General features: G+C 47.6%; 46 protein-coding genes (1 of these 46 only partly in view). 28 read left to right on the top strand and 18 right to left on the bottom strand.

The genetic code is table 11. The features are described 5' to 3' along the window. Nucleotides 1-156: 156 nt before the first annotated feature. From ccmN to J0L70_RS09340, 5 genes are all read right to left on the bottom strand, one after another. A complete protein-coding gene (gene ccmN / locus J0L70_RS09360) occupies nucleotides 157-837 on the bottom strand; it encodes a beta-carboxysome scaffolding protein CcmN (RefSeq protein ID WP_287454179.1) in 681 nt (226 codons plus the stop codon). Between the two features lie 8 nt (nucleotides 838-845). Then, a complete protein-coding gene (gene ccmM / locus J0L70_RS09355) occupies nucleotides 846-2,870 on the bottom strand; it encodes a beta-carboxysome scaffolding protein CcmM (protein WP_287454177.1) in 2,025 nt (674 codons plus the stop codon). A 59-nt stretch (nucleotides 2,871-2,929) separates the two neighbouring features. Then, entirely contained in the window at nucleotides 2,930-3,229 is a 300-nt protein-coding gene (ccmL, locus tag J0L70_RS09350) for a beta-carboxysome shell vertex protein CcmL (RefSeq protein WP_017290238.1), read from the bottom strand. A gap of 6 nt (nucleotides 3,230-3,235) precedes the next feature. Continuing rightward, on the bottom strand, nucleotides 3,236-3,577 hold the full coding sequence (locus tag J0L70_RS09345; RefSeq protein ID WP_017290237.1) for a carbon dioxide-concentrating mechanism protein CcmK: 342 nt from the start codon (nucleotides 3,575-3,577) through the stop codon (nucleotides 3,236-3,238). A 63-nt stretch (nucleotides 3,578-3,640) separates the two neighbouring features. Continuing rightward, nucleotides 3,641-3,949: a carbon dioxide-concentrating mechanism protein CcmK gene (locus J0L70_RS09340; protein WP_017290236.1), complete on the bottom strand. Its 309-nt coding sequence runs from the start codon at nucleotides 3,947-3,949 to the stop codon at nucleotides 3,641-3,643. Between the two features lie 471 nt (nucleotides 3,950-4,420). Here J0L70_RS09340 and J0L70_RS09335 point away from each other — a divergent pair, with 471 nt between their 5' ends. The 7 genes from J0L70_RS09335 (at nucleotide 4,421) to J0L70_RS09305 (ending at nucleotide 14,565) form a co-directional block, all read left to right on the top strand. Beyond that, nucleotides 4,421-6,256 carry an NAD(P)H-quinone oxidoreductase subunit F gene (locus tag J0L70_RS09335; RefSeq protein WP_017290234.1) on the top strand — a complete coding sequence of 612 codons (1,836 nt, stop codon included), beginning with the start codon at nucleotides 4,421-4,423 and terminating at the stop codon, nucleotides 6,254-6,256. Nucleotides 6,257-6,279: 23 nt separating this feature from the next. After that, entirely contained in the window at nucleotides 6,280-7,794 is a 1,515-nt protein-coding gene (locus J0L70_RS09330) for an NADH-quinone oxidoreductase subunit M (RefSeq protein ID WP_017290233.1), read from the top strand. 9 nt (nucleotides 7,795-7,803) lie between these two features. After that, the gene (locus tag J0L70_RS09325; protein ID WP_287454173.1) at nucleotides 7,804-8,940 is read left to right on the top strand and encodes a CO2 hydration protein; all 1,137 of its coding nucleotides are present in this window, start codon (nucleotides 7,804-7,806) and stop codon (nucleotides 8,938-8,940) included. Further along, nucleotides 8,933-9,382 carry a hypothetical protein gene (locus J0L70_RS09320; protein WP_017290231.1) on the top strand — a complete coding sequence of 150 codons (450 nt, stop codon included), beginning with the start codon at nucleotides 8,933-8,935 and terminating at the stop codon, nucleotides 9,380-9,382. The genes J0L70_RS09325 and J0L70_RS09320 overlap by 8 nt, the downstream gene beginning before the upstream one ends. A 353-nt stretch (nucleotides 9,383-9,735) precedes the next feature. After that, entirely contained in the window at nucleotides 9,736-11,634 is a 1,899-nt protein-coding gene (locus J0L70_RS09315; RefSeq protein ID WP_017290230.1) for an NAD(P)H-quinone oxidoreductase subunit F, read from the top strand. A 47-nt stretch (nucleotides 11,635-11,681) separates the two neighbouring features. Further along, nucleotides 11,682-13,202 carry an NADH-quinone oxidoreductase subunit M gene (locus J0L70_RS09310; RefSeq protein ID WP_017290229.1) on the top strand — a complete coding sequence of 507 codons (1,521 nt, stop codon included), beginning with the start codon at nucleotides 11,682-11,684 and terminating at the stop codon, nucleotides 13,200-13,202. A gap of 61 nt (nucleotides 13,203-13,263) precedes the next feature. Continuing rightward, complete coding sequence (locus J0L70_RS09305; RefSeq protein ID WP_287454170.1) at nucleotides 13,264-14,565, top strand: CO2 hydration protein; 1,302 nt, start codon at nucleotides 13,264-13,266, stop codon at nucleotides 14,563-14,565. Between the two features lie 115 nt (nucleotides 14,566-14,680). On the opposite strand, the gene J0L70_RS09300 is transcribed toward J0L70_RS09305, so the two are convergent. Beyond that, nucleotides 14,681-15,082 carry a fasciclin domain-containing protein gene (locus tag J0L70_RS09300; protein WP_017290227.1) on the bottom strand — a complete coding sequence of 134 codons (402 nt, stop codon included), beginning with the start codon at nucleotides 15,080-15,082 and terminating at the stop codon, nucleotides 14,681-14,683. A gap of 389 nt (nucleotides 15,083-15,471) precedes the next feature. Between J0L70_RS09300 and J0L70_RS09295 the strand changes: the two genes are divergently transcribed. After that, entirely contained in the window at nucleotides 15,472-16,425 is a 954-nt protein-coding gene (locus tag J0L70_RS09295) for a LysR family transcriptional regulator (protein ID WP_017290226.1), read from the top strand. A 58-nt stretch (nucleotides 16,426-16,483) separates the two neighbouring features. Here the strand turns inward: J0L70_RS09295 and J0L70_RS09290 are convergent, their stop codons facing one another. Beyond that, on the bottom strand, nucleotides 16,484-17,674 hold the full coding sequence (locus J0L70_RS09290; RefSeq protein ID WP_287454168.1) for a Coenzyme F420 hydrogenase/dehydrogenase, beta subunit C-terminal domain: 1,191 nt from the start codon (nucleotides 17,672-17,674) through the stop codon (nucleotides 16,484-16,486). 209 nt (nucleotides 17,675-17,883) lie between these two features. Here J0L70_RS09290 and J0L70_RS09285 point away from each other — a divergent pair, with 209 nt between their 5' ends. Then, nucleotides 17,884-18,177 carry a nucleotidyltransferase family protein gene (locus tag J0L70_RS09285; protein WP_190653044.1) on the top strand — a complete coding sequence of 98 codons (294 nt, stop codon included), beginning with the start codon at nucleotides 17,884-17,886 and terminating at the stop codon, nucleotides 18,175-18,177. 79 nt (nucleotides 18,178-18,256) lie between these two features. Here the strand turns inward: J0L70_RS09285 and J0L70_RS09280 are convergent, their stop codons facing one another. After that, complete coding sequence (locus J0L70_RS09280; protein WP_287454166.1) at nucleotides 18,257-18,748, bottom strand: CPBP family glutamic-type intramembrane protease; 492 nt, start codon at nucleotides 18,746-18,748, stop codon at nucleotides 18,257-18,259. A gap of 164 nt (nucleotides 18,749-18,912) precedes the next feature. Here J0L70_RS09280 and J0L70_RS09275 point away from each other — a divergent pair, with 164 nt between their 5' ends. Further along, nucleotides 18,913-19,515 (top strand): Uma2 family endonuclease, encoded by a 603-nt coding sequence (locus J0L70_RS09275; protein ID WP_287454165.1) that lies wholly within the window; start codon nucleotides 18,913-18,915, stop codon nucleotides 19,513-19,515. A gap of 25 nt (nucleotides 19,516-19,540) precedes the next feature. On the opposite strand, the gene J0L70_RS09270 is transcribed toward J0L70_RS09275, so the two are convergent. The 3 genes from J0L70_RS09270 to J0L70_RS09260 all read right to left on the bottom strand — a co-directional run bounded on the left by J0L70_RS09270 (nucleotide 19,541) and on the right by J0L70_RS09260 (nucleotide 20,384). Next, nucleotides 19,541-19,810 carry a type II toxin-antitoxin system RelE family toxin gene (locus J0L70_RS09270; protein ID WP_287454164.1) on the bottom strand — a complete coding sequence of 90 codons (270 nt, stop codon included), beginning with the start codon at nucleotides 19,808-19,810 and terminating at the stop codon, nucleotides 19,541-19,543. After that, nucleotides 19,807-20,010, bottom strand: coding sequence for a RelB antitoxin-like protein (locus J0L70_RS09265; RefSeq protein ID WP_017290220.1), 204 nt, complete (start codon nucleotides 20,008-20,010; stop codon nucleotides 19,807-19,809). Before J0L70_RS09265 ends, J0L70_RS09270 begins: the two co-directional genes overlap by 4 nt. Nucleotides 20,011-20,234: 224 nt before the next feature. Further along, nucleotides 20,235-20,384: a hypothetical protein gene (locus tag J0L70_RS09260; RefSeq protein ID WP_287454163.1), complete on the bottom strand. Its 150-nt coding sequence runs from the start codon at nucleotides 20,382-20,384 to the stop codon at nucleotides 20,235-20,237. Nucleotides 20,385-20,501: 117 nt separating this feature from the next. On the opposite strand from J0L70_RS09260, the gene J0L70_RS09255 reads away from it, so the two are divergent. The 3 genes from J0L70_RS09255 to J0L70_RS09245 all read left to right on the top strand — a co-directional run bounded on the left by J0L70_RS09255 (nucleotide 20,502) and on the right by J0L70_RS09245 (nucleotide 23,783). Next, nucleotides 20,502-20,864, top strand: a complete 363-nt coding sequence (locus J0L70_RS09255; RefSeq protein ID WP_017290217.1) for a GIY-YIG nuclease family protein — start codon at nucleotides 20,502-20,504, stop codon at nucleotides 20,862-20,864. A gap of 2 nt (nucleotides 20,865-20,866) precedes the next feature. After that, complete coding sequence (locus J0L70_RS09250; RefSeq protein WP_017290216.1) at nucleotides 20,867-21,100, top strand: hypothetical protein; 234 nt, start codon at nucleotides 20,867-20,869, stop codon at nucleotides 21,098-21,100. A gap of 217 nt (nucleotides 21,101-21,317) precedes the next feature. Next, nucleotides 21,318-23,783, top strand: a complete 2,466-nt coding sequence (locus J0L70_RS09245; RefSeq protein ID WP_287454161.1) for a TIR domain-containing protein — start codon at nucleotides 21,318-21,320, stop codon at nucleotides 23,781-23,783. 28 nt (nucleotides 23,784-23,811) lie between these two features. On the opposite strand, the gene J0L70_RS09240 is transcribed toward J0L70_RS09245, so the two are convergent. Then, complete coding sequence (locus tag J0L70_RS09240) at nucleotides 23,812-24,219, bottom strand: type II toxin-antitoxin system VapC family toxin (RefSeq protein ID WP_287454160.1); 408 nt, start codon at nucleotides 24,217-24,219, stop codon at nucleotides 23,812-23,814. Further along, nucleotides 24,219-24,578, bottom strand: a complete 360-nt coding sequence (locus J0L70_RS09235) for a hypothetical protein (RefSeq protein ID WP_287454158.1) — start codon at nucleotides 24,576-24,578, stop codon at nucleotides 24,219-24,221. The genes J0L70_RS09240 and J0L70_RS09235 overlap by 1 nt, the downstream gene beginning before the upstream one ends. 56 nt (nucleotides 24,579-24,634) lie before the next feature. Here J0L70_RS09235 and purC point away from each other — a divergent pair, with 56 nt between their 5' ends. The 8 genes from purC to J0L70_RS09195 all read left to right on the top strand — a co-directional run bounded on the left by purC (nucleotide 24,635) and on the right by J0L70_RS09195 (nucleotide 32,627). Further along, entirely contained in the window at nucleotides 24,635-25,363 is a 729-nt protein-coding gene (gene purC, locus J0L70_RS09230) for a phosphoribosylaminoimidazolesuccinocarboxamide synthase (RefSeq protein ID WP_190653051.1), read from the top strand. 180 nt (nucleotides 25,364-25,543) lie between these two features. Beyond that, nucleotides 25,544-27,871 (top strand): BamA/TamA family outer membrane protein, encoded by a 2,328-nt coding sequence (locus J0L70_RS09225; RefSeq protein WP_287454156.1) that lies wholly within the window; start codon nucleotides 25,544-25,546, stop codon nucleotides 27,869-27,871. A 2-nt stretch (nucleotides 27,872-27,873) separates the two neighbouring features. Beyond that, complete coding sequence (gene lpxC / locus J0L70_RS09220) at nucleotides 27,874-28,746, top strand: UDP-3-O-acyl-N-acetylglucosamine deacetylase (protein WP_287454155.1); 873 nt, start codon at nucleotides 27,874-27,876, stop codon at nucleotides 28,744-28,746. A gap of 21 nt (nucleotides 28,747-28,767) precedes the next feature. Beyond that, nucleotides 28,768-29,271 (top strand): 3-hydroxyacyl-ACP dehydratase FabZ, encoded by a 504-nt coding sequence (fabZ, locus tag J0L70_RS09215; protein ID WP_017290209.1) that lies wholly within the window; start codon nucleotides 28,768-28,770, stop codon nucleotides 29,269-29,271. A gap of 69 nt (nucleotides 29,272-29,340) precedes the next feature. After that, nucleotides 29,341-30,147, top strand: coding sequence for an acyl-ACP--UDP-N-acetylglucosamine O-acyltransferase (lpxA, locus tag J0L70_RS09210; RefSeq protein ID WP_017290208.1), 807 nt, complete (start codon nucleotides 29,341-29,343; stop codon nucleotides 30,145-30,147). Nucleotides 30,148-30,189: 42 nt separating this feature from the next. Next, on the top strand, nucleotides 30,190-31,353 hold the full coding sequence (gene lpxB, locus J0L70_RS09205; RefSeq protein ID WP_287454154.1) for a lipid-A-disaccharide synthase: 1,164 nt from the start codon (nucleotides 30,190-30,192) through the stop codon (nucleotides 31,351-31,353). 60 nt (nucleotides 31,354-31,413) lie between these two features. Further along, a complete protein-coding gene (locus J0L70_RS09200) occupies nucleotides 31,414-32,391 on the top strand; it encodes a hypothetical protein (RefSeq protein WP_287454153.1) in 978 nt (325 codons plus the stop codon). Between the two features lie 38 nt (nucleotides 32,392-32,429). Next, nucleotides 32,430-32,627 (top strand): element excision factor XisI family protein, encoded by a 198-nt coding sequence (locus tag J0L70_RS09195; RefSeq protein ID WP_287454152.1) that lies wholly within the window; start codon nucleotides 32,430-32,432, stop codon nucleotides 32,625-32,627. A gap of 154 nt (nucleotides 32,628-32,781) precedes the next feature. On the opposite strand, the gene J0L70_RS09190 is transcribed toward J0L70_RS09195, so the two are convergent. Continuing rightward, nucleotides 32,782-33,753, bottom strand: coding sequence for a heme o synthase (locus J0L70_RS09190; protein ID WP_326498280.1), 972 nt, complete (start codon nucleotides 33,751-33,753; stop codon nucleotides 32,782-32,784). 38 nt (nucleotides 33,754-33,791) lie between these two features. After that, a complete protein-coding gene (locus J0L70_RS09185) occupies nucleotides 33,792-34,712 on the bottom strand; it encodes a COX15/CtaA family protein (RefSeq protein WP_287454150.1) in 921 nt (306 codons plus the stop codon). A gap of 304 nt (nucleotides 34,713-35,016) precedes the next feature. On the opposite strand from J0L70_RS09185, the gene J0L70_RS09180 reads away from it, so the two are divergent. Genes J0L70_RS09180 through J0L70_RS09170 form a run of 3 tightly spaced genes read left to right on the top strand, consistent with a single transcriptional unit; the run spans nucleotide 35,017 to nucleotide 38,532 of the window. Continuing rightward, a complete protein-coding gene (locus tag J0L70_RS09180; protein WP_287454148.1) occupies nucleotides 35,017-36,090 on the top strand; it encodes a cytochrome c oxidase subunit II in 1,074 nt (357 codons plus the stop codon). A 9-nt stretch (nucleotides 36,091-36,099) separates the two neighbouring features. Continuing rightward, nucleotides 36,100-37,860, top strand: a complete 1,761-nt coding sequence (gene ctaD, locus J0L70_RS09175) for a cytochrome c oxidase subunit I (RefSeq protein ID WP_017290203.1) — start codon at nucleotides 36,100-36,102, stop codon at nucleotides 37,858-37,860. A 57-nt stretch (nucleotides 37,861-37,917) separates the two neighbouring features. Then, nucleotides 37,918-38,532, top strand: coding sequence for a cytochrome c oxidase subunit 3 (locus tag J0L70_RS09170; protein ID WP_017290202.1), 615 nt, complete (start codon nucleotides 37,918-37,920; stop codon nucleotides 38,530-38,532). Nucleotides 38,533-38,587: 55 nt separating this feature from the next. On the opposite strand, the gene J0L70_RS09165 is transcribed toward J0L70_RS09170, so the two are convergent. After that, nucleotides 38,588-38,905 (bottom strand): hypothetical protein, encoded by a 318-nt coding sequence (locus J0L70_RS09165; protein WP_287454147.1) that lies wholly within the window; start codon nucleotides 38,903-38,905, stop codon nucleotides 38,588-38,590. Nucleotides 38,906-39,111: 206 nt separating this feature from the next. Here J0L70_RS09165 and J0L70_RS09160 point away from each other — a divergent pair, with 206 nt between their 5' ends. The 3 genes from J0L70_RS09160 (at nucleotide 39,112) to J0L70_RS09150 (ending at nucleotide 44,566) form a co-directional block, all read left to right on the top strand. After that, on the top strand, nucleotides 39,112-40,407 hold the full coding sequence (locus tag J0L70_RS09160) for an efflux RND transporter periplasmic adaptor subunit (protein ID WP_287454146.1): 1,296 nt from the start codon (nucleotides 39,112-39,114) through the stop codon (nucleotides 40,405-40,407). A 5-nt stretch (nucleotides 40,408-40,412) separates the two neighbouring features. Then, nucleotides 40,413-43,700 (top strand): efflux RND transporter permease subunit, encoded by a 3,288-nt coding sequence (locus tag J0L70_RS09155; RefSeq protein ID WP_353736628.1) that lies wholly within the window; start codon nucleotides 40,413-40,415, stop codon nucleotides 43,698-43,700. A 164-nt stretch (nucleotides 43,701-43,864) separates the two neighbouring features. Further along, a complete protein-coding gene (locus tag J0L70_RS09150; RefSeq protein ID WP_316428379.1) occupies nucleotides 43,865-44,566 on the top strand; it encodes a response regulator transcription factor in 702 nt (233 codons plus the stop codon). 70 nt (nucleotides 44,567-44,636) lie between these two features. On the opposite strand, the gene J0L70_RS09145 is transcribed toward J0L70_RS09150, so the two are convergent. Together J0L70_RS09145 and J0L70_RS09140 are read right to left on the bottom strand one after the other, a co-directional pair. Beyond that, nucleotides 44,637-45,023 carry an alr0857 family protein gene (locus J0L70_RS09145; protein ID WP_017290197.1) on the bottom strand — a complete coding sequence of 129 codons (387 nt, stop codon included), beginning with the start codon at nucleotides 45,021-45,023 and terminating at the stop codon, nucleotides 44,637-44,639. A gap of 87 nt (nucleotides 45,024-45,110) precedes the next feature. After that, complete coding sequence (locus J0L70_RS09140) at nucleotides 45,111-45,374, bottom strand: hypothetical protein (RefSeq protein ID WP_287454145.1); 264 nt, start codon at nucleotides 45,372-45,374, stop codon at nucleotides 45,111-45,113. Between the two features lie 313 nt (nucleotides 45,375-45,687). Here J0L70_RS09140 and J0L70_RS09135 point away from each other — a divergent pair, with 313 nt between their 5' ends. After that, nucleotides 45,688-46,437, top strand: the 5' portion of a protein-coding gene (locus J0L70_RS09135; protein ID WP_017290078.1) for a 30S ribosomal protein S1. It continues 252 nt past the right edge of the window; the window shows 750 of its 1,002 coding nt (coding positions 1-750); its start codon is at nucleotides 45,688-45,690; the stop codon falls past the right edge of the window.

Here is a 46,437-nt window from a genome sequence, read left to right as displayed (position 1 = left end):
TGATGTCGTGTGAACCGCAGTTCGGACAGGTTAGTAAGGGCTTGATCATCAAGAGTCAGCTCAAGTCAATCTCCTTTTCTATTATCGCTTCCTCTCTTTTCTACGTCCTTCCCTATAAAGCACTACCCGAATTACCTTCAAAGCATTCTCTCTTAATCAAGGCGAGTTGCCATTGTTATTCGGTAACTGTTGTTGATTCGGAAACATTTTCCCCAACAATCGATTTACATACGCCTGCCCATACACCTGCCCATTTTGCGGACTAGGCGACTCAATCTCATCCGACTCTTGTGGTTCTGGTGTCGGCTTTGATCCATTCATCTCAGCATCCGGTTTAGCTCCGTTCGTCTCAGCCGTTTCTACTGCTGGTGCTGAACCATTATTATCTTGTGGAGCCTCTTCCGCACTGTTCTGTTCAGGTGGCGGTGGACAAAATCCAGGCTCAAATACTTCTTTTTCTGTTGACGCTACTTCTTCGACATTCGCCTGCTGAACCATCAAAGACCCTGGAGGCACGATCGACAAACTCTCAATCGATCGATTCATCACCGTCGTCCCCGATCCGACACAAGCGCGATCGCCAACAATCAAACTGCCAACCAGCAACACGCCAGCCCCAACAATTACCCCTTCACCGACTTCGATCGCTCCATCATGAGCATGAATCACCGAGCCAAGCCCAACACAAACGCTGGCACGAATCACAATTTGACAACCCGGATCAGCTTGCAGCAAAACCCCAGGTGCGATCGCTGCCCCTGCATGGATCGTGACATCACCACTCACATAATAGTGGGTCGTACTCACGGGCAATAGTTGTAGGGGCGGCGATTGCATTGGAGTTACTACTTACCTGGCTGTTGAATCACTAACTCAGCCACACGTCGCTTTGCTTTCGGATCAATTCCGATTAAACGAACATACAGACCAGAATAGTTCGCGATCGCAGCTTCAACCTCTAAGATTGCCTCAGCATCGCGGCTCGTCTGAATCGAAGTCGCAGTCTGCCAAGAACTGGTCTTGTAGCGTCGCTGATCCGCGAACTCTACCCCAATCTTGTAGCCTTGACGCACGAACTGACGGATCTGATCCACAGTATCCGAACTTAGACGACCGTTACCATTGCTAGAGGGTGTATAAAGCGGAGGCTCAGACTTGTAGCTTGACGGTGCATTGTACATTGGAGGTTCAGAAGCAGCAGAACCGCTGTAGCCATTGCCGTTAGAAGCATGAGCTTTTCCCGGACGGTGAATCACGACTTCAGCAACACGCTTTTTCTGTCTCGGATCAACGCCAACTAAACGAACATAGTCATGGCTGTGTTCGTGTAAGAATGCGTTGAGAGAAGCCAAGGCTTGCGAAGCAGAACCCGCCTGAATCGGAGGTGCACTGTTCCAAGAGCCATATTTAAAGCGTCGCTCATCCGCAAATTCCAAACCGATCACTGCACCTTGAGCTAGCAGTTGATTGATTTGATCAGCAACGTCGCCCGAAGTCGAACCGCCGCTACCACCTGAAGGCGCAGAAGCCGGAGCCGCAACATGCGAAGTCGGTTGAGCGACAGGCTTACCATCCGGACGTTGAATGATGGTTTCCAACATCCGACGCTTATTCTGAGTATCAATCCCGATTAAGCGAACATATTCACCGCTATGCTCTGCCAAACAGCGCTGCAGTTCACTGACCACCGCAGATTCTTGCGTAGACTGAATCGGCGCGCAGCTCTTCCAAGAGCTAGTTTGGAACTGCCGCTTATCAGCATGTTCGGTTCCGATGCGTCCGCCTCTCGACAAGATTTGGCGGATTTGAGCCAAAACTGCCGAATCTAAACCGCCTGCACTATAGCCATTGCCGTTAGAAGCAGGCTGACTGCTGTAAGACGAATTGCTATAAGACGGAGCTGCCGCATAGCCTGAGCCGCCACCCAACGATACAGGCTTGTCTCCTGGACGCTGAATAATTGCCTCTAAAACTCGTCGCTTATTCTTCGTATCAATTCCGATCAAGCGAACATACTCGCCACTGTGTTCTGCAAGGCAGGCTTGTAATGCTGCCAAAACACCGGACTCGTTTGTTGCTTGAATCGGCGCACAACTTTTCCAAGAACTGGTCTGGAACTGCCGCTTATCTGCATGTTCTGACCCGATCCGATATCCTTGCGCCAGCAATTGCCGAACGTGGTTAATAACTTCGCCGCTCATAGTTGACCCATTTTCTGTAGCGCTACTGCTAGCTTTAACATCTGCTGTGGACTGATTCGCGGCATCCCGACTCGGAACAGCCGCATTTCTCGCACTGGGAACATTCAATGCCGAATTCACACCGACCATATAAGTCGCAAAGGCGCGATCGCGCTCACTCGCTTCTGGTAATCGATCGGCTTGCTGCTGGGTGGTAATCACTGCACCTGACGGTACAAGCTTCCCAGCCGGAATTTCGACATCTTGAATCAGTGCGTGCATCATCACAATGCAACCCTCTCCGATTCGGGCGTTAAACACCGTCGATCGAAATCCAATAAAACAACCGTCACCCACATAGGCAGGTCCGTGAATCAGTGCCATGTGGGTGATCGAAGTATTGTTTCCAATCCAGACCGAATAGGAATTTCCGTCGTCCCCAACGACTCTCCCCTGCTCTAATCCATGAATCACAACTCCGTCTTGCACTTTGGAATTTTGTCCAATGAAAAACGGATTCCCTTCATCTGCCCGAATTGATGTCCCCGGCGCAATCAACACATTCGCTCCGATCCGCACATCGCCGATCAGATTTGAGAATGAGTGAACTTGCGCTGACTCATCAATTTTCGGTTCAGCTAGGGTTTGCGACCACGGGGTAGGCGGAGCCGCATAGCTACGGACTGCCATATCTTTTCTCCTAACAAAACCGCACATTCAGCAAGCTAAATCTGTGCAGGGAGAAGCTTCTAGTATTGAGTTCCTTTGTTGTACAGCGGGCGATTATCCACGCTCACTGTATCAATAATGGCGATCACAGCCGCATCGACGGGACGGTTCTCGCTACCGGGAACCTGTCTCGCCGCACTGCCACGACTCACTAAAACCCATTCATCGACCCCTGCGCCAACGTTGTCCGCAGCCACTTCGTAGACTGAAAGTGGCTGCCCTTCCTCATCTAGGAATTCCACCAGAAGAAACTTTACCCCTCTCAGGCTCGGCTCCTTCTGAGTGCTAACAACGGTTCCCCGAACTTTCGCAATTTGCATCAGGGATTATGGACGGTTCAACGGACGGATGCCGCTCACGCTTTCACGGAACGGTTCAACTGCCTCGGTGTAACGGATCGGCAGCACGTATTCGAGGTTTTCGTGCGGGCGCGCGATGATGTGAGTTGACAGAACTTGTCCGCCGTTAACGCGCTTCACATTTTCAATTCCAGCCGCGACTGAAGCTTGCACTTCGGAAACGTCGCCTCGCACGATCACAGTTACGCGACCGCTACCGATCTTTTCGTATCCAACCAAGGTGACACGAGCTGCTTTGACCATTGCGTCTGCGGCTTCCACAACTGCGGGAAACCCTAACGTTTCGATCATGCCAACTGCAATAGCCATTGTAATTCTCCCTTCCAATCAAAAAACGATGTCAATTCAAACCAGACAAACTTGCGTCAAACGCTAACTTCGGAATTGTTCAACCGCTTCGGTATATCGAATCGGCAACACATATTCTAAGTTCTCATGTGGACGCGCGATGATGTGACTTGAAGCAGTTTCGCCTCCGTTGACGCGCTTGATTGATTCCAATCCCGCTGCCAAAGAAGCTTGTACTTCAGAAACATCGCCCCGAACGATAACAGTCACGCGACCGCTACCAATCTTTTCATAGCCAACCAGGGTGACACGAGCGGCTTTCACCATCGCGTCTGCGGCTTCCACCACAGCCGGGAAGCCCCGCGTCTCAATCATTCCCACAGCGATCGGCATTTTCGATTCTCCAAAAGTTAGGTGGAACTAATTCATCATCTTAAACTGAAAGAAGCGACGGGGATCGCCCATCATCCTTAGCCTTTTTGAATCTTCCACAGTGCCATACTTAAAAGAATAGAGTCGAGCCTGACCCTTGGCAATATAAAGTCCAATGATAGTTGCAAATTTCTGACATAAGTTGGGCTGATGTAGAAACGGCATCTCAGTTCGTCAACTTTTAACCATAGAACGATTTCTAGGCAATGTATAAAATATTAATAAATTATAAAATAAATCTATATAAGTCCAAGTGAATCACAATGATTGGTTCTGTCTATCGATCGCATTTTACTTTTCCACAGTCGAGACGCTAAGCTGAATCTCAAGCATTTTTAAAGCGTTCTATTTGAAGACAACCTTTTGAGGCTCCCCAGGTTTGAGCGGTCGGGGGGCATTTTTATCAAACTTAACGATTGTGAGCGGAGAAAGATGCAGCAGTTCCTAATTGAAACAAGCTGGTGGGTTCCGTGTTATGGGTTACTGGGTGCAATCCTAACCCTACCTTGGTCGGTGGGATTGATTCAGTCTTCCGGTCAGCGTCCAGCGGCGTATCTCAATATATTGACGACGGTGCTGGCGTTTGTGCATGGATTGGCACTATTTAGTGCGGTCTGGGGACAGGAACCCCAGTATTTTGATATTCATTGGTTGAAGGCGGCAGATTTGGATCTGACGTTTTCGCTGGAACTTTCTCCAATCAGCGTTGGGGCGATGGGGGTCATTACAGGGTTGAGTTTGCTGGCTCAATTCTTTGCGATCGGCTACATGGAGAAAGACTGGGCATTGGGTCGGTTTTTCGGGCTGATGGGCTTTTTTGAAGCCGCAATGAGCGGGCTAGTGATCAGTAATTCACTATTTCTGACCTACGCGCTGTTGGAAATGCTGACGCTCTCAACTTATTTATTAGTTGGGTTCTGGTATGCACAGCCTTTGGTCGTGACGGCGGCACGAGATGCGTTTCTAACAAAACGAGTTGGGGATGTATTGCTTCTGATGGGTGTCGTTGCCCTGTCAGCATTCTCTGGTAGCTTGAATTTTCCAGATTTATATGAGTGGGCGGAACATGCGGAGTTGTCCCCTACTGTTTCGGCTTTGCTCGGATTGGCTTTGATTTCAGGCCCGATTGGGAAATGTGCTCAGTTTCCGCTGCACCTCTGGCTTGATGAAGCAATGGAAGGACCGAATCCAGCTTCGATTTTGAGAAATTCGGTCGTTGTGGGGTGTGGAGCTTATGTCTTGATTAAGCTGCAACCGATTATTAGTTTGTCTCCGGTCGCTTCGACTGCTTTAGTGGCGCTTGGGACAGTAACGGCGATCGGAACTTCATTAGTTTCTCTTGCTCAGATTGATATCAAACGAGCGTTATCCCATTCGACGAGTGCTTATTTAGGATTAGTCTTTATTGCGGTTGGAATTGGTTGGACAGATTTCGCGTTGATTTTGCTGTTTGCTCATGCGATCGCGAAAGCGCTTTTATTTATGAGTACTGGCTCGATTATTCTGACGACCAGTGGTCAAGACATTACAGAAATGGGCGGATTGTGGTCGAGAATGCCTGCAACGACGACCGCATTTTTGACCGGAGCCGCAGGATTAGTTGGCTTGCTGCCACTGGGCGGATTTTGGGCATTGCAGCGAGGCTTAGATGATTTTTGGTATGGCGAGCCTTGGTTGATTGTTGTGATCTTAGCGGTGAATGCTTTGACGGCGCTGAGTTTGACGAGAGTGTATCGCTTAGTGTTTATGGGCAATCCACAGCCAAAAACGCGACGTGCGCCAGAAGTTCCTTGGACAATGGCAGTGCCGATGATTTCGCTGAGTGTGGTGACCTTACTCGTTCCGGTCATCTTGAATTCGTTGCAGCTTTTGCCCAGTTGGGAGTTTATGAATTGGTCAGCCGCGGGGTTGTTGCTGATGTCAGGGATTACAGGCTGTGCGTTGGGAGCCTCACTGAAGCTCAACTATGCTTGGACTCGCCCGATTCAGGCTCCACTGCGGTTTGTGCAAGATTTCTTAGCGTATGACTTTTATATTGATCGGCTGTATCGGTTCAGTGTTGTGCTGTTAGTCAGTTCGATTTCGCAATTTAGTGCATGGTTCGATCGCTATATTGTCGATGGTGTGGTGAATTTAGTTGGGCTTGCTTCTATTTTGAGTGGTGAGACGCTGAAATATAGTGCTTCTGGGCGCTCTCAAGCTTATATGTTGACGATCGCGTTGGTCGTTGGCTTGCTGGGAGCTTTGCTCACTTGGTCGATGTGGTAACTTTCTAAACTTCGGAATCGCTTATGTTAAGTGCATTGATTTGGATTCCCATACTGGGTGCGATCGTGGTTGGACTGTTGCCAGGATCGATCTCAGATTTGGTGGTGAGAAGAAGCGCGATCGCGGTGATCAGTCTCACGCTTATTGTTTCGCTCGTGGTGGCGACCCAGTTTGATGTGATTAATATCGGACTGCAATTTAGTGAAAATATTCCCTGGTTAGAACCTTTGGGGTTGACTTACCGCCTAGGGCTAGATGGATTGTCGCTGCCGTTGATTGTGCTGAATAGCTTTTTGACGCTGATTGCACTGTTTTCAACGGATTTGAAGGTTCAGCGATCGCGCTTATACTATGCGCTCGTGCTTGTGATTAATGCGGCAGTTGCAGGAGCATTTCTCTCTCATAATCTGCTGCTGTTTTTCTTGTTCTACGAGATGGAACTGATTCCGCTCTATCTGCTGATTGCGATTTGGGGCGGAGCGAGACGGGGATATGCTTCGACCAAGTTTTTGATCTACACCGCAGTTTCAGGAATTTTGATTCTGATGGCGTTTTTAGGTCTGACTTGGTTAAGTGGAGCTAGTTCGTTTGAATATAATCCAACCCTCTCTCAGACGTTGCCGTTAGCCACTCAGATCATTTTGCTCGGTGCAATTCTGATCGGATTTGGCATCAAGATTCCTCTGTTTCCGCTGCATACTTGGTTGCCGGATGCTCACGTCGAAGCTTCGACTCCGATTTCAGTTTTACTGGCTGGGGTGTTGTTGAAGCTCGGAACTTATGGATTGCTGCGGTTTGGATTGCAGCTATTTCCGCAAGCTTGGGCAACTTTGGCTCCGGGTCTAGCGATTTGGGCAGTGGTAAGCGTGCTATTTGGAGCATTCACTGCGATCGCTCAAACCGATATGAAAAAGATGGTGGCTTACAGTTCTGTCGGGCATATGGGATTCATCTTGCTGGCAGCAGCAGCAGCAACACCGTTGAGTATGTTGGGCGCAGTTTTCCAGATGATCAGTCATGGATTGATTTCGGCACTGCTCTTTGCATTAGTAGGTGTGGTGTATACCAAGACCGGGACTCGCGATATTACCGTTCTCAAAGGATTACTTGCTCCTGAAAAAGGCTTGCCGATTATTGGAAGTTTGATGATTGTGGGCGTGATGGCGAGTGCTGGAATTCCTGGAATGGTCGGATTTATCTCTGAGTTTTTAATTTTTAGAGGGAGCTTTAATGCATTTCCACTGCAAACGTTGCTCAGCATGATTGGGACAGGCTTAACTGCGGTTTATTTTTTGCTGTTGGTGAATCGGACGTTCTTTGGACGCTTGCCCGATCAGTTTGCAAATTTGCCTCCGGTACAGTGGTCTGAGCGTGCGCCTTCGTTTGTGTTAGCCGCATTGATTGTGGTGTTTGGATTGCAGCCGAGTTGGATGATTCGGTGGACAGAAAGTACGACGACCGCCATGTTGCAAGAATATTCGACGATCGCGAAAACCCATTCCTCGATCGAACCAGTTTCAAGTTTACCGATGGAGTAGAGAGAAGTTATGGTTGCTGCCCCGATCAAATCCACGCATCCCTTGGCTGACATCATTGAGCGCCTCGAATCTGGTGGCGCATTGTTGCCAGAGTCGCCTCAGAATTTAGTTGAAGTTGTGGGTGTCCTGAAAAGCTATGGCGTTGTCTTAGGCGCTTACTCGAAAAATCTCAACTTTATTGCTGAGAAGCAATTTTTAGTCTTATTTCCGTTCTTCAAGTACTTTGATGGCGAGATTACAACTCAAAAGCTTTTCAAGCATTGGTGGCACGATCGCATTAATTACGAGTTCTCTGAGTACTGTATGAAAGCCATGATGTGGCACGGGGGAGGTGGATTAGATGCTTACCTCGATAGCGCTGAATTCATTGAGCTAGCAAAAAAAGCGATCGCAGCCAAAACCAAAAAGAATCTCTTTATTCAAGCTGTATCAAAAGTCTTTCCAGACTTTTTGCTAGAGCAAGTTCGCTTATCTTGCTACTACAGCGGGATTGGACAATTCTGGACGGTCATGAGTGAGATGTTCTTGGAATTGAGCGATCGCTATGATCGTGGCGAAATCAAAACGATTCAGGATGTCGTCAATCATGTCAAAGCAGGCTTAGTCAACAATGCGAGCTTGCCGATTACGCTGAGTGTTGAAATTGAGGGTCAGACTTACGACCTCATGCCAAAATCTGCGGGGCTGACTTTCTTGATGGATACGGCTGTCCCGTATGTTGAGGCAGTTTTCTTTAAGTCTTTTCCGTTTATGGGAACGGTTTCTTACAATGCTCAGGCGCGCCAAATTCCGCTAGAGCAAGAGCGATTCTCTTACGGGGCGCTTTATGCTGATCCGTTACCGATCGGGGGTGGCGGAATTCCGCCCACCTTGCTGATGCAAGATATGACGCATTACTTGCCAGAATATCTGCATGAGATTTATCGGCACTCGGTCAGAGGCGAAACGGATCTGAGAGTTCAAATTTGTTACAGCTTCCAGAAATCAATGTTCTGTGTGACGACCGCCGCAATTTTGGGCTTGGCTCCGCATCCAATTGAGACTCAAGATCCGAAAGAACAAGAAATCAATCGCAGGTATCTAGAAGGTTGGATGGATAAATTGTTAGAGTCGAGGCTACTCACTTTCCAGTCTTGTGATGTTTGAACAAATTGATGGAACTGTGCAAGCAGGGTACGGGGTCGCATCAGGTAAAGCTGAACATAGCCCCTACCCGAAAGGCACGATCGAGATGCAGACTCCGATTTTTAAGGCACGTGGACTTGATTTGACCGCGTGCTTTCCGGGCACGTTGAACATTGATATCAGTCCGAAACGATTTGAAATTCTTGCTGCTCCCTATGTCTTTAGAGATGTTGAGTGGGCAGAAGGATTTGCTCCAGAGAATTTTTCGTTTGTCCCCTGTCAGATTATCTATCAGCATCAAAGCTTTGAGAGTTTCGTTTACTATCCGCATCCTGAAACGAAGATTGGACATTTTCAGAATCCCTCGATCGTAGAAGTGATTGCTCCTTTCATTTCAGGGTTAAAGTATGGCGATCGCGTGATCTTCAGAGCGGATTCTAATCAGATTAAGATATTTGACTGATAGATTTTTCTCAATAAAATTTGATCAAAAAAACATTTATTGAGCTACAAGCTATTTTCTGGATTAACCATAGAAATCTATCAATCTCGGAAATCAGTATCGACAATAATTGATTCGGTGAATTGAAACCATAATCTAAATACTATATGTATTGCAGCCATTGAATTTCAGCGGTCGATCTCTCGCGATAGCAAGGTTTCTTTCAATGTTTAGGTGTGGTAAATATTAAGGGAACACAAATCATTAAGGGAATCTAAACCTTAATTCTGCAGCGCGATCGCGTAGAGTTCGGCGCAATTTTTTCTATCTCAAATTTCTGACTGGTTCAGCTTGCTATCTAGAGGTGAATTTCGATGGCTCACCCTTTGCTCCAGAGCATTTGGTTAATCCCTTGTTATGCTCTTTTGGGCGCGATTTTGTCCGCCCTTTGGTTTCCGGGTATCACACGGCGGACAGGTCCTCGTCCTTCCGGTTACCTTAACGGTCTGATGTCTTTTGCTTCCTTCTTGCACGCTGCTTTTGCACTGCCTGCAACTTGGAACCAACCTCCCCAGGAAATTCTGATTCCTTGGCTCGATGTCGCAGGATTAAATCTGACGATTCCGATCGAAATTTCGACTCTTAGCGTTGGTGCGATCGTCCTCGTAACCGGGATTAACCTGCTGGCACAAACTTATGCGTTTGGCTACATGGAGATGGATTGGGGATGGGCGCGATTCTTCTCGCTGCTTGCCTTCTTTGAAGCGGGAATGACTGCTTTAGTGCTCTGCAATTCTTTGTTCTTCTCCTACTTTATTCTGGAAATTCTGACCCTCGCGACTTATCTGCTGGTCGGAGTCTGGTTTAACCAATCGCTCGTCGTCACGGGTGCGAGAGATGCATTCTTAACGAAGCGGTTGGGCGACTTGTTCTTGTTGATGGGTGTGGTCGCACTCTTACCCCTAGCAGGAACATGGGATTTTAATGAACTGGCAGAATGGGCAAAAACGGCTCAGGTTGATCCGAAAGTGATTACTTTGGTTGGATTAGCGCTAATTGCAGGTCCAATGGGTAAATGCGCGCAGTTCCCTCTGCACTTATGGCTCGATGAGGCGATGGAAGGACCAGTTCCCGCTTCAATTCTGCGGAACTCGGTCGTGGTTGCAACCGGAGCTTGGGTGCTGTTTAAGTTAGAACCCGTTTTGGCGTTGTCTCCGACGGTGTTAGGCGTGACGATCTTTATTGGTGCAGTCAGTGCGATCGGGGGTTCGTTGATCGCGATCGCGCAAATTGATATCAAACGGACGCAATCTTATCTCGTGACGGCATACATGGGCTTGGTGTTCATTGCTGTGGGAACGCAGCAACCGGATGCTGCTTTGCTGTTGGTCTTGTCTCACGCTTTGGCATCAGCGCTGTTGATCATGGGCAGTGGTGCAGTCGTTTGGAATAGCATCACGCAAGATGTCACGCAGTTGGGTGGATTGTGGTCGCGTCGTCCGGTTTCTGGATTGAGCTTTTTAATTGGATTAGCGGGCTTAGTTGCATTTCCTCCGTTGGGCGGTTTCTGGGCATTGCTCAAAATCACGACCGGAATCTGGGAAACGCAGCCTTGGCTTGTGGGTGTGGTTCTATTAGTGAATGCTTTTGCCGCATTTGGTGTGACGCGAGTCTTTTGTCTCGTGTTTAAAGGCGAGTCGAAACAGATGGCTCAGCGATCGCCAGAAATTCACTACTGGATGGCACTGCCGATGATCGTGTTGATGGGCTTTATCCTGCATCTGCCGTTGATTATGCAAGCCTTGAATCTGTTGCCAAGTTGGGCTGAAGTGAATACAGATTTGGCATTGCTGCTGATTTGGTCAACGGTGACAGGAATTGCCGCAAGCGCGATCGTCTATCTCAACAAGAACATTGCGAAACCTGTGGTTCTGCCTTGGAAAGGAGTGCAAGATTTGTTGGCGTATGACTTCTACACGCCAAATCTGTATCGCAGCACCGTTGTTTTCCTCGTTGCGCTCGTTTCTCAAATTACCTCTTGGTTTGATAAATATCTCGTCGATGGTGGATTGAACTTATTTGGCGTACTGACGCTGATTAGTGGACGCAATCTGCGGTATAGCAACTCTGGGCAATCGCAATTCTATATGTTGACCATTCTGTTTGGAATTGCATTGATCAGCGTGTTGTTGAGCTTGCCCTTTCTGTCGCAGGTTTCGATTTCGCTATTCCCTCAAAGTGCGACTGACATTGTGATGAATGTTCAGCGTTAAGAAGCCTCTAAATTCCCTCTAGAACCGATCTGCGAAAGGAAAACATTATGATGCTGAGTCCTTTGATTTGGCTACCGCTCATTGGGGCGTTAGTCATTGGGTTAGTCCCAAATTTGTCTGAAAAACAAGCTCGAACCAGTGCGATCGCAGTCTCTAGCGCAATTTTGCTTTGGACGATTGTGCTAATGTTCAATTTCAATCTCAGCGTTCCTGGATTCCAAATGCAGGAATATCACGCTTGGATTCCAACGTTGGGAATTAGCTACAGTTTGGCAGTGGATGGGTTGTCTCTTCCTCTCTTGGCATTAGGCAGCTTGATTACGGCACTTGTGGCATTTAGTGGCACGTTCGGATTGAAAACTGGGGAAGTTCTACAACGTCCTCGCTTGTTTTATTCGATGCTCCTGATTGTGAATGCGGGTGTTGCAGGGGCATTCCTAGCTCAGAATCTGCTGCTGTTCTTCTTGTTCTACGAATTGGAATTAGTGCCTTTCTACTTGCTGATTCTGATTTGGGGTGGACAGAAGCGCGAATATGCGGCAATGAAGTTTCTGATTTACACCGCAATGTCTGGAATGCTGATTTTGGCAGGATTCCTGGGCGTGACTTGGTTAAGTCATGCACCTAGCTTTGATTATGCAGATATCAATGTTGCTGCTTTGCCACAAAACGCGCAGTTAATTCTGTTGACCCTATTGCTGGTTGGATTTGGAATCAAAACGCCTCTCGTGCCTCTGCACACTTGGCTACCAGATACGTATGTCGAAGCTTCGACTCCCGTTGCAATTTTGCTAGGTGGAATTTTGGCGAAGCTTGGAACTTACGGTTTAGTTCGATTCTGCTTGGGCTTATTTCCAGACTCGTGGCAGCTTGTCAGTCCTGGATTAGCGATTATTGCAGCCGTTTCGATTCTATATGGTGCTTTGTCTGCACTCGCGCAGCATGATATTAAGCGAATGGTCGCATTTAGCTCGATCGCGCATATGGGCTATGTGTTGCTCGGTGCTGCTGCTTTGACTCCGCTCGCAATGGTGGGCGCAGTGTCGCAGATGGTGGCTCACGGGTTAATCTTGGCGCTCTTGTTCTATCTGGTTGGATTAGTTGAGGCGAAGACTGGAACGCGCGATCGCGATATTCTCAACGGGCTGCTGAATCCGATTCGGGGGCTGCCGCTGACGAGTGCTTTGTTGATTCTGGCTGCAATGGCGAGTGCTGGGATTCCAGGATTAGCAGGCTTTGTTGCTGAGTTCTTGGTGTTCCAAGGTAGTTTTGCTCGGTTCCCGTGGCAAACCTTGATCGCGATTCTGGGGACAGGACTGACTGCGGTTTACTTTGTGATTCTGCTGAATCGGACTTGTTTTGGAAAGTTAGACAACAAGACGGCTTACTTCCCGAAGGTGCGATTTGTCGAGTATGTTCCGGCTTTAGCTTTGACTGCATTGATCTTTTGGCTTGGAATTCAGCCAACTTGGTTAGTGTGCTGGAGTGAGCAGACGACCAAGGCTCTCGTCACGGCTGCTTTACCTCAAGCCGAGCAAGTTGCTTTTAATTCTGCTGATCGTTCCTAGTACGGTCGGATACCCATCATCGATCGCTCATTTGCATTCTTGATCCAGGAGAGAACTGACCATGAACATGCCCGCTCCTCGCACGAAGCTGCCCCCATCACAGCATCCTTTTGCTGACGTGATTCATCGTTTGGAAGCAGGGGGTGCAATGCTTCCCGATACGCCTGAGAATCTGATGCAGATTATTGGGCTATACAAAGCGTATGCTGTGCCAATGGATTTTTACTGGCGCGATTTGCTCTATATCGGTGAGCAAGTGTTTCTGAATCCGCTGCCCATCTTCAAATATTTCATCTCCGATGAGTATATGAAGCGCCACAATCACTATGCAGGCGATGACGCTGATCTGCGGATTTGGCGAGGCACAGCAGAAGCGCATCCAGAACTGATTGAGTTTATGGAAAAGGGCGAACTCAATCAGAAATTGCCGCGCGCATTCCATCACCTTTGGCACGATCGCATCAACATGGAGTTTGCGGAAGAATGTATGCGATCGATGTTGTGGCATCGTGGCATGTATGTTCCGGTGAATCAGTTCGATCCGTATCTCGATAGCGATGAATACAAGGCGAATGCCGATCGCGCCATCAAGGCTTATTTCCGTAAGAATCCAGTGATGGCAGGCTTGTACAAGCTGTTCCCAGATATGTTTATGGAACAGTGCCGTCAAGCATCGTACTATGCGAATCTCGGATTGTTCTGGGAAGTGATGGCTCCTGTATTCTTCGAGATGTCAGATTTGTATGATGAAGGGAAGATAGCGACTGTCCCGCAAGCGATGGACTTCCTTGTGAATGGAATTTTCGCGATCGCAGGTCGCCCAATTTATCATCATGTGTACATTGATGGTGAATGCTTTGAAATTATTCCTAAGTCAAAAGGATTCACCTGGTTATATGAGGCAGCGTTGCCTTATGTAGAAGCCGTCTTTTACAGAACGTCTCCGTTCCGAGGTACGAAGTCCTACAACGCTCAGGCAAAACAGGTTCCTGACGATCAAAAGGACTTCCATTACGGTGTTCTGTATGCGGACAAGTTTCCAGTGGGAACGGCTGGAATTCCGCCGACATTCTTAGCTCAGGATATGTTGCACTTCTTGCCGCCTTATTTGGTGGACTATTATAAGCAGCATTGTCGCGGTGAGGATGACATGCTGGTGCAGCTTGCCGTCAGTTTTCAGCGATCGATGTATTGTGTCACCTCTGCCGTGATTCAGGCATTACGCTGTGCATTGCTGTATCCATTGGATGATACAAATCCGAATCACTTGATGGCGAATCGACGGTTCTTTGAATCTCAGTTGGATCGATTCTTGCGCCCAGAATCCCGAATCCGGGAGATTCAAAGCCAGGATTATCGGTAAAATGACGCGCTGTTGTCAGGAATTGCAGAGGGCGATATGCCTGACAACGTAGCTTCATTCCACAAAAAAGAACGATCGTCTAAATGACGATCGTTCTTTCAAACTCACCCGATATCTAACCCATCAGAATCACGGTATCAATCACATGAATCACGCCGTTATCTGCCTCGATATCTGCTGCTAAGACGGTTGCATTCTTCACCTCGAACCCATCCTCAAAATGAAATGGAATCGGTGAGCCTTCGAGCGAAGGCAGCGATCCGAGTTTCTCTAAATCGGCTTTCATGTACTTACCAGCTACGACATGAAACGTCAGGATGCGAGCTAATTGAGGGATGTTTTGCACTAACGTTTGAATGGTTCCAGGAGGAAGCTTAGCAAACGCTTCGTCGTTCGGTGCAAACACCGTAAATGGTCCCGGGCTTTTCAGCGCATCGACTAGATTCGCGGCTTGAACTGCCGTTACTAATGTCGTAAACGAACCCGCGCCAACTGCAATATCAACAATGTCTGCCATAGTGCGATCGCAAAATAAAGGACAAAAGGGAGGCTAGAATTTTTCACACCATTAGCATCACATACCAACCGGACGCTAATTCAGTTCAGTTAGAAAATCTCTGTTAGCAGCCATAAGGAAAGCGTTGCACGCCATAGACTGAAGGGAAGCAACGGACTGCAAAAACTACAATCTGCGACTCGCTCCGACAAAACTTTGAATCGTACAACGCCAGATTGGAAGGGAGCAATATGCTCTTATGCATTATCATAGCTACAAAACCTATAAGAAAAAATCACTGTTGTCTATGAAAAACATAGATTTGATTCTATACAGTGGTTTTTTGATGCTCCGATTAAAAGTTTTTTCCGCTTGTCAATCTGCCATTTCTCGAATTAGGAGAGTTCGCTTTGCAAAATGCTACATTGCACCAACTAAAAGTTTTTGAAGCGGTCGCACGTCATAGTAGTTTTACACGCGCCGCTGAGGAATTGTTTCTCACTCAGCCAACCGTCTCGATGCAAGTCAAACAACTGTCGAAAACAGTTGGATTGCCGCTCTTTGAACAAGTCGGTAAACGTTTGTATCTGACGGCAGCGGGCAAAGAGTTGTACTCGACTTGTCGAGATGTGTTTGAACGGCTGGATCAGTTTCAGATTTCGGTGGCTGATCTCAAAGGGTTGAAGCAGGGGACGTTGCGCCTTGCGGTCGTTACCACTGCGAAGTATGTGATTCCGAGAATTTTGGGGCCGTTTTGTCAGCGGTATCCAGGGATCGATGTGTCGCTGACGGTAACGAACCATCAGTACGTGCTAGATAGCTTGGCAGATAATCGGGATGATTTGTACATTCTGAGTCAGTTGCCGGATGATTCGGATGCTCATTGTGAGCCATTTATGGAGAACCCGCTGGTGGTACTTGCTCCCCGGACGCATCCGCTCGCACATGAGAAGAATATTCCGATTTCACGGATTTGTGAGGAGCCGTTTATTATGCGGGAACCCGGATCGGGGACGCGGAAGGCGGTGCAGAAGTTGTTTGATGCTCACGGGTTGCCCTTGAAGGTGAAGCTCGATTTGGGCAGCAATGAGGCGATTAAGCAGGCGATCGCGGGTGGAATGGGATTATCTGTTCTCTCGAAGCATACGCTGGCGCTGGAAGGGTTAAATAATCAACTGACGATTTTGGATGTTGAAGGCTTCCCGATCGAGCGGTCTTGGTATGTGGTGCATCCGTCTGGAAAGCAGCTTTCTGCGATCGCGAAGGCGTTCTACGACTACTTGATGAATGAAGGGAAGCAGGTAGCTGAGGCAACTTCGCTGCTGGGCATGGAACAACAGCAACCGCAAAAAGTTGAGGTGTAGCTTTTGTTCAGTGGGGTTAGAAGTTGGAGTTGTTGAAGCACTCCAACTTCTAACAGCTTCAATCCGGTAATTTATATTGTTCGACGATGCGTTTTGCATAGTCGGGAACATGTTGCTCTAGTTTTTCAGGATGATTGCGTTTCACATACAAATAATTGCGAGTGAAATGAGAATCGATCGAGAAACGCGCATATTCCAATCCTTTCGGTCCGATTTTCTCAATTACAACACCCATCAGCTTTGCTGCCCACATGGGTAATGTGACTGCTTTATCGTAAGCCGGAATACTTTGCTGGACAGCTTGACGTCGATCGCCTTTTGATATCACGGGTTGAGTTTCAATCTGGTCTTGAACGAGATCGAGCATTTCTTGTCCGCGATCGTTTCTCACGACAATCCACTGCCACCCAAACGGCGCACCCATATAGCCAACGACTAAATCGGCTAACGAATTTACATAGTCAAAGCAACTGAGACAAGAGGGTGCAAACACGTCTTTGAGTTCGTTTGTTTTCAAGCCAAAGAAGGGGACTAATTCAGTTGAGCCGTCTTCGTGTTTGAAATGCACTTGGAAGTCTTGCATGAATTCGTAGTAGACCACGGTTTCGGGCGATCGACTGGTGGTGTCTAAGAATTTCTGCAAGCCTGCACGGGTGACATTATCGGTGCAAGGTGTGCCTAAAACATAAAGCTTCTCAAGCCCCAGTTTTTTCTCAACGGCTCTCAAAGCTTGAATTTGACACCCGACTCCGATGACGAGAAGCCGTTTCATTCCCGATTGTTCGATCTGCTCTAAAACTGAGAGATTCGGGGAAAGTGTTGGCTTATTGACCCGAGCTGCGAGAATTTCTTCGGGTGTTGTGGCGATGATGGGTTTGGGTTGGAATCGGTCTTCTTCGGTATTTTGAACGCAGACGACCCCTTCGACCATGCCGCGAGTCAGCATTTCAATGGCGATCGTGCTGACAATTCCTGTCCATTGTGCTCCGGGAATCGGTTCTGTTTTGCGGGCTGCCATCATGTCTTGGCTGACTCCGAAATACAGATCGTCTTCGTTTTCTAGATCTCGGCTGCGTCCGTGCGTTTGAGTTTCGAGTTCGGGGATCTGCTGATTGATAAACGCGCAGGCTTCTTTAACGTAGTGAATATAGTAGGTGTCGCACAATCCACATTCGCTGCACAGTTCTTTCGCAGGACGACGGCTCGACGGTTTTAGCGCTTTTGCTTTCTTGTGAGGAACTAGGGTCATTGTTAAAAAAGAATTTTCTCGATCGCTATTGATCACAATACCGTGATCTGAGGCGCGATCGACGTAATCAAAAGTTGTGAAAGCATTTTGCTAGCATAACTTACAGGATCTCTCAGGTTATGATTCGCTATTTTCCGGGTGAATGGGTCGATCGTCTACTGCGATCGACCGATGAATTAGGATCTAGAAGATGAGCCAGATAAAATGCGATGAAAAATTTAGAGGAAATTCGACAATGGCTGGTGCTGCATAAGCCAATTCTGCAAGAGCGCTATCACGTGAAAGAATTGGGAATTTTTGGTTCTTATGTAAGGCAAGAGCAGACAGAAACGAGTGATGTTGATTTGCTGGTGGAGTTTTCTGAGATACCCAGTTTATTGAAATTTGTCACTTTAGAGAACTACCTCAGTGATAGTCTCGGCATCAAAGTGGATTTAGTTCATAAATCTGGCTTGAAGCCTCGGATTGGGGAACGGATTTTAGCAGAGGTTGTTTATCTGTGAGTCAACGATATACGGAGGACTATCTTCAGGATATTTTGGATGCGATCGCGAAGTCGCCAAGTTTATGAATTTCCAATTGCTATCTCTGCAATCGAAATAAATCTAATCCACCTAGCACTAACAGCCAAGTAGCAACGATTGACCAATGAATGACGATCGCGCTCCAGATCGATTTGCTTCTAAGGTAAGAAACCGTACAAACAATTCCCACCAGTCCTGCGCCGATCAAAAAAGCAGGTGTTCGGAAGAATGCAGGCACGAAGGGATGCAGGTGATAGACCAAAAATAAAAGCCAACTAAAAGAGATCGCCCATTTTTGCGATCCAGTCCGAGGAATCAGCAAGCCTCGAAATAAAAGTTCTTCATTTACTCCCGGCATCCAGAACGAACTGAAGAGAACGGCAATGATCGTTTGCCAGTTTGACTCGGGTTGGAACTTGAGGAAGTTTAGGCTGAAACCGATCGGTAAATAAATTGCGCCGAAGAGTGTGAGGAGTACGAGCGCTTCTTGCCAATCTCTCCACGTTGGAACGGTGAGAAGTGCATCCCGGAGTCGAAGTAAAACTTTCATGATTAGTTTTCTCGGTTCGTAATGGCGATGATTCTACACAAGAAGGTCTGAGGATTTGGGTGAAAGGTGGGCGATCGCTCAATTGGCTCGTGAGTTCGGAATCAGTTCGTCTAGAATTAGGATTACATTTGAAGTGTAAATGTACTGAGTCGGGAGCAGGAATCATGACGACGTTGCTGATTCAATCGGAGCCAATTCCTTTAACCGTTAGCTTTCCGGCGCTGGTACAGATGACAGACAAGCAGTTTTATGAGTTTTGCCTAGCGAATCGGGATTTGCGAATTGAGCGGACGGCGAAGGGAGAAGTGATTATTATGCCGCCTGCTTTCTCGGATACGGGCAATCGAAATGCTAAGATTACGGCGCAGCTTGGGGTGTGGGCTGAGCAGGATGGGACGGGGGAGGTGTTTGATTCGAGTGCAGGGTTTACGTTGCCGAATGGGGCGACACGATCGCCAGATGCTTCCTGGATTCGATCAGAGCGGTGGAATGCGTTAACTGATGAGCAAAAAGCTTCGTTTGCGCCGATTTGTCCTGATTTTGTGATTGAACTTCGGTCTTCGAGTGATACGCTGAGCAGACTGCAAGCGAAGATGCAAGAGTACATTGAGAATGGGGCAGTGTTGGGGTTTTTGATCGATCGCAAAAACACGACGGTTCACGTTTATCGTCGGGGTCAATCGCCTGAGATTTTGGAGCAACCTGAGATGGTGAGCGGTGATCCAGAATTACCAGGATTTGTGCTGCGGATGGCGAAGATTTGGTAAATAGATTTCCAGCTTTCCGCCATTTCTAAGGAAAATACCGATAAATCTCGCTCCGATGCAAAACACGAGCAAACGTCAAAGTGTTCTCTTCAAAGAAGAAGCCAATGCGGTAATCTCCTACACGAATTCGATAAGCATTATCAAATCCATTAAGTTTGCTCAGATTGTTGATGTCTTCCAATCGCTCAAATTTAGGAATCTCATCAAATACGAGCGAATTTATAGATTCAAATCCTGTACTACTTTTGAGTGCCTTCAAGTCTTTCAGAAATTTAGGCAAGTATTCAACATTCACTCTTTTTCCATTTCCTTGCGGGCTTCTTCTAAACTCAGAGGCTCCTCGCGACGGGCTTCGAGCATGGCGCGATAAAGTCCTTCATCTTCGATCGCTTCAATTAACTTCCGATAATCCGTAATATCAATCACAACCTTGCGAATTTGTCCTTCCGCATCTGTAATGAATTCCTGAGCAAAGGGATAGTTTTGAGCGCTCATTTGATCGAGTCACATAGGCGTGCAGTTTCATCTTAATCTGGAATCCTTGCTAACCCAAGCTGTTCAACTTGCAATAATCGTTCTCGCGATCGTAAATCACGGTTCAGTGATCGATGCAATGGCGAATGAGTGCGATCGCAAACTCTAATATCGAGGTTTACAATCGACGAAACTTAGGGCTTCTCCGTCGAGGAAACCTACAATTGCCATTTCTAACACAGCTTCTACGGGATAGTTAATGGCTTTAGCGCGTCGTTTAATGCTGCCTGAATGTGGGGCGGAAATGCGGCTACCATCATCCGGGCTGCAACTGGGCTTAAATGCTCGATGGTTTCTGGTTCTGGATTGAAGGATTCGACACTGCTGGAAGTCATGGTTCATCCCTCATCTGGCTAGTAGGTGTGACTTTTAAGGGGTTTATTCTTCCTACAATCTTACAGTGGTAAAATTGCGCCTTACGAACATCTATTTCAAGAGGCGGCTTTACCACGATGCAATTAGAGGAAGAAGCCCAAACCATTCTAAATCGGCTATCCTTGATGCCTTTTGATGAGTGCTATCCGCTAAGTCGTGAGTTTAGAAATATGCCTGCTGTCGGTGGGTTGTATGCTGTGCGCCATCGAGCAGAAGGAATCTTGTATATTGGGTTAGCGGTGAGTCTGCGGCGGCGATTTCGAGATAATGGGCATAAGGCTTTTTTTTGGGCGTTTCTGGATTGTTACAGTCCTTTTGATATCCGTATTGCGGTAGAACTGCTCACGATTCAGTCTTTTCGAGAGGGCGATCGACTCGAAACACTGATGATCCGATCTGCACAGCCACGCTATAACGTTCGTAAGAAGCGGGAGGAATAATTATGCAAGCCCAAACTCGTGAACATCTTAGCCCAGAGGTAGCTCAAGCATTTCTAGATGGACTGCCGGAGAAGATTCGGTTGGGGCTTTTAACTTATGCGGCGCAGGTGAATTTTCCCGTTGAGGCTGTGATTGAAATGGCGATCGCTGGTTTTCTTGATGAGGATGCGGTCAATTTTCCGGGCTGCAATCCCGTTTCTGTAGATTTTGGCAGCAAGCCGACGGGTCTGAGTTAGAACGACGGATGGATTTGTGATGAGAAGCCGCAATCTGATGAGGATGCGGCTTTTTTGATGGCGATCGCTCAATTGACTCATGAGTGTGATCGCAGAGATTCAGGGGTTAGTGGTGCGCGATCGTAATTTTTTCAAATTAGACTGAAAGACCTTGGATTGATTACATTGAGAAGAAAGAATTCTCTCATTCTCTTCGATCGATGATGAGTATTGCCCCATGACCCTGAAGCTTTTCATTTCTTATGCGACCAGAGACGAAATCTTCTGCGATGAACTCGATACGCATCTTGCTTTGCTGAAACGTCAGGGCTTCATCGATACTTGGAGCGCTAGGGATATTACTGCCGGAACGGATAGGGCACAAGCGATTGGTAATCTCCATACTGCTGAAATTATTCTGTTGCTGATTAGCCCAAATTTCATTGCTTCTGACTACTGTTACGATTCCGAACTGAGTCATGCGATCGAGCGACATCAGCAAGGCAAAGCCCGCGTTGTTCCAATTATTGTTCGCCCTTGTGAATGGAAATTTGCTCCCTTAGATCAACTGCAAGCAATTCCGAGCAAGCCGGGTGAAGGCATAAAATCAGTTACTCAGTGGGAGAATCGAGACGAAGCATTTCTAGCTATCGCTCAAGAAATTCGTAGAGTAGCGAAGGAACTGAAAGAGGTTCGCTCGATTCCAAAACCTACATCTCAGAGGAAAGAGACGATCGAAGAAATTCGATCGCGCTGTCGCCAAACGATGATTTCTCAGTACAACTCGATTCGACTGTTGAACCAAACTGAGATTATGGTCGATCAGCTCTATGTTGATGTGTGGCTACTGAAGCGTCCACCTCAGACATTACAGCCAGGCTTGAAAATGTGGGCGTTGTTTGATTTGCGGAACGATCGCTTGGGGATGGGCGATCGCGATATTCGGGCTGACGGAATGGAGATTGCGAATCAAAGAAATCGCTTGCTGATTCTAGGAAAACCAGGGGCGGGGAAAACAACGTTCCTCAAGCATTTGGCAGTAGATTGCAGCAAGGAGAAATTTCAATCAGATTTGATTCCTGTCTTGATCGAACTGCGACAGATTCGATCAAGAGATTGGAAACTGTTAGATGCGATCGCTGAACAGCTAGAGCTATCCCCTCAGCAAACAGAAAAGTTGCTAAAGCAAGGGCAACTGCTGATTTTGATGGATGGGCTAGATGAAGTGCCAAGCAGTGGATTTCGAGGCAGCGTCCAAAGGCAGGTGTGCGAGCTTGCTAAAAAGCCAGAAAATGCGGGGAATCGATTTATTCTGACCTGTCGAACCCAGATAATTACTGGAGAAATGCCGCAGGGCTTTATGGCTGTCGAGGTGGCAGACTTCACACCAGAGCAAGTCCAGCGATTTGTCGAAAATTGGTTTTGTGCGAGTGGATTGACGAAAAACGAAGTTGAGCAGCAATGGCAAAAATTTGCGGATGCGATCAATCAAAATCCAGCCCTTAAAGAATTGACTGTCACGCCAGTGCTATTGAGTTTGATGTGCTGGGTTTTTGAGGATACAGGAGAATTACCGACTCAAACGACTTCGCTTTATAACCAGGGAATCAATTTACTCTTGGAACGATGGAATGAGTGGAAAGAAATTCCTGAATGGGAGATGGGAAACGAAGTCTATCGTGCCCTTACTCTGGATCAGAAGAAGCAACTGCTCACTAATATTGCAGCTTGGAAATTTGAGAATCCAAAGAACTTTGTGTTGTTTGAGCAGGAAGTTCTGACGCAGCAGATAGTCAAACTTCTCAAGCTTAAAAAAACGAGTGATGGAGAAGCGGTATTGCGGGCGATCGAGGCGCAACATGGATTGCTTGTTGAGAGAGCCGATCAGCTATGGTCGTTTTCTCATCTCACTTTTCAAGAACACTTCATTGTACAGTGGCTGACTCAACTTTCTTCTGAGCAACTTGCTAATAAAATTGCAGATCCTCAGTGGCAAGAGCGGGTGAAGCAACTCGTTAAATTTCAGCCGTCTGACAAATTGCTCAAACTGATTAAACAGGCGATTGATCAATTTATCTCGCAAAATGACAAGAACCAAAGGTTTCTGATGTGGGTTTGTCAAAAAGCTGAATCTGTTAATTCACCATACAAGCCTTCTGCACTTCGGGCGTTTTACTTTACCCTCGCCCTTGTTCTTGCTCTTGCCCTTGCTCACGATTTCGACTTTGCCTGCGACCTCAACTTTGACTGTGCTCTCGACCTTGCTCTCGACCTCGATTTTGCCCGCGACCTCGACCTCGACTTTGCCCGCGATCTTGCTCTTGCTCGCGACTTCGACCTTGCCTGCGACCTCGACCTCGATTTTGCTCCCGACCTTGCTCTCGACCTCAACTCGAAACTATTGGATGAGCTACAACAGCTTAGAGAACAGTTACCCCAAAACTTGTGTAAGCAGGATTTTGAGTCTTTCAAGCATTGGTGGCATAAGGAAGGGCAGCGGTGGACTCAAGCATTGCGGCAAGTAATGATCGACCATCTGAATATTGGTGAAGACTGGCAGCTCACCAAATTCCAGAGTCAAGCTCTATGGCAGTACTACGATGCCAACGAATTTCTGGTCGAATTGCTGAAGGAGGGGAGAGTCAGTGAGGAGGTGAGGCAGGAAATTGAAGATAAGCTGCTGTTGCCAATCAATAGGCTCTAGAGGCGCAACGTTCGGAGACCGAGCTTTATCACCCAGTCACTTCAAGATTTTCAGGCAAGACAACGGGGATCTCAGCGTCAATGAACCCTCTGACATCTCGTGTGACAATTGCATCGGCTTGATACACCGTTGCACAGACATACTGTACTGCGTCTTCAAAATCATTGAAGTTTAATGCTAACGCCTGCTGCACTACTTCCAAATCAACAGCACAGATCGTTAAATCCGTCAGGACTTGAGCGATTGCATCTTGAGCAACCTCTCTTCCTGATGCGCGACGAACAATATAGTAAATGTTCGTAATCGTTGTTGCAGCAATCAACCCTTCGATTTCTCCAGAATCAATTCGCTCAAATAATCTTGCGGCATGTTCTAAAAAGGGTTCTCGCCCCTGCAAAAAGTCGAGAACAACATTCGTATCAACTAGAACCCGCATTACTTATATTTCTCGCTCAGATAATCTACATATTCTTCCTGAGCATCGCTCCCGACGTCTGAAGTTTTGGCAATCCCTTTCAGACGTGACAGATTTCCCCGCTTCGGTTTCGGTTCAGTTTCTTGCTTCAAAGACTCTAAAAGCGCTTGAACCAGTTGCCAGCGATCGTGAGTTGACAATTGCAGCACTTGTTTTTGTAACTCTTGAAGGGTCATCTCTTCAAAAACACGGAAGTTGTTACCTGTCATTGTAATCGGTTTGAGTTTTCCGAACGTCGAACCGCGATCGCACTTCGGAAACCGCAGAAATCTATTGCGTATGATCGAGGGTGCGATCGCACGAACAGATTCATGATTCACTCATGCCACGTTCCGGAGTTGTACAATGATGAGCGTTCTAAAATTCTTGTCGTCCCATGTCTGTTGGTCAAAAACTCTACGAAGGCAAAGCTAAGATTCTCTACGCTACAGAAGATCCAGAAGTTTTGCTGACATATTTCAAAGACGACGCGACGGCTTTTAATGCTCAGAAACGCGGCAGCATTCAGGGCAAAGGCGAAATGAATTGCGCGATCGCCACCCATCTTTTCAAATTGATGATTGCCAATGGAGTCCCAACTCATTTCATCGAGCAGACTTCAGGCAACGAAATGCGGGTCAAAGCCGTCAAAATTATCCCCTTAGAAGTCGTCGTCAGGAACATTGCAGCCGGAAGTCTCTGTCAACAAACAGGACTGAAGTTAGGCACGACCCTCAATCCCCCCCTCGTCGAGTTCTATCTCAAAGACGACGCGCTCGGAGATCCCTTATTGACTCCCGATCGACTGCGAGTGCTCAATCTCGCATCAGCCGCGCAAATCGAGCAACTGATTCAAATGGCAAACCAGATTAACTCGGTCTTGCAAACTTTCTTTCAGCAATGTGGCATTACATTGGTGGACTTTAAGTTGGAATTTGGAACAGATTCGAACGGAGAAATTATCCTGGCAGACGAAATCAGCCCGGATACCTGTCGGCTCTGGGATCAATCCGAAACCGATCCCGATCGTCGCGTCTTAGATAAAGATCGCTTCCGGCGGGACTTGGGAAATGTGGAAGGTGCTTATCGGCAAGTAATGGAAAGGGTGCTAGGTCAGACGGTATGATCTGCAAAATGTTGAAAAATGCAGCATCAGCCAGTTGAAAATCCTTCACATGGATGGGTATTGATACTCAGGGTGCGGTACAATCTTGCCGATTAGCGGGATCGTGACTAACTTCTGTGATGTTGTTGTGTCTGCTTTGAGCAGAAAGAGTGTGAGGACGTGCGAAAAACTGTGAATACTATGCGCTTATCTCCTGTTGTGATGGCTGCGGTTGCGTTGACGGCAACGCTTGGCTTGTCGCATTCTGCTGAGGCAAAATCGCCCCTTCAGCCAGCTAAATTGACGGATCGATCGACCGTTTCCAAATCTAAACCTTCTGCAAAAGATGTCGTTGTGAAAACGACTCCTGCAATGCAGACGAGCCAGCCTGTCGAGACGCGACTGAACGGAAAAATGGCTCCAGTAATCGCTCAGGCAGGAACGATCGAGCAAGAAACGCCCGATCGGATTCAAATTAATCCAACGGCTCCCATCACGCCGACTACGCCGACTCTTCCAACGGTTCCAGAAACCGCACCGATTACGCCTGAAGGACAGCAGACTCCTTCAGAAACGCCTTCAGAAGCGGTTCCAACCCAGCCTTTACAGCCAGGGCAGCCAACTCCTCAACCAGAGCAGCCAACTTCCCAACCCGGACAACCGACCCAACCTCCCGCTGAAGCTGAGCCAAGAGTGTTAGTGTCTGAAGTCGTTGTCTCAGGTGTTGACGGGGAATTGCAGCAAGAAGTCTATCGCGTGATTCAAACTCAGCCCGGACGGACAACAACGCGATCGCAGTTGCAAAATGATATCAACGCCATCTTTGCGACTGGATTCTTCTCGAATGTGAGAGCGACCCCGGAAGATACACCGCTTGGAGTGCGGGTCACGTTTGAAGTAACTGCGAATCCGCCGTTGAAGTCGGTACAGCTTGAAGGCAGCCAAGTCGTCCCCGCAGATGTGGTCAATCGAATCTTTAGCCCTCAGTACGGCAAGATTACGAACTTCCGAGATTTGCAGAGCGGCATTCAAGAACTGACGAAATACTACCAAGATCGTGGATTTGTCTTGGCGCAGGTGATTAATGCACAACAGCCGCAGATTAACCCAGACGGAACGGTTGTCTTGCAGGTCGCAGAAGGTGAAATCGAGCGGATTCAGGTTCGATTTATTAATAAAGAAGGCAGCGATCGCGATGCCAAAGGCAATCCGATTCGGGGTAGAACGCGGGACTTTATTATTACGCGCGAACTCGAATTAAAGCCTGGACAAGTTTTTAACCGTCAAATTTTAGAGCGCGATTTCCAACGGCTATTTGGACTGGGACTGTTTGAAGATCTCCGTCCGTCTTTGGATGTGGGTGAAGATCGCCGAAAAGTGGTTCTTGTCGTAAATGCGGTCGAGAAAAATACCGGGAACATCGGGCTTGCGGGCGGTTTTAGTTCAGCTAGTGGCTTCTTTGGAAGTCTCAGCTATGGACAGCAAAACGTTGGCGGGAACAATCAAAAACTGAATGCTGAAGTGCAAATTGGTCAGCGAGATCAGCAGTATGAACTGTCGTTTACTGATCCTTGGATTGCAGGTGATCCGTACCGGACTTCTTACACTTTGAGTGTGTTCCGACGCAGAACAATTTCGCTGATTTTTGATGGGGGTGATCCCGAAGTTCGACTGGGAAATGAAGATCGCGATCGACCCAGAATTAATCGTACAGGTGGCGGCATTAGCTTTGCCCGTCCGCTGTCGCGCAATGTGTTTGAGCGAGCCGAATGGACAGCTTCACTCGGATTACAGTATCAACGAGTCACCGCAACCGATGCAGATGGAATTCGTCGCCGAGTCGATGAATTGGGCAACCCGCTGACCTTTGATCCTTCGGGTAAAGATGATTTGTTCACCGGGCAGTTAGTACTGAGACGCGATCGCAGAAATGATTTTCTGCAACCGACAGGCGGCTCCGTTCTGCAATTTAGTACCGAACAATCGCTACCGATTGGGTCAGGCAGTATTTTCTTCAACCGATTGCGGGGAAGTTATAGCTTCTACATTCCGACTCGATTGACGAAATTTACGCCTGAATGTCGCGATCGCGATACCCGTCGAGTTGATTTGCAGAACCAACCTCAAGGGCGCTGTGCCCAAGCCTTTGCGTTCAACATTCAAGGTGGAACAATCCTGGGAGATGTGCCGCCGTATGAAGCGTTCCCGTTAGGTGGAACCAACTCGGTACGCGGTTACGATGAAGGCGATGTCGGAAGTGGTAAGAGCTACTTGCAAGCGACCGCAGAATACCGATTCCCGATCTTCTCGATTATTTCGGGCGCGCTATTCGTCGATGCCGCGACTGATCTCGGATCAGGCGATAAGGTTCCAGGAAATCCGGCAGGTGTGCGGGGGAAACCTGGCAGCGGTTTGGGCTATGGAGTTGGCGTGAGAGTGCGATCGCCCTTAGGTCCAATTCGGATCGACTTTGGTTGGAATGATCAAGGCGGCAACAACATTCGCTTCGGCTTTGGGGAGCGATTCTAAACATGGTAAGCACGCAGAATCAGGGGCGCAAGACTCGACAGGTGCAACGATCACTTTGTCAAAGCTTCTCTTGTTATGGAGTCGGACTGCATAGCGGCGAAGAAACGACAGCGAGAGTGTTACCTGCTGAGCCAGGACGAGGACGATATTTTGTTCGGACAGACTTACCTGGTGTGCCTGAGATTCCGGCTCGAATTGAGTCGGTGCGTGAAACGATGCTGTCAACCGAACTGGTAAATGGAGATGCCAGAATTCGCACAGTCGAGCATTTGCTGGCATCTCTCACAGGCATGGGCATTGATAACGCTCGCATTGAAGTTGATGGAGCGGAAATTCCCTTATTAGACGGCTCTGCGCGATCGTGGACAAGCGCGATCGCCCAAGCAGGAATTGTCGAGCAGACCGAAGAGAAATCTGCGATCGTCATTTCCGAGCCTGTATTCGTGCGTCATGGCGATGCATTTGTGGCGGCATTGCCATCGAGCGAACTGCGATTTTCTTATGGCATTGATTTTGATCTCAGCGCGATCGGAAATCAATGGCACAGTTGGAAATTTGATCCAGAGACATTTGCCACCGAAATTGCTCCAGCCAGAACATTTGGATTAGCTCATCAGATCGAACAGTTACGAGCGAATGGTTTAATTAAAGGCGGATCACTTGAAAATGCGTTGGTTTGCAGTAGTGAAGGATGGATAAATCCACCTTTGCGCTTTTCAAATGAACCAGCGCGCCATAAACTTCTAGACTTAATAGGAGATCTCAGTTTATTGGGGACGTTGCCAACGGCTCATTTTTTGGCGTACAAGGCGAGTCATGAATTGCATACTCAACTCGTGCGTCAACTGTCTGAGATTTTACCTGCACATTTTTAGTTCTATACTCCTTACCCGCCCATGACAACCGTGATCGAAACCCATACTGCACCGCTCGAAAATGTTGAGACTCCCGCTGAGCCTGAAGTGAAGAAAACCTTCACCACTGAGGAGATTCATCAGCTTCTGCCGCATCGCTATCCGTTTGCTTTAGTCGATCGCATTATCGATTTTGTGCCTGGAAAATTGGCGGTTGGAATTAAGAATGTCTCGTTTAATGAGCCTCAGTTTCAAGGGCACTTTCCAGGTCGCCCGATTATGCCGGGTGTGCTGATTGTTGAAGCGATGGCACAGGTTGGTGGCGTTGTTTTAACTCAAATGGCAGATGTGCAAGAGGGCTTGTTCATGTTTGCTGGAATCGATGGTGTTAGATTCCGTCGTCCGGTTGTGCCAGGTGATCAACTGGTTATGACTGTGGAACTGCTTTCAGTCAAGGGTCGTCGATTTGGAAAGATGCGCGGTCGTGCCGAAGTTGACGGACAACTTGCGTGTGAAGGTGATTTAATGTTTGCGCTAGTCGATTAAGATTAGTGCGATCTGAGCCTATGTATCGATCGCGGCTATGTCTTCCTTTTAACCCTTCTACCCTTCGCTATGGCCCCAACCTTGATCCATCCGACCGCTGTAATTCACCCGAATGCTCAACTTCACCCAACCGTCCAAGTTGGCGCATATGCTGTGATTGGAGAACACGTAAAGATTGGTGCGGGGTCAAGTGTTGGGCATCATGCGGTGATTGAAGGGTGGGTTGAGATTGGGGAGCGGAATCAGATTTTTCCGGGTGCTGCAATCGGGCTTGAACCCCAAGATTTGAAATACGACGGATCGCGGGGGCTAGTGAGAATCGGCAACGGCAATCAGATCCGAGAATATGTCACGATTCACCGCCCGACCTTTGCCGATCGCATTACGCTCATCGGTAATGGCAATCTGCTCATGGCTTATGTGCATGTGGGGCATGAGTGCGTGATTGAGGATCAAGTGATTATTGCCAATTCGGTGCAGATGGCGGGACATGTGCATATTGAATCGAAGGCGAGATTGAGTGGCGTGATGGGCATTCATCAGTTTGTCTGGATTGGGCGACATGCGATGATTGGAGGCATGAGTCGCATCGATCGAGATGTGCCACCGTTTGTGATTGTTGAAGGAAATCCGTCTCGGATTCGGGCATTTCATCAGGTCGGCCCGCAGCGATCGGGGTTTTCGTCAGAAGATTTGAGTTTGTTGAAAAAAGCGTATCGTACTGTATTTCGATCGGGCTTGGCGATGAATGAGGCGTTAGAGCGATTGGATCTATTGCCCGAAAATGAGCATGTCCAGCATTTTCAGCGATTTCTGCAACTGTCAATGTTGCCAGGGCGTAGAGGATTGACTCCGAGTGCGACGTTGAAGGACTGATTCGCTGTGTTTGCGGATCAGAGGATCGAGACAGAAGGAGTTATGAAAAAGCGAATTTTTATTAGCACGGGCGAAGTCTCTGGCGATTTGCAAGGCTCATTACTCGTCAAAGCTCTCTACGAACAAGCTAGCGAACTCGGAATCGATATCGAAATTCTGGCACTCGGCGGCGATCGTATGGCAGCAGCAGGTGCAAAACTTCTCGGCAATACGGTCGGAATTGGGTCGATCGGGATTATTGAAGGTCTACCCTACCTTCTGCCGACGCTGAAAGTTCAGAAACAAGCCAAGCGATATCTCCAAGCGCATCCGCCCGATCTCGTTGTGATGATGGATTATAGCGATCCAAACATCAGCATTGGCTTATATGTGCGGAAGCACTTGCCCACAATTCCAACGGTGTACTTTATTGCGCCTCAAGAGTGGGTGGTCAGAATTAATCAGAAGAAAACGGATTGGATTGTGCAGATTAGCGATCGCATTCTCTCGATCTTTCCTGCTGAGGCTGAATACTACGCCGAACATGGTGCGAAAACTGAATTTGTCGGACATCCTTTAATTGATCGCATGAAAGATGCACCTGATCGGAGTTCTGCTCGCGAAAAGTTAGGGATCTCGTCCGATGAAACGGCGATCGTGCTTGTTCCTGCTTCGCGTCAGCAAGAAATTAAATACATGCTGCCTGCAATTTTTGGCGCGGCACAGCAGATTCAGGCGAAACTTCCCGATGTGAAATTTCTGATTCCCTTGTCGTTGGAACGGTATCGATCGCAAATTTTAAGCGCGATCGCACAATATGGCTTAAATGCTGTGATTGTAGAAGGTTCACCCTTGAACGCGATCGCTGCCGCAGATTTAGCGATTACGAAATCGGGAACCGTGAATCTTGAAATTGCGCTGCTCAATGTTCCGCAAGTTGTAATGTATCGATTAGCCCCTTTTACGGCTTGGGTGGCTGAGCATATTTTGAAATTGGAAATTCCCTTTGCGTCGCCCCCGAATTTGGTCGGTATGAAGGAGATTGTGCCGGAGTTTCTTCAAGATGCAGCAACCCCAGAGAATTTAGCGCGATCGGCAATGGAATTGTTGCAGACAGAGAAGCGGGAGAAAACGATCGCCGATTATCAAGAAATGAGACGGAGATTAGGAGAACCTGGTGCCTGTCGTCGGGCAGCGAAATCAATGCTGGAAATGGTGGGAATGTAAGTATCAGGCTACTTTTATCTCATGGTATATTTGAACTAACAATTTTAATTGTCGATCGAGATGCAGATCAAACTCTGGCAATTTGCTTTAGCTTTGGCAGTCTTTGCGTCTATTGAACATACCAGAGCATCCTCATGGATACAAGGTAGAGGCACCTTACAACTCACAACTAACTTAGAGAATCGGCAAGTGTCGCAAGAATTTTTAGAGCAGTTGGTACAGCAGAGTCAGCGAGCGGCAACAGAGTTTACTCGTCCATATGCTGAGCGACGTGGGATTGAAACACTAGATCGAAATGCTGAAGTTGTTTTAGTGAGAGTGCCATTGAATCAATTGTCAGATGCACTAGCGACGAAAGCAGTTCAGTCGCTTCGCAACGTGTTGGAAACAGAGATCCAGATTTATCGAAACTCACTATTCACTTATCAATTGGTTGGGCATGATTGGTCATTAATGACAGAGGGGTTTCGATATGCTCAAACCTCTGTCAAGACACCAAATGGATTAATTGAACTCTCAGATCAACTCAAACAACCCATTATCAGATTTCTTGTGAGTGATACGGGAGGAAAGATTGGATATGACTTGATTGAGAACGGCAAACTTGTCGAGTACTTCCGATTCTTTGAATATGAAGAAGATGATTCTCCCGACTCGACCAAATATGGCATTCAGCCAAAGCGATTTGTCTGGTTTACTCCACCAGAAGAACGTGACGAAGACGAAGATCCAGACCAACCTTCTCAAACCGCCTACTTTTGGTCAAGTCGCCGTCAACTCACAGACAAAGAACTACAGCAGGGGTACGACCTTGTATATCGTCTTTTTCATGAATACGACGCGTATGATCCTGCGATCGATGGCGACTATCTAATTGGATACAATGGCAACATCGATTACACAAAGCCGCAACGAGTTCAAAATTCAGGATTTAGACTAGGAGGCATCTACGAGAATCGTGATGGTCAACTGCACCCTAAAGAAGTAGGGTCAATTCCTGAACTTATGAGAGTAGATTACTTTGTCTTCAGGGAGTAAGTACGATCCCAGATATCTAAGAATAGTGAAATTGAAGCATGTTATTGAGTAGAAAACCTGAGGATAGATTAGAACACTATCGCCAGAGTATTAAAGCATTGCTCACGCGGTATGCGGAGTCGATGAGTCAACATCCAGAGCCAAATGTTGAACTTAAGCTTGTTTTTGATACAGAGAATGATCGTTACCTCTTGTTAGATGTGGGCTGGTGCGTCAAGAAACGAGCGCATCACTGATTTTGCCGTTTCGTAGCGCGATCGCAAATTCTGCTCAAACAAAGCAAAAAGAGTTTCTCAATGTCTTCAGGAAATTCTGCTAGACATTGCTCATATCATGTAAAAAAGCCGGAGCTTCCGAAAAAACTCCGACTTCTTACAATTTGGGCAATGCCTACAGTAATGTTCCAATCACCGTTTGCATGTGTTGAGCGATCGCGCTAACCATCTGATGCGTCATCGGCAGCGAATCAATTCCCATACCTGCACAGAGCAGCATTAAGTACAGAATCGAATATTTGAACGTCGATCGAGCAACCATCAAATCCGATGGAGCCTGCATCAACTTCCAAGCTTTCTGAACAAAAATTCCGCCCAACAAAAGCGCGATCGTCGCATAAACTGCTCCCATCACATGCAGTGGATAAACGAGCAAGAGCGAAACCGGAATCAAAGACAACGTGTAGTAAAAAATTTGCTTACTGGTTGGTTCATTGCCATCAACAACGGGCAACATTGGCACGCCAACTTTGGCATAATCTTCGCGAATCATAATCGCCAACGCCCAGAAATGGGGCGGTGTCCAAAGAAAAATAATCGCAAATAAGACCCAAGCTGCCCAACTCAGATCCCCTGTGACCGCAGCCCAACCCACAAGCGGAGGAATCGCGCCCGCCGCACCACCGATTACAATGTTTTGGGTGCTGTGACGCTTGAGCCAGTGAGTATAGACGACAACGTAGAAGAAAATGCCTGACATTGCCAAGCAAGCACTGAGAAGATTCGCGAAATAGGTTAATAAGCCAAATGATAATACCGCTAACGTAATCGCAAAAATCAAGGCATCTCGGGGACTCACCCGCCCAGAAGGGAGCGGACGAGAGCGAGTCCGCTCCATGATGTAATCGATATCGCGATCGTACAGACAATTAATCGTATTTGCTGAGCCTGCGGCAAACGTACCACTCAACAAAGTTACGATCAACAACACAGGATCAACTTGACCTTGAGCTGCGATCCACATTCCGCCTGCAGTCGTGATGAGCAGCAGCAAGATAATTCTTGGCTTTGTTAACTGCCAATAGCTTTTAATCACTTGCAGAACATCTTGGTTATGGCGAATTACGCCTGTCGCTGAATTTTGCATTTCCATACCTGGTCAAACGAGAGAGTAGAACTATAGGTTTAAGCTTCGGCTTCGAGGGCTGGAGTCGAGTCTCTCAGCGCTAAAACCGTAAACACCAGTAAAGTCCCAAGCAGTGCGGCTCCAGTAGCTTGATGGGCAACCGTCAAAGGTTCAACCTGTAGCCGTAGCTTGAATGTTGCAACGCCCAAAGTTAACTGAAGAACAAGCAACAAGCCAGCAACGTTGATTAAACGACGGAGGAGAGGATGCAGCGCTGGAGTCCGCCAAGCCAAAATCACCAAAGATAAAACTGCGATCGTCGGTGGAACAATTCCCGCAATGTGGCTATTCATCACGCTGCATAATTGCGATTGTCCAAAACATTGATGCAATGCCCACTGAGAAGAAACTAAGCCGCCCAGAATGCTTTGAAGATAGACAAAGCCAGTTGCAGCAACACCGAACCAGCGAAGCTTACCGACTGTTCCGGTTCCCTGATAGGGCATTAAAGACGTTGCGATCGCCAGCAAAGTACTAAAGAACAGTAATCCAGTTCCAAGATGTGCCGTCACAATGTCAAACCGTAACAATTCTGTAACAGTTAGACCTCCTAAAACACCTTGGAAAACCACGAGAAATAGTGCAAACACGGTTGCCCAGGGTGTCCATTTTGGCAGGTCTTGCCGGAACCACCAAGCGACTGCCACTAGCGCGATCGCGCCAAACCCGATCGAGGTTGCAATCAATCGGTGAAACCATTCTAGAAAGACTTCTAGATTCATTTGCGCACGAGGGACAAATTCGCCATAACACAAGGGCCAATCCGGGCAAGACAATCCTGCGTTCATGACGCGTGTGGCGCTGCCCAGTGCCATCAAGAACAACGTTGAGATCGCGAGCGCAAAGACGAGCCGCGTAATCCAACTGCGAGCCGCAGCGGGTCGAACGAGCGTTGAGGGGTTAAACGATGAATCAGACATAGAGGTATTTCGCGGGGCAGGTTACTAAAACTGTCCAAAACAAAATAAAAGTTTATCAATTGCGAGAGCATCCGCTCTAAGCTCTACTTTAGACATGGAATCCTAGAACGCCTGCGACCTTTGGGAATTCTTCGGATTTGAGAAAAACCAAATCGGTATCCTGTAATACTTTCAGCTAGATCCCAAAGAAAATCTTAAAGTTCAGGTTGAAAGTGGGCATTTTCTGGGCAACCTGACCTACCGTGGAAGGAGACTAGACCAGGATCTAGAACTCTTGAAGTCGTAAAGGCAAGATGGGTGAGCCGTGAATATTCCTAGTCAAATTTCAACTCTTCTTGCAGGCATTGTTTTGACGCTTGTCAGCCTCTGGTATGGTCAAAACCATAACCTGCTTCCCGTGGCGGCGACAGAAGCTGCGCCACTGGTCGATAATTTATTCAATGCCATGTTAACGATTGGGACAGGTATTTTCCTGCTCGTTAACTTTGTATTGGTGTTCGCATTGTTACGTTTTCGTCGGAAGTCAGGTGATGAAAGCGATGGTGATCCAGTTCATGGAAATATTCCGCTCGAGATTGTCTGGACAGCGATTCCTGCCATCATTGTGTTAGGCATTTCGATTTATAGCTTTGATATCTACAATTCTGAAGGTGGCTTCGACCCGATGGATCATTCGGTCGCGCATGGACAACATCGTCAGATGAAGGGATCTGCAATCGCTGCTCCTTTAATCGCAGACGTTGATCCCAATCAAGCCACAGATACAGCCGTGAAGCAAAATCCAGTCACAGATGCGGTTGAAGAAGACATTCCCGCTCGTCGTGATGCTCCGGTGATGGGCATTGAATCTCCCAAGGTTGGCAGGATTCCTGCCGGAAAAGAACCGCTGACGATTGCAGCAGCAGGCATGCAATATGCTTGGCTATTTACTTACCCAGACGAAATTATTTCTGGTGAGTTACATTTACCCGTGGGTCGTCCTGTGGTCATGAATATCACCGCTAACGATGTGCTGCATGCGTTTTGGGTTCCTGAGTTTCGCTTAAAACAAGATGCGGTGCCGGGTCGCCAATCTGAGATTCGGTTTACGCCGACTGTCGAAGGAGACTATCCAGTCATTTGTGCTGAGCTTTGTGGGGCGTATCATGGCGCGATGAAGACACATGTTTTGGTTGAATCGCAAGAAAGCTATGACGCTTGGCTACAAAGTATGAAAGTGGCGCAGGCAGATGAACAAAACCGAGCGATCGCGCTCAGTCCAGCACAGATGACTGATGCGGAATATCTTGCTCCTTATGCTCAGGATGCAGGGGTTACTCCTGAAATGCTGCACCAGCTTCACCCGATGAGCGAAGGCTCAGAAGCGTATTCCTCTTAAGAATTTGTTATGACACAAGCAGCCGAATTTCAAGAACAAGCGAATCGCCCTGCTCACGGGCAAGAACCCGGAAACTGGCGACGCTACTTTAGCTTTAGTACCGATCATAAAGTGATTGGGATTCAATACCTGGTCACGACGTTTGCGTTTTACCTGATTGGCGGTGTGCTGGCAACGATGGTGCGAACGGAATTAGCAACTCCGGATTCGGATTTCGTGAGCCGCGAAGTTTATAACAGTTTGTTTACCGTTCACGCGACGGTGATGATCTTTTTATGGATTGTGCCAGCAGGAACAGGTGGCTTTGGCAACTATCTTGTTCCCCTAATGATTGGGGCGCGAGATATGGCGTTTCCTAGACTGAATGCGCTGGCGTTTTGGATCATTCCCCCGGCAGGGCTAATGTTGATGAGTAGCTTCCTCGTCGGTGCGCCGGAAGCAGGCTGGACAAACTATCCGCCGCTTAGTTTGATTACAGGCAAAGCGGGAGAAATGATCTGGATTCTCAGCGTGCTTCTACTGGGAACTTCATCAATTCTGGCTGCAATTAATTTTCTTGTCACGATTTGGAAAATGCGGGTTCCCGGCATGGGCTGGAATCAGATGCCGCTCTTTTGCTGGGCAATGTTCGCGACTTCGATTTTGGCGTTGATTGCGACTCCAGTTCTAGCGGGCGCTCTGATTTTGCTTTCGTTCGATGTGCTGATTGGGACTGCGTTTTTTAATCCCACGGGTGGCGGAGACCCGATCGTTTATCAGCATTTATTCTGGTTTTATTCTCATCCCGCTGTTTACATCATGATCTTGCCTGTGTTTGGCATGATCTCCGATATCATTTCGGTTCACGCTCGGAAACCAATTTTTGGCTATAAAGCGATCGCGTATTCTAGTCTGGCAATTTGTGGATTGGGCTTGATTGTTTGGGTTCACCACATGTTTACGAGTGGAACACCGCCCTGGATGCGGATGTTCTTTATGATCACCACCATGATTATTGCGGTTCCAACTGGGATTAAGATTTTTAGCTGGTTGGCGACGCTTTGGGGGGGCAAGTTGGACGGAAGTTCAGCGTTGCTGTTTGCAATGGGATTTATTTCTCTGTTCGTGGTGGGTGGTATTAGCGGCGTAATGGTCGCTTCTGTTCCATTTGATATTCACGTCCATGATACTTACTTCATTGTTGCTCACCTGCACTACGTTTTATTTGGTGGCAGTGTGTTTGGGCTATATGCCGGATTCTACCACTGGTTCCCGAAAATCACGGGACGAATGATGAATGAGACTTGGGGCAAGGTGCATTTTTGGCTCAGCTTTGTAGGCTTTAACTTAGCCTTTATGCCGATGCACAAATTGGGACTCGAAGGCATGAACCGCCGAGTGGCTGAGTACGATCCCAAGTTTGCGACGTTGAATTTGATTTGTACGATCGGGGCTTATTTGCTTGCAGTTTCAACCTTGCCGTTTATTGTCAATGCGACTTGGAGTTGGTTGCGGGGTGAGCCTGCGGGGGATAATCCTTGGCGGGGGTTGACCTTAGAATGGATGACAACCTCGCCCCCTCCGGTTGAGAATTTTGACGCTGATCCAGTCTTAGCGACAGGTCCGTATGACTATGGGATGGGTTCGCGATCGCAAGATGTGGATGTTCCATTTTCGGATGCGAGTGATCCTGCCTTGTCTGCTGGTCCAAGCTCAACTTTGAGAGCGAAACCTGATCCGGTGGTTGCCGCTGATCCGAGTGATCGAGGCACTGAAAGTCACAATCGCTAACGTCTGTCAGGATGGAAACTTTGCTTTTCATCCTTTGCCCTTTAATTGCTCAAAGCTATGACCACTATCGATCCTGCAAAAACTTCTCTCAACTATCATCACGAAGCTGCGGCAGAGGCACATCACGAGCATCCTGATCTGCGGATTCCAGGACTGATTGTGTTTTTGCTGGCAGAAGGCATGATTTTTCTGGGGCTGTTTATGGCGTATTTGGCATTTCGAGCCGTTACCCCGGTTTGGCCTCCAGAAGGAACTCCGAAACTGGAACTGTTACTGCCTGGAATCAACACAGCGATTCTGATTGGCAGTAGCTTTGTGATTCATAATGCGGATTCTTCGATTAAGAAGAATGATGTGAAAGGCTTAAGACTGTGGTTTGCGATTACTGCAGCGATGGGTGCTGTGTTTTTGGCGGGTCAGCTTTATGAGTACTTTCATCTAGAGTTCGGATTGAAGACGAACATTTTTGCAAGTACATTTTATGTTCTGACTGGGTTCCACGGGCTGCACGTTTGTTTTGGGCTGATTTTGATTCTGGCGGTGCTTTGGCGGTCGCTCAAACCCAACCACTACAATAGTGAAAAACATTTCGGAGTAGAAGCCGCAGAAATCTACTGGCACTTTGTTGATGTCATCTGGATTATTTTGTTTTTGCTACTCTATATTCTCTAGAGTTAGAACCCTAGTAAAAAGCGGATGTGGGTTTCTACATCCGCTTTTTGTTGGCTTACATCAGGGATTGCCCTGCTTGTGATAGAAGTTCGCCTAGCTGCTCGACCTTAACTGCGACATCTCCTGTTGCCTCAGATGCAGCTTCCGAAGTATCCTCGCCTAAATCACTTAGGATTTGAGCGATCGTAGACGTATCGCCCTCGGTTAACGCTTGTTTGAGATCCCCTAAGTCTTCTGCTAAGTCTGTGCCTTGAAGTTGTTGCTGCCAGCTTTCAATAACTGCGATCGCTTGCTCAACAGGGATCGCAGTTAATCCTTGCTGCAAGGCTGCGATCGTGGTGTCTACATCGATTGTTCTCAGTGAATCAGCCATGGTTCTCTTCCTAAAATCAAATTGTTTTACAGGTTTTGCCCACACCTCCTCGATTCTTGCAATCCTCCTTTAGAATTCGTCACTCTTTTGGAAGAAAGCGAATTTGCGTACCCCCAAGGCGAGTCATCAAGTTCAGCCTTTAGAAAGATTTATTTAGGGTGTAAATCATTAAAAATTGTGAACATGCTTTTTTATCTTTCAGACCTATGAGACTTTCGCTCCCTGCTCGCCTGACTCTGAGCTATGTCGGACTTGCCGGAGTGCTAGCACTAAGTAGCTGCAACTTGATCCCACCAGGGGATGCTCAGCAGCAGCCGAATGTTCAACAAAATCGAGGCGGTGCAGTTGCAGTCGATGCTGCGATCGCCGAAGTTGGCACATTGAACTCTGAACAGACTTATACGGGAACGACTCGACCTGCGAGAGAAGTCTCTCTGCGCGCCCAAGCTGAAGGGCGAATTACAGATATTACAGTTGATGTTGGGGATGCCGTGCAGGCGGGACAAGTCATTGCCAGATTAGACGGCTCGATCGCGAACTCAGCTGTTGCCCAAGCAGAGGCAGAAGTTGCAGCCAGAGAGTCAGAGGTTGCGAGCTTACAAGTGGATGTTGAAGAGGCTCGAACTCAAGTGGAACGTGCGCGATTAGAGTTAGCACAAGCGCGATCGGATTATCAACGGCAAGCCCAACTCTTCCGACAAGGTGCAGTCTCAGAGCAGACGGCAGAAACAGCAAGAACTCGGGTTGGCACAGCCGAGCAAGCTTTGCGATCGGCAGAGAAACAGGTAGGGACTCGCCAGCAGGCAGTTGCGGCATCGGCGAGACGGATTACGGCTCAGCAAGCTGTGGTCGAGCAAGAGCGGGAGCGGCAGTCTTACAGTGTATTAACTTCTCCGGTCACCGGATCTGTTTTGGCACGTCCGACTGAACCCGGAAATTTAGCGCAAGCCGGAGTCGAGGTCGTGAGATTGGGCGATTTTAGTCAAGTGAAAGTCGAAGTTCAGGTTTCGGAATTGGAACTCGCTCAGATTCGAGTGGGACAAGCAGCCCAGGTGCGATTAGATGCACTCCCAAATCAGACTTTGAATGGGAGAGTCACCCGCATTGCGCCTGTAACCCAGTCCCGCGCTCGATTGATTCCGGTTGAAGTCACGATTCCAAATACGACAGGGCAGATTAGCAGCGGATTGCTCGCGCGAGTGAATTTTCAGCAGCAGCAAGGTCAGAGAATTGTTGTGCCTGAAACTGCAACTCAGATTGGAACAAAACCGCAGCAGAATCGGCAAAATCAGTCTCAACCCAAGACTGCGACGATCTATGTTGTGACTCGATCGGGGGAACAAGCCAGTGTAAGCCCTAGAGAGGTGCAACTGGGCGAGCGTGCAGATGGGCAGGTTGAGGTTCTCTCTGGATTAAAGCCGGGTGAATCTTTTGTTGTTCGCAGTAGTGGCGAGTTGAAAGCAGGCGCACCAGTACGATTGAGCTTTTTATCACGAGAATAGAATTCATGTCCATGCAGCACCTTCCTCAACGCAGTAGTTTTAGTATTAGCGGTCTTTCAATTCGGCAACACATTGGCACATTGATGCTGACGTTGTGTGTTGTGGTCATTGGTGTGTTCTTTTTGAATTCGATTCAAGTTGATCTTTTACCCTCGATTACCTATCCCAGAATTGGTGTGCGAGTGAATGCTCCTGGCATTTCGCCTGATGTTGCAGTCGATGAAGTGACAAGACCTCTAGAGGAAGCGCTCTCAACAACAGAGGGTGTGGTTCAAATCTATTCTCAAACTCGTGAAGGGCAAGTGAGTTTGGATTTGTTTTTTCAGCCGGGAGGCAACATTGATCAGGCTTTAAATGATGCTACGGCTTCATTTAACCGGGCACGAGGGAACTTACCCGATACGATCGAAGAACCCAGGCTTTTCAAAGTCGATCCTTCTCAGCTTCCGGTTTATGAATTAGCACTGACTTCTGACTCAATTCAGTCTTCTCAGTTGCGGATTTTTGCGGATGAAGAACTAGCGCGAGAATTAGGAGTCGTACAGGGGGTTGCAGCCGTTGATGTCTCGGGGGGTGTCGAAGAAGAAGTACGCGTGATTGTTGATCTCAATCGGCTGCAAGCTTTAGGAATTGGATTAAATGATGTTTTAGATGAGTTAGAGCAGACGAATCGCGATATTTCAGGAGGACGGATTTTAGGTAATCGATCCGAGCCGTTGACTCGAACGATCGGTCGATTTGCCAATGCTCAAGAGATTCGCAATCTATCCTTTGAAGTCAATGATTCTCAGCCTGTTACAACTGACGCGCAAGCGACAACACAAGCTCCAGGCATATCCCAACGGGTTTATCTGAGAGACTTTGCAGAGATAATTGATGGAACGCAGCAGCAACGAGTTTTTACAGTGTTGAATGGCAAAGATGCTGTGAAAGTGAGTATCCAGAAACAACCGGATGCCAATACGATTCAAGTGGTCGAAGGTGTGAAAAAGAGAATTGAAGAATTACGGCAGTCAAACGTCATTCCTCAAGATGCTCAACTTTTACCAACTTTAGATGAATCTATTTTTATTCAAAATTCAATTTCCAATGTGACCAGTTCAGGCTTGATCGGGGCAGCATTAGCAGCCGTTGCAGTATTACTATTTCTTGGTTCATTGCGGCAGACCTTGATCATCGTGTTGTCGATTCCTCTGGCAACTTTGGCTGCAATTATCTTAATGCGATTGTTTGGATTATCCTTAAACGTTTTCAGCTTGGGCGGTCTAGCGCTTGGGGTGGGAATTGTCGTGGATAACTCGATCGTCATGTTAGAAACAATCTCTGATAATTTAGGAGCTGGTTTTGGCACGAGTTCTCGCAGTCATTTAGGGAAAGAAGAAATCATTGAGCAATCGATCGCAGGTGGGCAATCTGTCGAATCAGCTTTAGTTGCTTCAACGAGTACAAACTTGGTTGCGGTGTTACCGTTTCTGCTGATTGGTGGATTCATTGCGCTATTGTTCAATGAATTGATCTTGACGATTAGTTTCTCGGTTGCCGCATCGATTTTAGTTGCGGTTACAGTTGTCCCAATGGCAACTTCGCGGTTGCTAGCAATTCGTTACTCCAGCGGAGTTGGGCGATTTTGGCTGCTTCGAGAATTCAACCGAAGATTTGAAGCGGCAACTGCGGGATATGGGCGATTGCTCGATCGAGTCCTACGCAATCGCTTTTTAGTCATTGGATTTGCCTTTCTGATCTTTGGTGGCAGTAGTTTATTTGCAGTCAGTCGCATTCCCCAAGAGATCCTGCCTCGCATCAACACGGGACAAGCAAATATTTTTGCTCAATTTCCTCCTGGTACTCCGCTCGAAACGAGCCGCAGAGTCATGAAAGCAGTCGATGAACTGCTGCTCAATCAACCTGAGACGGAATACGTGTTTACGACAGTGGGAGGTTTTCTATTTGGAAGTAATACCAGTGAAAATCCACTCCGAGCTTCCAGTAACATTACGCTGAAGCAGAACACGAACGTTGAAAAGTTTGCAGAAAAGATGAACCAGGAGTTTCGCAAACTCAATTTAGTAGATATCTTGCTGCGAATTAGTCCTGGGCAAGTGCGGGGCTTGATTTTGAATAATTCTCCAGTTCGAGGTGCCGAAGTAGATGTAATTCTGCAAGGTGAGAACACTGAATTACTAGAACAGACAGGGCGACAGCTAGTTGGCAGGCTTTCTCAAGCAAAACTCGCCCGGTATCGCCCGGATACAGATGAGCGTCAACCTGAAATCCAAATTCGCCGCGATCGCGAACGTGCCGCCGCTCTCGGACTCAATACACAGGATATCGGAGAAACGATTCAAACTGCGATCGAAGGAACAACTCCAACGCAAATCCAAAGGGGGAATCGGCTTGTCGATGTTCGAGTCGAACTGAATGAAAACTTAATCGATCGACCTTCTAAAATTGGGCAGATTCCTCTGTTCACTGACAACAATGAATTAGTTCGACTCAGCGATGTAGCGCAGATCGAAAACGGACAAGCACCCGGGCAAATTCAACGCATCAATCAGCGACAGGTATATCAAATCGCGGGGACTTTGAATGATGGGGCAAGCTTAGGGGCAGCCCTAAAAGAAGTTGACGAAATTCTGCAACAATTTCAGATGCCTGAAGGAATCAGTCGCTTGCCAAGTTCGGCTGCTGAAAGTAATCAACAGATTCAATCTGCTTTGCCGTTATTAGGCGGGTTAGCTGCTTTTCTGGTCTTTGTAGTCATGGCAGTTCAGTACAATTCGCTGATCGATCCGCTGGTGATTATGTTCACGATTCCGCTAGCGCTAGCAGGTGGGATTTTAGGATTGTTTGTTACGCAAACTGCGATCGGAGCAACGGTGATTGTTGGTGCAGTACTGCTGGTTGGGATTGTCGTGAATAATGCGATCGTCATGGTGGAACTTGCCAATCAAATTCGAGAGCGAGAAGGCATCGATCGACGATCAGCAATCCTGCGTGCTGCTCCTCAACGCTTAAGACCGATTCTGATGACGACAATTACAACCGTGCTAGGGATGTTTCCGTTAGCATTGGGACTTGGGCAAGGTGGAGAATTTCTACAGCCGTTAGGAATCGTCGTCTTTTCTGGGTTGTCATTGGCGACACTTTTAACCTTGTTTATCATTCCGTGCTTCTATGTTCTGTTACATGATCTCATCGGTGGGTTTCCCCCCAAACTCAGAAAATCACGGCACTCTTCCAAATCGCGCGATCGCGTTCAACCGCTCATTCCAAAAACCTCTGAAGAAACCTAATAAATAGAAATTAATTTGGTTTTAAATCGCGCTTAACCTTGTAAAGCCATAAAGTTGCTTATTGTAAGAATTGGTTCAGTGCATCGTATCGTCTGATCGATTGCAGCAGAACCGATGTTACTTGGTTATTTATGCGATCGTCCGGCTCCGGATTCTCTTTCAGTTTGTCTCAAGCGCGTATTTTAGTCGTCGATGATGATGAAGCCATTCTTGAAGCTCTGACTCCTACTCTCACACAAGAAGGCTATGGGGTAGTAACGGCGAATAATGGGCTACAAGCCCTGGAATTGATGCGCGCTCCAAAAACTGAGGAATCAGCGATCGACCTACTCGTTTTAGATTTGATGCTCCCTGGAATCAGTGGGCTAGATATCTGTCGAATGTTACGGCAGGAAGGCAACACGATTCCGATCCTGATTCTGAGCGCGAGAGGAAGCGAGACTGATATTGTCGTTGGCTTAGAGGTAGGGGCAGATGATTATCTGACCAAGCCTTTTGGCATTCGCGAATTAATTGCACGCTGTCGGGCATTGCTAAGACGACGATCGCATCTTCAACCTGAAGAACAGCCCACCTTGCAGCATGGGGAAATCACACTCTATTTGCAGGAGTATCGCGTCACGATCGAGGGGCGAGAAATTAATCTCTCTCCTAAAGAGTTTTCGTTGCTCGAACTGTTTATGAACAATCCGCGTCGTGTTTATTCTCGCGAACAACTCTTAGAACAGATCTGGGGAATGAGCTATCTGGGAGATTCTAAAACCGTCGATGTGCATATCCGATGGCTCCGAGAAAAAATAGAACTTGATCCAAGTTCACCTCGCTACATCATGACAGTGCGAGGATTTGGCTATCGATTTGGATGATTTTGCGCAGGAACTAGTGCGGAACGAGGAGAAAAGCCGTTTTCTCCTCGTTCTTTCACTCTCCATTTCGTCAAACTAATGGCGAAACCTGCAACTGAGTCGCTTCCCAAAGTTTGTAGACAAAGAACTCGATTCGATCGCCTAACGCAGTTACAAACATTCCAGAATGTGCGTCTGCTGTGTCTGCGATCCAGCTTCCTTGAACACTCACTTCCACAAACCCATCATCCACGGGCACGATCGACACCATTGCTGCCCGTTCCAAGCGCACCATTTTTTCTAACTCTGCAAATCCTGGTGCATGGACTGACAGCAAAAATGCCGCACGGCTCGGCTCAACATGCAGCGTTTGACCTAATCTCATCGCCAAAGTTACCCGTCCAGCTACTAAGGTTTCCAGAGAAATCGTCACCCGTTCCAAGTGCAATCCAAATTCGGTATAAGTGAGCTTTAACATGCGTTGCTCCATTTGAAATTGGCAAAAAATAAACCCCCGTCTCAGTCTCTTGAGCGGGGGTAATCAGAAAAGCTCTGATGTGCTAACTCATACTGGCGTTCGACTACAACGCCACCCGCTGTCGATTCGGTCTAGATTAAATTTCTCGTCGCTAATATAAATTTCAGCTCTGCGATCGCTCCGGAGAATCTCTGTCCCCAAGCCGCCGCTGATATTGCCTAAGATTTGTCCTAGCAAGGTCGCGACCGGATTCGCTCCTGACGGCTGTTGCATGGCCACACCCAATTTGCCCCACAGCTGTGGGCGCAGTTTGGAGACATGGCAGTGGCGCAACGAAGTAGGACGAATCATATTCCTCAATGAAAAATTTCCTTTTTACATACTACAAGCGTAGTATGAAATTGTCCATACCTTTTCGGGGAATTTTGCGAAAAAAATCTGATTTCAACTGCCAAAGCGCACAAAAAATCGATGGCAAGAACTTGAGAAACAGCGATCCGGTTGTTCTCAAATTGAGTTATGATGTTGCTTCTGTACACTTAGTAAATGCGTCTAAATCGATCAAGTCGCAACTTGGTCGAAGGTGTAGGCTGCACATCATTCGATATGTGCGTTGCATCGAGAGGAGGCAAATTTTAGCGGAGACAACTGGGAAACGTTTAGCATGACCAATCAGAACACTTTAGCAATGGATGTTGGTTTTACCCACGAAGATTTTGCGGCTCTACTGGATAAGTATGACTATCACTTCAGTCCTGGAGATGTAGTTGCAGGAACCGTATTCAGTCTGGAGCCGAGAGGCGCTCTGATTGATATCGGTGCGAAAACGGCAGCTTATATTCCCATTCAGGAGATGTCAATTAACCGGATTGATGCTCCTGAAGAAGTCTTACAGTCTAACGAGACTCGCGAGTTTTTCATCTTGGCTGATGAAAATGAGGATGGGCAGTTGACCCTCTCGATCCGCCGCATAGAGTATATGCGGGCATGGGAACGGGTTCGCCAACTTCAAGCAGAAGACGCGACTGTGCGATCGCTGGTATTTGCCACGAATCGAGGCGGTGCGCTGGTTCGGATTGAGGGCTTGCGTGGATTTATTCCCGGATCTCACATCAGTACCCGCAAACCCAAAGAAGATTTAGTGGGTGAAGAATTGCCCCTGAAATTCTTAGAAGTGGACGAAGAGCGCAACCGTCTAGTTCTCAGCCATCGTCGTGCGTTAGTTGAACGCAAGATGAACCGCCTAGAAGTGGGCGAAGTCGTCATCGGAACGGTACGCGGCATCAAGCCGTATGGTGCATTCATCGATATCGGTGGAGTCAGCGGTCTGCTGCACATTTCCGAAATCTCTCACGATCACATTGATACGCCGCATAGCGTGTTTAACGTCAATGATGAAGTGAAAGTGATGATC

It is taken from the genome of Leptolyngbya sp. UWPOB_LEPTO1 (genome assembly GCF_017302695.1).
Classification (GTDB): domain Bacteria; phylum Cyanobacteriota; class Cyanobacteriia; order Leptolyngbyales; family Leptolyngbyaceae; genus Leptolyngbya; species Leptolyngbya boryana.
The sequence above is the reverse complement of the archived record's forward strand: the minus strand, read 5'-3'. Positions and strand labels throughout refer to the sequence as shown.

Excerpts from the sequence above, each read along its gene's own strand:
- J0L70_RS09155 (WP_353736628.1), top strand. The coding sequence starts at position 40,413 with ATGTCCATGCAGCACCTTCCTCAACGCAGTAGTTTTAGTATTAGCGGT.
- J0L70_RS09160 (WP_287454146.1), top strand. The coding sequence starts at position 39,112 with ATGAGACTTTCGCTCCCTGCTCGCCTGACTCTGAGCTATGTCGGACTT.
- J0L70_RS09170 (WP_017290202.1), top strand. The coding sequence starts at position 37,918 with ATGACCACTATCGATCCTGCAAAAACTTCTCTCAACTATCATCACGAA.
- J0L70_RS09290 (WP_287454168.1), bottom strand. The coding sequence starts at position 17,674 with ATGACCCTAGTTCCTCACAAGAAAGCAAAAGCGCTAAAACCGTCGAGC.
- J0L70_RS09250 (WP_017290216.1), top strand. The coding sequence starts at position 20,867 with ATGCAAGCCCAAACTCGTGAACATCTTAGCCCAGAGGTAGCTCAAGCA.
- ccmM (WP_287454177.1), bottom strand. The coding sequence starts at position 2,870 with ATGGCAGTCCGTAGCTATGCGGCTCCGCCTACCCCGTGGTCGCAAACC.
- J0L70_RS09305 (WP_287454170.1), top strand. The coding sequence starts at position 13,264 with ATGAACATGCCCGCTCCTCGCACGAAGCTGCCCCCATCACAGCATCCT.
- J0L70_RS09345 (WP_017290237.1), bottom strand. The coding sequence starts at position 3,577 with ATGGCTATTGCAGTTGGCATGATCGAAACGTTAGGGTTTCCCGCAGTT.
- J0L70_RS09225 (WP_287454156.1), top strand. The coding sequence starts at position 25,544 with ATGCGCTTATCTCCTGTTGTGATGGCTGCGGTTGCGTTGACGGCAACG.
- fabZ (WP_017290209.1), top strand. The coding sequence starts at position 28,768 with ATGACAACCGTGATCGAAACCCATACTGCACCGCTCGAAAATGTTGAG.
- lpxA (WP_017290208.1), top strand. The coding sequence starts at position 29,341 with ATGGCCCCAACCTTGATCCATCCGACCGCTGTAATTCACCCGAATGCT.
- J0L70_RS09145 (WP_017290197.1), bottom strand. The coding sequence starts at position 45,023 with ATGTTAAAGCTCACTTATACCGAATTTGGATTGCACTTGGAACGGGTG.
- J0L70_RS09340 (WP_017290236.1), bottom strand. The coding sequence starts at position 3,949 with ATGCCGATCGCTGTGGGAATGATTGAGACGCGGGGCTTCCCGGCTGTG.
- J0L70_RS09320 (WP_017290231.1), top strand. The coding sequence starts at position 8,933 with ATGTTTGAACAAATTGATGGAACTGTGCAAGCAGGGTACGGGGTCGCA.
- J0L70_RS09325 (WP_287454173.1), top strand. The coding sequence starts at position 7,804 with ATGGTTGCTGCCCCGATCAAATCCACGCATCCCTTGGCTGACATCATT.
- J0L70_RS09240 (WP_287454160.1), bottom strand. The coding sequence starts at position 24,219 with ATGCGGGTTCTAGTTGATACGAATGTTGTTCTCGACTTTTTGCAGGGG.
- J0L70_RS09165 (WP_287454147.1), bottom strand. The coding sequence starts at position 38,905 with ATGGCTGATTCACTGAGAACAATCGATGTAGACACCACGATCGCAGCC.
- ctaD (WP_017290203.1), top strand. The coding sequence starts at position 36,100 with ATGACACAAGCAGCCGAATTTCAAGAACAAGCGAATCGCCCTGCTCAC.
- J0L70_RS09260 (WP_287454163.1), bottom strand. The coding sequence starts at position 20,384 with ATGACTTCCAGCAGTGTCGAATCCTTCAATCCAGAACCAGAAACCATC.
- J0L70_RS09200 (WP_287454153.1), top strand. The coding sequence starts at position 31,414 with ATGCAGATCAAACTCTGGCAATTTGCTTTAGCTTTGGCAGTCTTTGCG.
- ccmL (WP_017290238.1), bottom strand. The coding sequence starts at position 3,229 with ATGCAAATTGCGAAAGTTCGGGGAACCGTTGTTAGCACTCAGAAGGAG.
- J0L70_RS09330 (WP_017290233.1), top strand. The coding sequence starts at position 6,280 with ATGTTAAGTGCATTGATTTGGATTCCCATACTGGGTGCGATCGTGGTT.
- J0L70_RS09275 (WP_287454165.1), top strand. The coding sequence starts at position 18,913 with ATGACGACGTTGCTGATTCAATCGGAGCCAATTCCTTTAACCGTTAGC.
- J0L70_RS09195 (WP_287454152.1), top strand. The coding sequence starts at position 32,430 with ATGTTATTGAGTAGAAAACCTGAGGATAGATTAGAACACTATCGCCAG.
- J0L70_RS09310 (WP_017290229.1), top strand. The coding sequence starts at position 11,682 with ATGATGCTGAGTCCTTTGATTTGGCTACCGCTCATTGGGGCGTTAGTC.
- J0L70_RS09300 (WP_017290227.1), bottom strand. The coding sequence starts at position 15,082 with ATGGCAGACATTGTTGATATTGCAGTTGGCGCGGGTTCGTTTACGACA.
- ccmN (WP_287454179.1), bottom strand. The coding sequence starts at position 837 with ATGCAATCGCCGCCCCTACAACTATTGCCCGTGAGTACGACCCACTAT.
- J0L70_RS09255 (WP_017290217.1), top strand. The coding sequence starts at position 20,502 with ATGCAATTAGAGGAAGAAGCCCAAACCATTCTAAATCGGCTATCCTTG.
- lpxB (WP_287454154.1), top strand. The coding sequence starts at position 30,190 with ATGAAAAAGCGAATTTTTATTAGCACGGGCGAAGTCTCTGGCGATTTG.
- J0L70_RS09190 (WP_326498280.1), bottom strand. The coding sequence starts at position 33,753 with ATGCAAAATTCAGCGACAGGCGTAATTCGCCATAACCAAGATGTTCTG.
- lpxC (WP_287454155.1), top strand. The coding sequence starts at position 27,874 with ATGGTAAGCACGCAGAATCAGGGGCGCAAGACTCGACAGGTGCAACGA.
- J0L70_RS09280 (WP_287454166.1), bottom strand. The coding sequence starts at position 18,748 with ATGAAAGTTTTACTTCGACTCCGGGATGCACTTCTCACCGTTCCAACG.
- J0L70_RS09315 (WP_017290230.1), top strand. The coding sequence starts at position 9,736 with ATGGCTCACCCTTTGCTCCAGAGCATTTGGTTAATCCCTTGTTATGCT.
- purC (WP_190653051.1), top strand. The coding sequence starts at position 24,635 with ATGTCTGTTGGTCAAAAACTCTACGAAGGCAAAGCTAAGATTCTCTAC.
- J0L70_RS09245 (WP_287454161.1), top strand. The coding sequence starts at position 21,318 with ATGACCCTGAAGCTTTTCATTTCTTATGCGACCAGAGACGAAATCTTC.
- J0L70_RS09335 (WP_017290234.1), top strand. The coding sequence starts at position 4,421 with ATGCAGCAGTTCCTAATTGAAACAAGCTGGTGGGTTCCGTGTTATGGG.
- J0L70_RS09265 (WP_017290220.1), bottom strand. The coding sequence starts at position 20,010 with ATGAGCGCTCAAAACTATCCCTTTGCTCAGGAATTCATTACAGATGCG.
- J0L70_RS09285 (WP_190653044.1), top strand. The coding sequence starts at position 17,884 with ATGAAAAATTTAGAGGAAATTCGACAATGGCTGGTGCTGCATAAGCCA.
- J0L70_RS09185 (WP_287454150.1), bottom strand. The coding sequence starts at position 34,712 with ATGTCTGATTCATCGTTTAACCCCTCAACGCTCGTTCGACCCGCTGCG.
- J0L70_RS09140 (WP_287454145.1), bottom strand. The coding sequence starts at position 45,374 with ATGATTCGTCCTACTTCGTTGCGCCACTGCCATGTCTCCAAACTGCGC.